This is a genomic window from Parasegetibacter sp. NRK P23, assembly GCF_023721715.1.
Lineage (GTDB): Bacteria > Bacteroidota > Bacteroidia > Chitinophagales > Chitinophagaceae > Parasegetibacter.
The window spans coordinates 482,575-540,053 of sequence record NZ_JAMDLG010000001.1 but is presented as its reverse complement, the minus strand read 5'-3'; the positions used below and the strand labels follow the sequence as shown (position 1 = coordinate 540,053).

58 protein-coding genes and 1 tRNA gene (2 of these 59 only partly in view) are annotated in these 57,479 nt (G+C 48.0%); 40 read left to right on the top strand and 19 right to left on the bottom strand.

Features of this window, described 5'->3' with window-relative positions; translation table 11 throughout:
* Positions 1-362 carry the 5' end (the start) of a hypothetical protein gene (locus M4J38_RS02145; RefSeq protein WP_251757876.1) on the bottom strand. Its footprint begins 685 nt before the window's first position, so 362 of the gene's 1,047 nt are visible here — the first part of the coding sequence; it begins with the start codon at positions 360-362; its stop codon lies off the left edge, out of view.
* 161 nt (positions 363-523) lie between these two features.
* On the opposite strand from M4J38_RS02145, the gene M4J38_RS02140 reads away from it, so the two are divergent.
* From M4J38_RS02140 to M4J38_RS02115, 6 genes are all read left to right on the top strand, one after another.
* A complete protein-coding gene (locus M4J38_RS02140; RefSeq protein ID WP_251757875.1) occupies positions 524-2,479 on the top strand; it encodes a sensor histidine kinase in 1,956 nt (651 codons plus the stop codon).
* A complete protein-coding gene (locus M4J38_RS02135) occupies positions 2,476-3,093 on the top strand; it encodes a response regulator transcription factor (RefSeq protein ID WP_251757874.1) in 618 nt (205 codons plus the stop codon). Before M4J38_RS02140 ends, M4J38_RS02135 begins: the two co-directional genes overlap by 4 nt.
* 91 nt (positions 3,094-3,184) lie before the next feature.
* Entirely contained in the window at positions 3,185-5,221 is a 2,037-nt protein-coding gene (locus M4J38_RS02130) for a beta-N-acetylhexosaminidase (RefSeq protein WP_256469187.1), read from the top strand.
* A 98-nt stretch (positions 5,222-5,319) separates the two neighbouring features.
* Positions 5,320-6,333, top strand: coding sequence for an SDR family NAD(P)-dependent oxidoreductase (locus M4J38_RS02125; protein ID WP_251757872.1), 1,014 nt, complete (start codon positions 5,320-5,322; stop codon positions 6,331-6,333).
* Between the two features lie 10 nt (positions 6,334-6,343).
* Positions 6,344-6,991, top strand: a complete 648-nt coding sequence (locus tag M4J38_RS02120) for a DUF2652 domain-containing protein (RefSeq protein WP_251757871.1) — start codon at positions 6,344-6,346, stop codon at positions 6,989-6,991.
* 86 nt (positions 6,992-7,077) lie between these two features.
* Positions 7,078-7,887, top strand: coding sequence for an AraC family transcriptional regulator (locus M4J38_RS02115; RefSeq protein WP_251757870.1), 810 nt, complete (start codon positions 7,078-7,080; stop codon positions 7,885-7,887).
* Positions 7,888-7,934: 47 nt separating this feature from the next.
* Here M4J38_RS02115 and M4J38_RS02110 read toward each other — a convergent pair.
* A tRNA-Asp gene (locus M4J38_RS02110) sits at positions 7,935-8,008 on the bottom strand.
* A gap of 124 nt (positions 8,009-8,132) precedes the next feature.
* Here M4J38_RS02110 and M4J38_RS02105 point away from each other — a divergent pair.
* The gene (locus tag M4J38_RS02105; protein WP_251757869.1) at positions 8,133-9,104 is read left to right on the top strand and encodes an acetyl-CoA carboxylase carboxyltransferase subunit alpha; all 972 of its coding nucleotides are present in this window, start codon (positions 8,133-8,135) and stop codon (positions 9,102-9,104) included.
* A gap of 30 nt (positions 9,105-9,134) precedes the next feature.
* A complete protein-coding gene (gene dapA / locus M4J38_RS02100) occupies positions 9,135-10,022 on the top strand; it encodes a 4-hydroxy-tetrahydrodipicolinate synthase (protein ID WP_251757868.1) in 888 nt (295 codons plus the stop codon).
* 67 nt (positions 10,023-10,089) lie between these two features.
* Here the strand turns inward: dapA and M4J38_RS02095 are convergent, their stop codons facing one another.
* The 3 genes from M4J38_RS02095 to M4J38_RS02085 all read right to left on the bottom strand — a co-directional run bounded on the left by M4J38_RS02095 (position 10,090) and on the right by M4J38_RS02085 (position 12,899).
* Positions 10,090-11,418, bottom strand: coding sequence for an alpha-L-fucosidase (locus M4J38_RS02095; protein ID WP_251757867.1), 1,329 nt, complete (start codon positions 11,416-11,418; stop codon positions 10,090-10,092).
* An 80-nt stretch (positions 11,419-11,498) separates the two neighbouring features.
* Positions 11,499-12,470 (bottom strand): ribonuclease Z, encoded by a 972-nt coding sequence (locus M4J38_RS02090; protein ID WP_251757866.1) that lies wholly within the window; start codon positions 12,468-12,470, stop codon positions 11,499-11,501.
* A gap of 48 nt (positions 12,471-12,518) precedes the next feature.
* Positions 12,519-12,899, bottom strand: coding sequence for an anti-anti-sigma factor (locus M4J38_RS02085; protein ID WP_251757865.1), 381 nt, complete (start codon positions 12,897-12,899; stop codon positions 12,519-12,521).
* Between the two features lie 96 nt (positions 12,900-12,995).
* Here M4J38_RS02085 and M4J38_RS02080 point away from each other — a divergent pair, with 96 nt between their 5' ends.
* Positions 12,996-15,533, top strand: a complete 2,538-nt coding sequence (locus M4J38_RS02080) for an ATP-dependent Clp protease ATP-binding subunit (RefSeq protein ID WP_251757864.1) — start codon at positions 12,996-12,998, stop codon at positions 15,531-15,533.
* Between the two features lie 59 nt (positions 15,534-15,592).
* Here M4J38_RS02080 and M4J38_RS02075 read toward each other — a convergent pair whose 3' ends face one another.
* A complete protein-coding gene (locus M4J38_RS02075) occupies positions 15,593-16,090 on the bottom strand; it encodes a metallophosphoesterase (protein WP_251757863.1) in 498 nt (165 codons plus the stop codon).
* 583 nt (positions 16,091-16,673) lie between these two features.
* Here M4J38_RS02075 and M4J38_RS02070 point away from each other — a divergent pair.
* From M4J38_RS02070 to aroQ, 11 genes are all read left to right on the top strand, one after another.
* The gene (locus M4J38_RS02070; protein WP_251757862.1) at positions 16,674-17,831 is read left to right on the top strand and encodes a homogentisate 1,2-dioxygenase; all 1,158 of its coding nucleotides are present in this window, start codon (positions 16,674-16,676) and stop codon (positions 17,829-17,831) included.
* A gap of 33 nt (positions 17,832-17,864) precedes the next feature.
* Positions 17,865-18,263: a hypothetical protein gene (locus M4J38_RS02065; RefSeq protein WP_251757861.1), complete on the top strand. Its 399-nt coding sequence runs from the start codon at positions 17,865-17,867 to the stop codon at positions 18,261-18,263.
* A 124-nt stretch (positions 18,264-18,387) separates the two neighbouring features.
* Entirely contained in the window at positions 18,388-18,606 is a 219-nt protein-coding gene (infA, locus tag M4J38_RS02060) for a translation initiation factor IF-1 (protein WP_217793501.1), read from the top strand.
* Positions 18,607-18,636: 30 nt separating this feature from the next.
* Entirely contained in the window at positions 18,637-18,753 is a 117-nt protein-coding gene (ykgO, locus tag M4J38_RS02055) for a type B 50S ribosomal protein L36 (RefSeq protein ID WP_251757860.1), read from the top strand.
* A 39-nt stretch (positions 18,754-18,792) separates the two neighbouring features.
* Positions 18,793-19,173: a 30S ribosomal protein S13 gene (gene rpsM, locus M4J38_RS02050; protein WP_251757859.1), complete on the top strand. Its 381-nt coding sequence runs from the start codon at positions 18,793-18,795 to the stop codon at positions 19,171-19,173.
* A 100-nt stretch (positions 19,174-19,273) separates the two neighbouring features.
* Positions 19,274-19,687, top strand: coding sequence for a 30S ribosomal protein S11 (gene rpsK, locus M4J38_RS02045; protein ID WP_251757858.1), 414 nt, complete (start codon positions 19,274-19,276; stop codon positions 19,685-19,687).
* 173 nt (positions 19,688-19,860) lie between these two features.
* On the top strand, positions 19,861-20,466 hold the full coding sequence (gene rpsD, locus M4J38_RS02040) for a 30S ribosomal protein S4 (protein WP_251757857.1): 606 nt from the start codon (positions 19,861-19,863) through the stop codon (positions 20,464-20,466).
* 71 nt (positions 20,467-20,537) lie between these two features.
* The gene (locus M4J38_RS02035; RefSeq protein WP_251757856.1) at positions 20,538-21,533 is read left to right on the top strand and encodes a DNA-directed RNA polymerase subunit alpha; all 996 of its coding nucleotides are present in this window, start codon (positions 20,538-20,540) and stop codon (positions 21,531-21,533) included.
* Between the two features lie 65 nt (positions 21,534-21,598).
* Positions 21,599-22,126: a 50S ribosomal protein L17 gene (gene rplQ, locus M4J38_RS02030; protein ID WP_251757855.1), complete on the top strand. Its 528-nt coding sequence runs from the start codon at positions 21,599-21,601 to the stop codon at positions 22,124-22,126.
* Positions 22,127-22,224: 98 nt separating this feature from the next.
* Entirely contained in the window at positions 22,225-23,334 is a 1,110-nt protein-coding gene (gene carA, locus M4J38_RS02025; RefSeq protein ID WP_251757854.1) for a glutamine-hydrolyzing carbamoyl-phosphate synthase small subunit, read from the top strand.
* 58 nt (positions 23,335-23,392) lie between these two features.
* Complete coding sequence (gene aroQ / locus M4J38_RS02020; protein ID WP_251757853.1) at positions 23,393-23,806, top strand: type II 3-dehydroquinate dehydratase; 414 nt, start codon at positions 23,393-23,395, stop codon at positions 23,804-23,806.
* Between the two features lie 384 nt (positions 23,807-24,190).
* On the opposite strand, the gene M4J38_RS02015 is transcribed toward aroQ, so the two are convergent.
* On the bottom strand, positions 24,191-26,668 hold the full coding sequence (locus M4J38_RS02015) for a hypothetical protein (RefSeq protein WP_251757852.1): 2,478 nt from the start codon (positions 26,666-26,668) through the stop codon (positions 24,191-24,193).
* Positions 26,669-26,737: 69 nt separating this feature from the next.
* Here M4J38_RS02015 and M4J38_RS02010 point away from each other — a divergent pair, with 69 nt between their 5' ends.
* The 3 genes from M4J38_RS02010 (at position 26,738) to M4J38_RS02000 (ending at position 28,739) form a co-directional block, all read left to right on the top strand.
* Positions 26,738-27,391, top strand: a complete 654-nt coding sequence (locus M4J38_RS02010; RefSeq protein ID WP_251757851.1) for a toxin-antitoxin system YwqK family antitoxin — start codon at positions 26,738-26,740, stop codon at positions 27,389-27,391.
* 268 nt (positions 27,392-27,659) lie between these two features.
* Positions 27,660-28,526: an SPFH domain-containing protein gene (locus M4J38_RS02005; protein ID WP_251757850.1), complete on the top strand. Its 867-nt coding sequence runs from the start codon at positions 27,660-27,662 to the stop codon at positions 28,524-28,526.
* A gap of 24 nt (positions 28,527-28,550) precedes the next feature.
* On the top strand, positions 28,551-28,739 hold the full coding sequence (locus tag M4J38_RS02000; RefSeq protein WP_251757849.1) for an Arc family DNA-binding protein: 189 nt from the start codon (positions 28,551-28,553) through the stop codon (positions 28,737-28,739).
* Between the two features lie 43 nt (positions 28,740-28,782).
* Here the strand turns inward: M4J38_RS02000 and M4J38_RS01995 are convergent, their stop codons facing one another.
* Positions 28,783-31,152 carry a M1 family metallopeptidase gene (locus M4J38_RS01995; protein ID WP_251757848.1) on the bottom strand — a complete coding sequence of 790 codons (2,370 nt, stop codon included), beginning with the start codon at positions 31,150-31,152 and terminating at the stop codon, positions 28,783-28,785.
* A gap of 27 nt (positions 31,153-31,179) precedes the next feature.
* Positions 31,180-31,761: a HupE/UreJ family protein gene (locus M4J38_RS01990; RefSeq protein ID WP_251757847.1), complete on the bottom strand. Its 582-nt coding sequence runs from the start codon at positions 31,759-31,761 to the stop codon at positions 31,180-31,182.
* Positions 31,762-31,840: 79 nt separating this feature from the next.
* On the opposite strand from M4J38_RS01990, the gene M4J38_RS01985 reads away from it, so the two are divergent.
* Positions 31,841-32,338 carry a DUF6702 family protein gene (locus tag M4J38_RS01985; protein WP_251757846.1) on the top strand — a complete coding sequence of 166 codons (498 nt, stop codon included), beginning with the start codon at positions 31,841-31,843 and terminating at the stop codon, positions 32,336-32,338.
* Positions 32,339-32,456: 118 nt separating this feature from the next.
* Here the strand turns inward: M4J38_RS01985 and M4J38_RS01980 are convergent, their stop codons facing one another.
* The 4 genes from M4J38_RS01980 to M4J38_RS01965 form a co-directional block, all read right to left on the bottom strand.
* On the bottom strand, positions 32,457-33,749 hold the full coding sequence (locus M4J38_RS01980; protein WP_251757845.1) for a hemolysin family protein: 1,293 nt from the start codon (positions 33,747-33,749) through the stop codon (positions 32,457-32,459).
* Complete coding sequence (locus M4J38_RS01975) at positions 33,746-34,372, bottom strand: phosphatase PAP2 family protein (RefSeq protein WP_308217806.1); 627 nt, start codon at positions 34,370-34,372, stop codon at positions 33,746-33,748. Before M4J38_RS01975 ends, M4J38_RS01980 begins: the two co-directional genes overlap by 4 nt.
* A 150-nt stretch (positions 34,373-34,522) precedes the next feature.
* Entirely contained in the window at positions 34,523-35,683 is a 1,161-nt protein-coding gene (locus tag M4J38_RS01970; RefSeq protein ID WP_251757844.1) for a formylglycine-generating enzyme family protein, read from the bottom strand.
* Between the two features lie 9 nt (positions 35,684-35,692).
* On the bottom strand, positions 35,693-36,427 hold the full coding sequence (locus M4J38_RS01965) for a bifunctional 2-polyprenyl-6-hydroxyphenol methylase/3-demethylubiquinol 3-O-methyltransferase UbiG (protein WP_251757843.1): 735 nt from the start codon (positions 36,425-36,427) through the stop codon (positions 35,693-35,695).
* Positions 36,428-36,657: 230 nt separating this feature from the next.
* Between M4J38_RS01965 and glmM the strand changes: the two genes are divergently transcribed.
* The 3 genes from glmM (at position 36,658) to htpG (ending at position 41,169) form a co-directional block, all read left to right on the top strand.
* Positions 36,658-38,037: a phosphoglucosamine mutase gene (gene glmM / locus M4J38_RS01960; protein WP_251757842.1), complete on the top strand. Its 1,380-nt coding sequence runs from the start codon at positions 36,658-36,660 to the stop codon at positions 38,035-38,037.
* Between the two features lie 100 nt (positions 38,038-38,137).
* Entirely contained in the window at positions 38,138-39,265 is a 1,128-nt protein-coding gene (locus tag M4J38_RS01955) for an aminotransferase class V-fold PLP-dependent enzyme (RefSeq protein WP_251757841.1), read from the top strand.
* A gap of 80 nt (positions 39,266-39,345) precedes the next feature.
* Positions 39,346-41,169, top strand: coding sequence for a molecular chaperone HtpG (gene htpG, locus M4J38_RS01950; protein WP_251757840.1), 1,824 nt, complete (start codon positions 39,346-39,348; stop codon positions 41,167-41,169).
* A gap of 84 nt (positions 41,170-41,253) precedes the next feature.
* Here the strand turns inward: htpG and M4J38_RS01945 are convergent, their stop codons facing one another.
* Positions 41,254-42,219, bottom strand: coding sequence for a polyprenyl synthetase family protein (locus M4J38_RS01945; protein ID WP_251757839.1), 966 nt, complete (start codon positions 42,217-42,219; stop codon positions 41,254-41,256).
* 174 nt (positions 42,220-42,393) lie between these two features.
* Between M4J38_RS01945 and M4J38_RS01940 the strand changes: the two genes are divergently transcribed.
* The 9 genes from M4J38_RS01940 to M4J38_RS01900 all read left to right on the top strand — a co-directional run bounded on the left by M4J38_RS01940 (position 42,394) and on the right by M4J38_RS01900 (position 50,217).
* Positions 42,394-44,031, top strand: coding sequence for an OmpA family protein (locus M4J38_RS01940; RefSeq protein ID WP_251757838.1), 1,638 nt, complete (start codon positions 42,394-42,396; stop codon positions 44,029-44,031).
* Positions 44,032-44,166: 135 nt separating this feature from the next.
* Positions 44,167-44,988 carry an outer membrane protein assembly factor BamD gene (locus tag M4J38_RS01935; RefSeq protein WP_251757837.1) on the top strand — a complete coding sequence of 274 codons (822 nt, stop codon included), beginning with the start codon at positions 44,167-44,169 and terminating at the stop codon, positions 44,986-44,988.
* Positions 44,957-45,298, top strand: a complete 342-nt coding sequence (locus tag M4J38_RS01930) for a DNA-directed RNA polymerase subunit omega (protein ID WP_251757836.1) — start codon at positions 44,957-44,959, stop codon at positions 45,296-45,298. Before M4J38_RS01935 ends, M4J38_RS01930 begins: the two co-directional genes overlap by 32 nt.
* 79 nt (positions 45,299-45,377) lie before the next feature.
* Complete coding sequence (gene coaBC / locus M4J38_RS01925) at positions 45,378-46,574, top strand: bifunctional phosphopantothenoylcysteine decarboxylase/phosphopantothenate--cysteine ligase CoaBC (protein ID WP_251757835.1); 1,197 nt, start codon at positions 45,378-45,380, stop codon at positions 46,572-46,574.
* Positions 46,567-47,487 carry a DUF4835 family protein gene (locus M4J38_RS01920; protein ID WP_251757834.1) on the top strand — a complete coding sequence of 307 codons (921 nt, stop codon included), beginning with the start codon at positions 46,567-46,569 and terminating at the stop codon, positions 47,485-47,487. Before coaBC ends, M4J38_RS01920 begins: the two co-directional genes overlap by 8 nt.
* Before the next feature lies 1 nt (position 47,488).
* Complete coding sequence (locus M4J38_RS01915) at positions 47,489-48,046, top strand: DUF4296 domain-containing protein (protein WP_251757833.1); 558 nt, start codon at positions 47,489-47,491, stop codon at positions 48,044-48,046.
* Between the two features lie 54 nt (positions 48,047-48,100).
* Positions 48,101-48,799 (top strand): CoA transferase subunit A, encoded by a 699-nt coding sequence (locus tag M4J38_RS01910; RefSeq protein ID WP_251757832.1) that lies wholly within the window; start codon positions 48,101-48,103, stop codon positions 48,797-48,799.
* Between the two features lie 9 nt (positions 48,800-48,808).
* The gene (locus tag M4J38_RS01905) at positions 48,809-49,549 is read left to right on the top strand and encodes a hypothetical protein (RefSeq protein ID WP_251757831.1); all 741 of its coding nucleotides are present in this window, start codon (positions 48,809-48,811) and stop codon (positions 49,547-49,549) included.
* Positions 49,550-49,560: 11 nt separating this feature from the next.
* Complete coding sequence (locus M4J38_RS01900) at positions 49,561-50,217, top strand: 3-oxoacid CoA-transferase subunit B (RefSeq protein WP_251757830.1); 657 nt, start codon at positions 49,561-49,563, stop codon at positions 50,215-50,217.
* On the opposite strand, the gene M4J38_RS01895 is transcribed toward M4J38_RS01900, so the two are convergent.
* The 5 genes from M4J38_RS01895 to M4J38_RS01875 all read right to left on the bottom strand — a co-directional run bounded on the left by M4J38_RS01895 (position 50,214) and on the right by M4J38_RS01875 (position 53,767).
* Positions 50,214-50,894 carry a hypothetical protein gene (locus M4J38_RS01895; protein WP_251757829.1) on the bottom strand — a complete coding sequence of 227 codons (681 nt, stop codon included), beginning with the start codon at positions 50,892-50,894 and terminating at the stop codon, positions 50,214-50,216. The genes M4J38_RS01900 and M4J38_RS01895 overlap by 4 nt on opposite strands.
* A gap of 144 nt (positions 50,895-51,038) precedes the next feature.
* The gene (locus M4J38_RS01890; protein ID WP_251757828.1) at positions 51,039-51,692 is read right to left on the bottom strand and encodes a response regulator transcription factor; all 654 of its coding nucleotides are present in this window, start codon (positions 51,690-51,692) and stop codon (positions 51,039-51,041) included.
* Positions 51,693-51,736: 44 nt separating this feature from the next.
* On the bottom strand, positions 51,737-52,576 hold the full coding sequence (locus M4J38_RS01885) for a sensor histidine kinase (RefSeq protein ID WP_251757827.1): 840 nt from the start codon (positions 52,574-52,576) through the stop codon (positions 51,737-51,739).
* Positions 52,577-52,600: 24 nt separating this feature from the next.
* Positions 52,601-53,245, bottom strand: a complete 645-nt coding sequence (locus tag M4J38_RS01880; protein ID WP_251757826.1) for a hypothetical protein — start codon at positions 53,243-53,245, stop codon at positions 52,601-52,603.
* 117 nt (positions 53,246-53,362) lie between these two features.
* Positions 53,363-53,767 carry a hypothetical protein gene (locus M4J38_RS01875; protein WP_251757825.1) on the bottom strand — a complete coding sequence of 135 codons (405 nt, stop codon included), beginning with the start codon at positions 53,765-53,767 and terminating at the stop codon, positions 53,363-53,365.
* A gap of 507 nt (positions 53,768-54,274) precedes the next feature.
* Between M4J38_RS01875 and M4J38_RS01870 the strand changes: the two genes are divergently transcribed.
* The 4 genes from M4J38_RS01870 to M4J38_RS01855 all read left to right on the top strand — a co-directional run.
* Entirely contained in the window at positions 54,275-54,934 is a 660-nt protein-coding gene (locus tag M4J38_RS01870; RefSeq protein ID WP_251757824.1) for a response regulator transcription factor, read from the top strand.
* Between the two features lie 635 nt (positions 54,935-55,569).
* Positions 55,570-56,247 (top strand): response regulator transcription factor, encoded by a 678-nt coding sequence (locus tag M4J38_RS01865; protein ID WP_251757823.1) that lies wholly within the window; start codon positions 55,570-55,572, stop codon positions 56,245-56,247.
* Positions 56,237-57,091, top strand: coding sequence for an aminotransferase class IV (locus M4J38_RS01860; RefSeq protein WP_251757822.1), 855 nt, complete (start codon positions 56,237-56,239; stop codon positions 57,089-57,091). The genes M4J38_RS01865 and M4J38_RS01860 overlap by 11 nt, the downstream gene beginning before the upstream one ends.
* 24 nt (positions 57,092-57,115) lie before the next feature.
* On the top strand, positions 57,116-57,479 hold the 5' portion of the coding sequence (locus M4J38_RS01855; RefSeq protein ID WP_251757821.1) for a deoxyribodipyrimidine photo-lyase. It continues 950 nt past the right edge of the window; the window shows 364 of its 1,314 coding nt (coding positions 1-364); it begins with the start codon at positions 57,116-57,118; the stop codon falls past the right edge of the window.

Here is a 57,479-nt window from a genome sequence, read left to right as displayed (position 1 = left end):
ACGCCTAAGAACTTACTACCACTCGCGGCGCTGGCCAAACGAAAGAAAGCAAGGCGTGTATCGTAGGTGTGCAGTTGTAAACCAGGATTACCCGGATAAGTGCCGTTGGAAGGATCAAGTAAATAACCGGCGGCAATTACGGTAAGTCTTTTCGTTACAGAGATACTTCCGGTGGTATATTCAATAGCACTGGGTTCAAGGTAAATTGTATCGCCGTCCTGAACGCCGGCTGCGTTCACCGCCGCGTTGAAAGTGGTGAAGTCGGCGTTCACGCCCGCGTTATTGTTGATGCGCCAGCTCCTTGCTTCTGCCGTAAGGAACCCGGAAAACAGGAGCGCGCCGAAGAGGAAAGATCGTTTCATGGTTGTTTGATTTATTGCGGTAAAAGTACCTTCGCCCACCGCCCGTTCCTATCCCCCAAAAACAGGATTTCTGCTGCTTTTAAATCATGGAAAAAGGGGAGACGTTATTGCTCCGGAAAACACGTTATTTGTAGTGCATCCTTTTTTCTTTAAATTTCTGTATGCGAAAAATTCTGCTGAGCATTGTTGGTTATCTGCTGCATTTCTGTTTGTTGGGACAGAATGTAAAAACAGATAGTATGTTGAAAGCGCTACCAAAGCTGAAAGAAGATACATCGAAAGTGATTCACCTCATCCGTTTGGGAGAAACCTACGAAGGAAGTGATCCTGCCAATGGAAGGAAGTACCTGGTGATGGCCCGGGAACTCAGCGAAAAACTAAAGTATGACCACGGTATTTATCTTTTTAATACCTACTATGCCAATACCTTCCTCATCCAGGGCAATTTCGATTCGGCCTTGCATTACCAGAACGCGGCGTTGAAAGTGTCGGAAAAAATGAAGGATTCACTTAATATCGGAATTTCTCTCTTTAATATCGGCGTAAGCTATCGTGATAACGGGCAATTCGAAAAAGCGATCGAATATTGTCTGAAAGGCAGGCCCATTGTGGAGCGAAAGGCTACCCCTTATTTATTAGTGCAACTGGACGATGCCTTGCAGATACTTTATTACCGTCGTGCACAATACGATAAGGCGGAAGAATACGGTAAAAAAGCGCTGGCCGCGGCAAAAAAGAACGGGTTCAGGACCATGCAGGCCACCGCACTCATCAACCTGAGCATGAACTATGTTTCGCTGAAACGTTTAGATGAAGCGACGAACGCTTTGAAGGATGCTTTGCAGATTGGTATGGAAGAGCAGGACATCAGGATTCAGTCCACTGTTTACCAGAACCTGGGTGGCATTGCCCTGGAGAAAAAAGATTATCCCCGGGTGAAATTTTACCTGGAAAAGAGCTGGCCCCTGTTTAAGGCTGTTGGTATGAAGGAAAGTGAAACCGGTGTGATCCGGGGATTGGGTATCGTTGAACTTCAGACCGGCAACTTTGCGGAAGCAAAAAAGTACGCGCAGATGGCGCTCGATTCCAGCAGAAAATACAATTTCAGGTTCGAAGGCATTTCTTCCCTCAGGCTCCTTACCCATATTGCTTATGCTGAAGGGAGGCTGGATCAGGGCATGGATTACGATGATGAAATGATAGTAGAGCTTGAAAAGATGGTGCAGGAAGTGCTTTCACAACAGTCTTCGGACCTGGAGAAAAAGTACGAGACCGAAAAGAAAGAGAGCAGGATCGTACAACTGGAAGCCGAAAAGCAGATCCAGTTACTCCGTATGCGGCAGAAGAATACGCTCAATTATATATTGCTGGGGAGCGCCCTGGCGCTAATGCTCATCATCCTGCTGCTTTACAGGAACTACCGCCACAAACAGGCGTTGCAGCAGAAGCGCATCAATGAACTGCAGACCGAAAAACAACTCGCTGCTACGGAAGCGGTGTTAAAAGGGGAAGAAAAAGAAAGAACCCGCCTGGCAAAGGACCTTCACGATGGCCTGGGAGGAATGTTGTCCGGCATAAAATATTCATTCAATACCATGAAAGGGAACCTTGTGATGACGCCTGAAAATATGCAGGCATTTGAACGCGGCATAGATATGCTGGACAGTTCTATCAACGAAATGCGGCGCGTGGCCCACAACCTGATGCCTGAAGCATTGGTGAAATTCGGCCTGGATGCGGCGCTGAAAGATTTTTGTGCAGACATCAACCAGTCGGGAAGTATTGCGTTGCAATACCAGTCCATCGGACTGGAGCAGGCGGAAGTAGATTCCAATACGTCCATCGCGGTATACCGCATCGTGCAGGAACTGGTGGGGAATGTGCTGAAACACGCCGCCGCCACAAAAGCCCTGGTGCAGGTGGTGCGCAACAATGAAGGCATATCCGTTACTGTGGAAGACGATGGGAAAGGATTTGATACGGGGATCATCCGCGCTGCGCGCGGCATCGGCTGGAGCAACATCGCGAGCCGTGTCGATTACCTGAAGGGAAAACTTGATGTGCAGTCTGAACCCGGTAAAGGAACTTCAGTGCTGATTGAAATTCCTATTGCATGACAACAAAAGTATTCATAGTAGACGACCATTACATGGTGATAGAAGGCATCCGCACTTTGCTGCAGCATGAGCCGGCCATAGAACTTGTTGGCCATGCCACTTCTCCCGGGTCCTGTATGTCTTTCCTGCAGCAACACCTTCCGGATGTGGTTCTTATGGATATTAATCTGGCCGATAAAAGCGGCATAGAGTTATGCGCCGCCGTTAAAAAGCAATACCCCTCCGTATTCATTCTTGGACTGAGCACGTTCAACCAACCCAGTTTCATCCAGAAAATGATGGAGCATGGCGCCAGTGGATACGTGCTGAAGAATGTTTCCCGGGAAGAACTGCTGGAGGCCATTCAGTGTGTGGCCAAAGGAAAAACATATTTCAGCCACGAAGCGGCACGCGCCCTGCGGGCCGCGCCAGATCCTGGTGTGCCCGTACTCACCCGCCGGGAAAAAGAAGTGCTGTCGCTCATCGCGGAAGGGCTTACCAACAGTGAGATCGCCGAACGGTTGTTTATTGGCGTTACCACGGTGGATACGCACAGAAAAAGTTTGCTCGCGAAACTCGGGGCAAAGAATACCGCCCTGCTGGTGAGGATCGCCACGCAGATGAGCCTGGTCTGATACGGAAATTTCACGCAAACCATTGCGTGTTTTATCACTGCCGCCATTGCATAAATTAGTGCATTATCTGATTTTTTTGATCTACGGCAGTATGGTACAACGTATCCTCTTTTTCAGTGTTATTCTTTTATCTTGTACAGGGTTATATGCACAGGAGGTTTCAGTGCATATCATTCCAAAACCCTTGTCCATAGTTCAGGATAAAGGGTTCTTTCAACTCGGTCCAACAACAAAAATTATTTCTTCTCCCGAAGCTGTTCCGGTCGCATCTCTATTCACGGATATGCTTAAGCGCGGTGCGGGAATGAAGCTTTCCATTCAACGGAAAGCTAAGGCATCAAAAAATACCATTCACCTTATTGTTTCGAAAGATTTTCCTGATACCGTTAAAGGGGCGTACACACTTCAGATAACCCCTGAAAAAGTAACTGCCATTGCGCGAACCAGGGAAGGCATATTCTATGCGGTACAATCTCTCCGGCAATTGCTGCCGCCTGCCGTTGAAAAGGAGAATGGAACAAAATTGCCGGGTATTAAGCTTCCGGCTTTGTACATCAAAGATGCGCCCCGCTTTGGATGGCGGGGATACATGCAGGATGTGAGCCGCACATTTTATGGCATGGAAGTGATGAAGAAGTACCTCGATGTAATGGCGCTGTACAAATTGAATACGCTTCATTTCCACCTTACCGACGATCAGGGCTGGCGGATTGAAATCAAAAAGCACCCGGCGCTTACTTCAGAAAAAGCAACGGTATTCCCCGCAAAGCATGGGCAGCCGTCTGAAAGAAGTGGTTATTATACGCAGGCGCAACTTAAAGAACTGATCGCCTACGCCGCGGAACGCAACATTACGATCGTTCCTGAAATAGATGTGCCGGGGCATTGCTGGCCCATCATCATTAACTATCCCGAACTTGGGGTGAACAAAAAGCGTGATCCGGACTATGTAATCCCGTTCATGGATTCCTGGAGTTACTGGGGTTTCCAGTTCACGCCCAATCCGCTGGATCCCACTAAGGAAGCAGTATATACTTTCCTGGATGATGTGTTTTCAGAAGTGGCGGCGCTCTTTCCTTCAAAATACATTCATTTTGGCGGTGATGAAGTGGTGCACCGGCTTTGGGAGAACGAACCACATGTGCAGGCTTTTATGAAAGCGAGGAATATGAAACGGGTGGAAGAGTTGCAAAGTTATTTCGTGCAGCGTGTAAGCGAGATCATTGTGAAAAAGGGAAAGCAACCCATTGGCTGGAACGATATCCTCGCCGATGTGGAGCACCTGCCCAACTCCACGGCCATTATGGCCTGGCTGGGTGAGGGCGCGGTGAAGAAGGCGGCGCAACACGGCTTTTATGCGGTGGCCACACCCACGGGTCCGATGTACTTCGATATCCAGCAGCATTCCCGTCACGATGGAACCATGGCCGACCTCAATTATTCCGGTCCTAACCGCCTTGAAGATGTGTACGCTTATGACCCGCATAAAGGATTAAACAACCACGAACAGCAATACGTACTGGGTGTTCAGGCGAACATGTGGCCCGCTGTTCCCCAGGAAGTGAAGGATATTAATGTGCAGAACTTCCCGCGCCTGCTGGCCCTGGCCGAAACCGCGTGGAGTATGCCATCACAAAAAGACTTCAGCAATTTTAAGGAGCGACTTTATTTTCACTACCCGCGTCTGGACGCGCTGAAAGTGGACTACTTTAAAGAAGGAGGGTATATCGTAGGCAATTGGCGACCAGCGCAGATCAGTACTACGTTCAAGACCCTGGAATGGGATGTAACGGCGAACGTATATGCGAATGGTCGCGTGCAGGTCGGGTTCTTTTTTACGGAGGGAAGTTCATTTCTGAAAGTAAAGCATGTAAGGTTATTGAAAGACGGGGTTGTTGTGTCCACTGATCCGCATGAAGCGCTGGCCGATAAGTTCCGGGGGATTCCATTCAAAAAGAATATGTTCTTCTATTCCTTAAAAACAGACAGCTATGATCCATCTGCTAAGTACACGCTTACGGCTGAAGTAGCGGGAGATAAGAGCAACGATTCCAACGGGAACGTCACTTTCAACCTTAGCCCGTACAAGCCTTTTGAAGTAACAGAAGCTGTAAAACGTAAAAACTGAGTTTTAGAATGGTCTTTTAAACAAAGCAAATTCGGACTTTTGAACAAAGTCGTCTGAAAACATGCACCCTACTTTTGTATCAACAAAACAAATTAAAAATGATACAGAACAACTACCAGGGCGCGCTTCAACAACCATTACACACAGGGTTTAACCAATTCACCACCGCAGCGGAAGTGATCCAGGGCATCAGCCTCTATGGTATAATTGCCATCGTAACAGGCGGCAACGCGGGCATCGGACTGGAAACCACCAAAACGCTTGCCGCCGCAGGCGCCACCGTGATCGTACCGGCAAGAGACGTGGAAAAAGCGGAAAGAAACCTGGAAGGCGTCGCAAATGTTGAAATCGAAGCGATGGATATCATGGATCCGGCATCTATAGATGCATTTGCGCAGCGATTCCTTTCTTCTAAACGGCCATTGCATATCATGATCAACAACGCGGGTATCATGTGGGTGCCGTTTCGCAAAGATTCACGTGGCTTTGAGTCTCAACTGGCTACCAATTACATCGGACAGTTCCATCTTACCGCCCGGCTCTGGCCCGCACTCAAACAGGCGAACGGGGCGAGAGTAGTCAACGTTTCCTCATTGGGACACCACCTGTCTCCTTTCCATTTTGATGACCCGAATTTTGAACACCGTTCTTACGAAACACTCCAGGCTTACGGGCAATCCAAAACTGCCAGCAACCTCTTCGCGCTGGAACTGGATAACCGTGCGAAAGCCTACAATGTAAGAGCTTATTCTGTGCATCCCGGCTCTATTGCAGGAACGGAACTGGCAAGGGAGGCGCCACCTGAGTTGTTTCAGCAGATGGGCTTCCTGGATGAAGCGGGCAATATACGTCCGGAAGTACTCGCTTCGCTGAAGACCATCCCGCAGGGAGCCGCAACCACTGTTTGGGCCGCTACCAGTTCGCAACTCAGCAATACCGGAGGGGTTTATTGTGAAGATGGCGATATCGCCGAGTTGTTGGTTGGGGATCCCGGCACAAAAGCGAAGCTGCATGAAAGCGGCGTACAACCCTATGCGTTGGATGAAAACAGCGCGCAGCGACTTTGGTCATTTACAGAAGAGATGACCGGTATTCAATTCATGGTCAGTTAAAACTTGTAGAATGAAAATTTCAGCCATAAAAAGCGGACTCCGGATGGTGTTCGGCAACCAGGAGCACCCCAGGAAAGGACTGGTGTTCATTCCCGATATCAGCGGATTTACAGAACTGGTGCGCAATACTGATCTTGTAACCGGAAGAATCATTACGCAGGAATTGCTTTCCTCCCTTGTTCAGCACAATACCCTGAAGATGAAGATCGCGGAAATTGAAGGGGATGCGATCTTTTTCTTCAAATGGAAATCAATCCCCACGGCAGAGGAACTATACGATCAGTTCGAAACAATGAAGACCGCTTTTGATGAAAAAGTGGAAGCGCTTCAGATTCGTTTCAATCTTAAACTGAATCTTCACCTGAAAGCGATCGCTCACTATGGGGCGATCGCGGCGTACTCAATCGGAAGGTTCCACAAAATATATGGAGAAGTAGTGGTGGAAGCACACCGCCTGTTGAAGAACAATGTTCCCGGCCGTTCCTATCTGCTGATCACCGATGAATTGATGGCAGCTTCAAAACAGGTGATGGTCAAAGATTTCCTGCAGGTGGAACGCTCCAATAAACTATGCGAACTTTACAGCGGCTTGAGAAGCCTCTGCTTTACCTACTTTCTTTTCGAATACCTCGAGCCGGCCAGTACTCCTTTTTGCTGAAGTTCAGCGTGCGTGCTCCTGTACAAATAAATTTAATGACGGCAGTTTCTCTACATTTGAAGCTGTTATGAAAATATGGTCACAATATGGAATACCAGGCTAAGTACATTACCGAAGACATTAAGTTGTCCTGCTACCAGGACAAGTTCTTCAAATCGGATATCATGTTCGAGCAGCACATGCTGATCTGGTTTATTTCGGGGGAAACAAAGATCGTTCGTTCTGAAGGATCGTATATGTTTAAAAAAGGAGATATTTTCCTGATACCCCGGAACCAACTGGCCACCATCATCAATTACCCGAAGGACGGGCTTGCCCATAAAACAGTGGTCATGCACCTGACTACGGAATGGCTCCGGAACTTCTATGCCGGGTTGGAGGTGAAGCCGGCCACAACCGATGTGCAGCGGATACGCCATTATGCCGGTCATCCGTTGCTGGAAAGTTGCCTGTCGTCGTTGATCCCGTATTTTGAGATGAACGACCTGCCGAAAGGCATCGCGCAGTTAAAACTAACGGAAGCCGTTACCATATTACGTTCAATCGACCCCGGTATAGATAGTGTACTCGCTAATTTTGAGGAACCAGGAAAAATAGACCTGGCGGATTACATGGAAAAGAACTTCATGTTCAACATGCCGTTGGAGAAATTTGGTTACCTCACCGGCCGGAGCCTCACCACTTTTAAAAGAGATTTCAGGAAAACGTTTTCCACCACACCGCAACGATGGCTTACCAAAAAACGACTGGACCTGGCGCATTACCAGTTCGTCGAAAAAAAGAAAAAGCCGATTGATGTGTGTTATGAAGTAGGGTTCGAGAACCTTTCGCATTTTTCTTATGCGTTCAAAAAGCAGTTTGGGTATGCACCAACGGAGTTGCTGATAGGAGGGTAGAAAATAATTAGGACACAAAAAAAGCGCCTCGCTTGAGACGCTTTTCGCGGACCGGACGGGACTCGAACCCGCGACCTCCGCCGTGACAGGGCGGCATTCTAACCGACTGAACTACCGATCCTTACCGCTACAAAACAACTGGTTGTTCCGTTTTGGGATTGCAAAGATAACGGGAAATTGTTTTTCAAAACAAAACTTTTTTCAAAAAAATTTCTGCCTGTATTTTTACACCTCAAAATCTGCTCATGCCTGAATTACAGAACCGTCAGTTCCTCGATTTCGAAAGGCCCATCAAGGACCTCGCCGATCAGATCAAGCAACTGAAAGAAACTGCCGAGAAATCTAAAACGGACCTCAGCACTTCTATAAACGACCTTGAAAATAAGATAGAAGAGAAAAGAAAAGAGATCACCTCCAACCTTTCCTCCTGGCAAAGAGTACAGTTGAGCAGGCACCCCGACAGGCCCTACACGCTCAAATACATCCAGAAGATGACCACCAATTTCGTGGAGCTTCATGGCGATAGGAATGTAAAGGACGATAAAGCCATGGTAGGAGGTTTCGCTGATTTCGGTGGAGAAACCGTGATGTTCATCGGCCAGCAAAAAGGGATCAACACCAAAATGCGGCAACTCCGCAATTTCGGGATGGCCAACCCCGAAGGATACCGCAAGGCTTTGCGCCTGATGCGCCTGGCCGAAAAATTCAATAAGCCGGTGATCACCCTGATTGATACGCCCGGCGCTTATCCCGGATTGGAAGCCGAAGAGCGCGGGCAAGGAGAAGCTATTGCCCGGAACATCTATGAAATGATCCGCCTGAAAGTGCCCGTGATCTGCGTGATCATAGGCGAAGGCGCTTCTGGTGGTGCTTTGGGCATCGGAGTGGGTGATAAGGTGTTCATGATGGAAAATACGTGGTACACGGTTATTTCTCCCGAATCCTGTAGCTCTATCCTCTGGAGAAGCTGGGACCACAAGGAAAAAGCCGCCGAAGAACTGAAGCTGACCTCCGATAAAATGAAGGAATTCGGCCTGATAGATGGCGTGGTTCCCGAACCCGATGGTGGCGCCCACTGGGATTACGACGCGGCCGCGGAAAAATTAAAGAATTACCTGCTTCCAGTTTTGAAAGAATTAAAGCAAATTGCACCCGAAAAACGCATCGAGGACCGGATTGAAAAGTTCAGCAAGATGGGTTTCTGGGAAGAAGTATAGGTTTAGCTTTAATTATACCAACTGAATAAAATGTCTTTACAAACTACGCTGAGGGGTACGGGTGTGGCCCTTGTCACGCCATTCGATGCAGCAGGTTCCATTGATTTTAACGCCTTGGAACGCGTAATCGATTTCGTTATAGATGGTGGAGTGCAGTATGTGGTTACGCTGGGCACTACCGGTGAAACACCTACGCTATCGAAGGAAGAAAAAAAGGATATCGCTGTATTCACTTTCGAAAAGGTAAACAGCCGCGTGCCCGTTGTAGTAGGGGCCGGTGGAAACAATACCGCCGAAGTGATAAAAGAAATGGCGTACCTGCCCTGCGATAAGGCGGCCGCCATCCTTAGCGCGAGCCCTTATTACAATAAACCTTCCCAGGAGGGATTGTTCCAGCATTACAAGGCTATCGCCGCGAATACGCCCGCGCCCATATTGCTGTACAATGTGCCCGGCAGAACAGGACGTAACCTGGAAGCGAAGACTACCTTGCGCCTTGCACACGATGTGGCCAATATAGCGGGCATCAAAGAAGCCAGTGGTGATATGGCGCAGTGCATGCAGATCCTGCGCGATAAGCCTGAAAATTTCCTCGTGGTAAGTGGCGACGACGCGCTGGTGCTGCCCCAGGTAGCCTGTGGTATGGAAGGCGTGATCAGCGTGGCCGCCAATTCGTTCCCAAAGCAGTTCACAAGTATGGTGAACGCTTGTTTGAACGGCGATTTCGCTAACGCGAAAAAACTTAACGACCAGTTGATCGAAGGATATGAGTTGTTGTTCGCGGAAAATAATCCTGCGGGAGTGAAAGCCGCAATGCAGATTCTGGGACTAATAGAGAATGAAGTTCGTTTGCCCGTGGTCCCTTTAAGCGAAGGATTGTATGAGAAAATGAAAGATTATGTTGGCAGGTTAAGTTAAGCGCTATCTGCTGCAAATAAAAAAGCCCCGCTTAATAAGGCGGGGCTTTCTCGTTCAATGCTGCTTGCTAGTTCAATCCTCCTTTCCCCGCATACAAGCTCAACTTCCCATCCAGTTTTACTTCCAGCACGGTAACATATTCATCCTGCACATTTTCAGGAACGGGGATATAAACCAGTCCGGGAACGGGACTCCAGGATATCTTACCTACCACCTTATGTGAAAGTGGTGTATTGCTCCCCATCACTTTAATGCTTTCGATCTTGTTTTTCAATCCTTTTATCATAACCTGATTGCGGGCACCTGCGGGAAGAAAGAGATACATTGTTGAAGAGTCTTTGGAGATGGTACTCGGACCATAGAAATGTCCCTGCGGCAAACCCGGGAGTGTGTTGAATATGGCTGAACCATGTTTGGCGTTCCATTTACCCAGTTCTTCGAGCAGATGAATTTGTTCGGAAGGGATGGTGCCATCTGCCTTCGGGCCAATATCGAGTAAAAGGTTTCCTCCATTGGAAACGGCATCCATGAATATGGTGATGATCTCGTACGGTGTTTTCCACGCAGTATCTGTGGGCCGGTAACCCCAGTTGTTGTTGGTGGTCATACACAGTTCCCACCAGTTGAATTCCGGTCGGGAAACGGGGAAATTCTGCTCAGGCGTTTCATAGTCGCCATAACCCTGAAGTCTTCCGTTGATGATTGCGTTGGGATTTTTGGAGAGAATGAGGTGCCTTACTTTGGCAGATTCCCATTCTTCTGCGGAATGTTCCCAGTCGCCATCGAACCACCAGAGGTCGGGGTTGAAAAGCTGATTGATTTCCTGTATCTGTGCCTGAAAGAATTGTCTGAAACGTTGCCACCTGTTGTAATCGTTTTCTACTTTATAGCGGGAACTGTCTTTGAGGAAACCAGGGTAATCGGAATGTGTCCAGTCTATCAGGGAGTAATATGCGCCGGCTTTGATGCTTCGCTTCCTTAGTTCGGAGAAGAGGGGGGAGATCATATCTTTCTTTGCCGGCGTGGCTTTCACAATGCTGAGGTTGTTCAGTTTTGTATCGTACATCGCTACGCCATCGTGATGTTTGGTGGTGATTACGGCATACCTTGCGCCGGAACGCGCGATCAGGTCGGCCCAGGCTGCGGGATCATAATTTTTATTGGTGAACCCTTTCAACTGGTCCATATAATCTTTATGGGAGATGTTGCCGTTGTGGAACGACCAGGATTCAGATACCCCTTTCACCGAATAGATGCCCGCATGAATGAAGATACCGAGTTTGGCATCGGCGAACCACTGCATTTTCTCTTTGATGTCGGCGGCATTTGTTTTTTGCTGGGCATTGGTGTTCAGGGTGGCGAGCAGCAGGGCTGCGGCAATCAGTTTCTTTTTCATGCACATGAGTTGAAGGCATGAAATTACAGGATTCCTTCACTGGAAAACATCGGGTATGCTACGCAAACGGTTGAGTGAAATCAGGAAGTGGTGACCCCGGAGTTTTGTTCTTTTTCGAAAGCGGCGTTGTTGCTGAATGGAGATGCTGCCCCAACAAGGAAGGTACAACCTTCCAAAGCCAGTTCGGTAGCGGGGAAGATGCTTTGGGTCTCTTCGAGGAAAGCATCCAGTTTATCGTATTTGGAGCTGAAGTGCCCAATCAGCAGGCGGTGTACACCCGCTTCCAATGCCATGGCCGCGGCCTGGTGGGTGGTGCTGTGGAACCTCGACATGGCGCGTTCTTCCAGATCTGCAAGGTAAGTGGTCTCGTGGTAGAGCAGGTTCACGTGTTGGAGGTGCGCGCACAAAGCCGGTTTATACACGGTATCGGCACAATAGGCATAACTCAGTGGCGCCCGGTTGGGAACCGTGACCCATTCGTTGAGAATTTGTTCCCCTTTCTTATTCGTATAATCCTCCCCCTTCTTCAGCCGGTCGTAAAAAGCTGCGGGAACACCGTAGGCCACGGCTTTATCCCGGTCTATCTTCCGTGGGTTCTTTCTTTCCCTGAATACAAATCCCCAGCATTCGATCCGGTGGAAAACACGGAAGCAGGATACGCTTAGTTTTTCTTCCAGTACAATCGTTCCTTCCTCGGAAAGGGGGTGGAAGATAAGTTCGTAAGGAAGAACCGTGTCCGCTACTTTCAGTTGTAGCTGGATAATATCGATCAATCCCGGCGGCGCATGGAGGTGCAATGGCTGTTCGCGGCTCAAAAGTCCCATGCTGGTGAGCAGGCCGATCAGGCCGAAATAATGATCTCCATGGAGGTGGGAGATAAATATTCTTGAAATGCGGCTGTGCCTGATTTTGTAACGCGCCATCTGCATCTGGGTTCCTTCCCCGCAATCAACCATAAACTGCTGATCGCCAAGGGTTACCACCTGGGCGGTAGGATGCCTGTCGAATGCGGGCAGTGCAGAATTATTTCCCAGGATGGTTACGCCGAACATGAAGTTGATTTAATTAGCTAGACAAATTTAAACGCCCGATGCTGCATTTTATTCTGGATCCTCCCGCATTAATTCCCGTTCTATTTCTTCCATCTGGACCATATCCCAGGCCTCGCTTTCGGTGGGAACAATGTTAAGGGCATCGTAAAGTTCAGCTTCCTCCAACGCTTTCTTTACTCCATCGGCCATTTCGCAAACCACAAAAGACGACTCATTGGCATAGAACGCGCTTTGTACACGGGCCAATATGTCGGCAACGCCCGGTTCCGATGTTGTAACATTTTTTAAAGACAGTACTACGTTCCTTACTTCATTTTCCAGCAACGCAACTATTTCAGGCTCTATCGCTTCTGTCAAAGAGGCAGATAAATCGGGGCCATCCGGTATAATCACATTGAATTTCTCTTTGGCTTCAAGTTTGAACAGCATATACAGCAATATTTTAGGTGCAAATGCCGCAGCAATGCAGCACAACAGAATCCAAAAATATTTGTTATTATTGTAACACACCGTAATTCAACGAAAATGGACAACAATTTTTCATCCCAGGTTAAGGAGATTATTTCGTTCAGCAGGGAAGAAGCGTTGCGTTTGGGGAATGATTTTATCGGTACGGAACATCTTTTATTAGGATTGATAAGAGAAGGTGAAAATACCGCCATCAAAATACTCAAGAACTTCAACGTGGACCTGTATGAACTCAGGAAGGAAGTGGAAATGGCCGTAAAAGATAAAACGGGTAAAAATATCGCCAACATCAACAGTCTGCCGCTCACCAAGCAGGCCGAGAAGGTGATCCGTGTTACGGTGCTTGAAGCCAAAGCGCTGAAGAGCGCTACTGTGGAAACGGAACACCTCATGCTTTCCATTCTTAAAAACAAAGAGAACATCGCCACACAAATCTTGAATCAGTTCGATGTGGACTACGATCTTTTCAGAAATGAACTCGGCGTAGTGCGCTCCAATGAGCCCCGCTCCGAATATGCCGACGAGAACGAAGATGATTTCGACGAAGAAAAAAAATATGCACAACAAAGAGCAAAACAATCCGGCAGCGCCAAAAGCAAAACCCCGGTTCTGGACAATTTTGGCCGCGATATTACCCGGATGGCCGAAATGGGGTCCCTCGATCCCATTGTTGGAAGGGAAGAAGAAATAGAAAGGGTTTCGCAGATTCTCTCCAGGAGAAAAAAGAACAACCCTATCCTGATCGGTGAACCCGGTGTGGGTAAAACCGCCATCGTAGAAGGCCTCGCGCTTCGTATCGTACAAAGAAAAGTATCCCGCGTACTCTTCGATAAAAGAGTGATATCCCTTGATCTTGCCGCGCTGGTGGCGGGAACCAAGTACCGCGGACAGTTCGAGGAACGCATGAAAGCGATCATGAACGAACTGGAAAAGAACCGCGACGTGATCCTGTTCATCGATGAAATACACACCATTGTTGGCGCAGGTGGCGCGAGTGGTTCACTTGATGCCTCCAACATCTTCAAGCCTGCACTGGCGAGGGGAGAACTGCAATGCATTGGCGCCTCCACGCTGGATGAATACCGCATGTATATTGAGAAGGATGGCGCACTCGACCGCCGGTTTCAGAAAGTAATGGTAGATCCGCCATCTATTGATGAAACCATTCAGATTCTCAACAACATCAAATCCAAATACGAAGACTACCACAACGTAAGTTATTCGGATGACGCGATTGATGCCTGCGTGAAACTGAGTGATCGTTACATGACCGACCGCCTCCTGCCTGATAAGGCCATCGATGTGATGGATGAAGTGGGCGCGCGCGTGCACCTGAAAAACATCAACGTTCCGCAAAATATCCTCGAACTGGAAAAACAGATCGAAGACATTAAGCAGGAAAAAAATAAAGTGGTGAAAAGCCAGCGTTTTGAAGAAGCCGCCGCCCTGCGCGATACGGAGAAGCGTCTGGGCGAAGAGCTGGAAAAAGCCAAGCACCAGTGGGAAGAAGAAAGCAAACACAAACGCTATCCCATTGATGAAGAAGCCATCGCCGAAGTGGTGAGCATGATGACCGGCATCCCCGTAAAACGCATGGTGGAAGCCGAGAGCGAGAAGCTCCGCAAGATGGGGCAGGACCTCAAAGGCATGGTGGTTGGCCAGGACGAAGCCATTTCAAAAGTGGTAAAAGCTATTCAAAGGAACAGGGTAGGCTTGAAAGATCCCAAGAAGCCCATCGGCACCTTTATATTTCTCGGCCCTACGGGTGTAGGTAAAACCGAGCTGGCCCGTGCCCTCGCACGCCACATGTTCGATTCCGAAGATTCACTCATCCGCATTGATATGAGTGAATACATGGAGAAGTTCACGGTAAGCCGATTGATTGGTGCGCCTCCGGGATATGTGGGATACGAAGAAGGTGGTCAGCTCACCGAAAAAGTGCGCCGCAAGCCATACTCCGTGATCCTGCTGGATGAAATTGAAAAAGCGCACCCGGACATTTATAATATCCTGCTCCAGGTACTGGACGATGGTCAGCTTACAGACGGCCTCGGAAGGAAAGTGGATTTCAAGAATACGCTCATCATCATGACCTCCAACATTGGTGTGCGCCAGTTGAAAGAGTTCGGAGATGGGGTAGGATTCGCCACCGCTTCCCGTGTACAGAACCAGGAAGAAAACAACAAGGCCGTTATCGAAAAAGCACTGAAGAGAACCTTTTCTCCCGAGTTCCTCAACAGGATCGACGACATCATGATCTTCAACCAGCTCAACAAAGAGCATATCTTTGAGATCATCGATATCCTGATGAAAGGCGTGTTGAAACGCCTGCAGAACCTGGGCTTCTCACTGGAAATTACACCAGAAGCGAAGGATTTCATCGCAGAGAAGGGCTACGATCAGCAATTTGGTGCGCGTCCGCTGCACAGGTCGCTGCAGAAGCACCTGGAAGATCCGCTCGCGGAGGAGATTCTGACCATGAAGATCAAGCAGGGAGATGTGTTGATCGCAGATTTGAATAAGGAAGAAGGCAAGATATTTTTTACACTGAAAGAGCAGTCTTCCAGTAAGAAGTCTGAACCTTCCGAAGCATAAATGTTTCTTTGTTAAGTGTAGACGGCCATGGCGGGAAATTTCCGGTCATGGCCGTCTTTTTATCCTCTTTTACCGAGTTCTATCACCTGGCAATCTTTCATTTCTTTCCCATCGATGGTTAACCGCACGATGGTGCGTACTTTTTGCCAGCCCTGCTTACCGGCAGCTCCCGGATTTACATGGAGGCATTGAAATTTCTGGTCGTACATGATCTTAAGGATATGGGAGTGTCCGCATATCATCAGTTGCGGGCGGTGCAATGCCAGCAGTTCTTTGATGCCCGGCGCATAACGTTGTGGGTGTCCTGCGATATGGGTCATCATTACTTTCACGCCTTCGCAGGTAAAAACATTTAACTCGGGGTAAACACTACGTATATCGTAACCGTCTATATTGCCGTAGACGCCGCGCAGCGGCGCCATCTTTTCCAGTTCTTTCGCCACTTCAATATTGCCGAAATCGCCTCCGTGCCATATTTCATCGCGGTCGCTGAAATATTTTCCGACCTGTTCATCCAGCCAGTGGTGTGTATCGGAAATGATGCCTATTTTTTTCAACTGTGAATTTTAGGGTTGCAATGTACATGATTTGAATGTTGGGAAAAACATGGGGTGCGTGCGTGATTTGCGAATGGAGATGGTGGGTGTTTGTACGGGGACGAAAATGGATGGAACAAAAGGTATTTTGGGTAAGAAAAGGCGGTTGGGAGGAAACCGGTGCCACCGACGTTGTTTTCCGCGCTGTCGCCAGGTGATTTTCTGCGGCGTTATCAGGTGATACAATACAGGCAGCATGAGTGATTTTCGGGAGAATTCTTTGAATGGATGTGTATACATTTTCGGTCCACGACATGCGAATACAGGAATGAGCCAATAAGAAGAGGTGTATTTTTAACGGAATACCCCCTCAGAAAAACACGGTACCCGGTGCCACCGCTATAGCGGTGGCACCGGGTACCGTGTTTTTCCCTATCTTCACACCAACGAAAAATGCCATGCCACTTCACCGCAATTTTACCTATTGGATCGATAAACGGGTCTGGAAGTACTACTTCCTGCTCGTGTCGCTGGAAGCTATCTCGCGGTAGTCATCTTCATGCTGCTTCTTTCATTATTTTCCTTACAGGTAAAACTTCTAATCATGCCGCATTATCATAAAATGGGAACCATCCCACATAAACGCCATACACAATTCCGTAAACCAAACGGACAATTATATTCAGAACAACTCTTCTCTACGGAGGGCTTCTCTAACGATTATTCTTTATTGTACCATTGCCATCCGCCCACGCAGATCGTGCGTACAGAACCGCAATACAGCGTGGCGCCTGAAATTGCAGAGGAGAAAATGCTGAGCCACCGTAGTTTTGAGGGATTTAAGGTGCCACCGGCCGATGATTTCCTGGAAAGCAGAATACCCGTGCTCGTCAACAATGATTGCCATATTGTACTGGCTGCACCCAGGAAAAGTATGGAGACCTATTTCTATAAGAATGCCGATGCGGATGAAGTGATTTTCGTGCACGAAGGCAAAGGCGTATTGAAAACCATGTACGGTGAAATCGACTTCGGTTATGGCGATTACCTGGTGATCCCGCGGGGCACCATTTATCAGTTGCACTTTGCCTCCGAAGAGAACCGTTTACTGATCGTGGAATCGTTCAGTCCGGTACGGTATCCTAAAAGGTATATGAGCAAGTTCGGGCAATTGCTGGAGCATTCACCTTTCTGCGAACGTGATATTCGTCCTCCGCATCGCCTGGCCACACACGATGAAGTTGGTGATTTCCTGGTGCGGGCAAAGAAAAAAGGAATGATGTACGGACTGCATTACGGCACGCATCCTTTTGATGTGGTGGGGTGGGATGGTTGTTGCTACCCATTTGCATTCTCCATCCACGATTTTGAACCCATCACCGGAAGGGTGCACCAGCCACCTCCCGTACATCAGACCTTTGAGGCGCACAACTTTGTGATCTGCTCTTTCGTTCCCCGGCTTTATGATTACCATCCGGATGCCATCCCGGCTCCTTATAACCATAGTAATATAGACAGCGACGAGGTGCTTTATTATGTAGATGGCGATTTTATGAGCAGGAAACATGTGACCAGGGGGATGATTACCCTGCATCCCGCCGGAATTCCGCACGGACCACACCCCGGAGCCGTGGAGAAAAGCATTGGAGCTAAAGAAACAAAGGAACTGGCCGTAATGATCGATACTTTTCACCCGCTTCAACTCACAAAAGCCGCATTGGATATTGAAAATCAAGGCTATGTAATGAGTTGGGCGGAATAGAAAAAAATGGTATATTCCATTAAAATTTGCCATATGATCAACGTTCACGACTTAAAAGCAGGAGATTATGTAATTGCCAGTTTTGAAGGAAGAGAATGGAGAGGAGAGGTAACCGGGGTACAGAAGGATGATAAACTGGTACAGGTAAAAACGGATGTGCAGGAATTCTGGTACCCTGCGGAAGATGTACATCCCATTCCGCTGAATCACGAACAACTGCTGACTCTGGGGTTTGAGGCTCAGTTTCAGACCGATGGTTCGGTGAAATACCTGAAAGGTCCGTTCCGCCTCTGGATACCGCAGGCAGGCAGTTTTATGGGAATGGACATCTGGTACCGGGAAGACAGGCGGCACATCAACCGCTCAATTTACGTGCATGAGCTCCAGAACTACTACCTGGCCATGACCAAAGTTGAGTTGCATCCCAATTGATTTTGATGTAGATTTGCGCCCTGAGCAGCGAAAAAGCAGGTGTTATCCACAGGCTCTGAAAAAAAATTATTATATTTTTTCAGATTCGGGGTAATAATGCTATCTTTGCGCTCCCAAAATCTGTATGGCGAAACAAGCACTTATAAAGCAAGACGGGATAATATTAGAAGCATTGTCGAACGCAATGTTCAAGGTGAAATTGGAAAATGGTCATGAGATACTGGCCACCATCTCCGGGAAAATGCGGATGCACTATATCAGAATTCTTCCGGGCGATAAGGTGGGTGTGGAGATGAGCCCTTATGATTTGAGCAGGGGAAGGATCATTTTCAGGTATAAGTAATTGGAACATAAATAATTATAAACATTCATCATGAAAGTCAGAGCTTCTATCAAGAAAAGAAGTACAGATTGCAAGATCGTGAAGAGAAAAGGTAGGCTGTACGTGATCAACAAAAAGAATCCCCGTTATAAGCAACGCCAGGGATAAGCGCAAGCGCAGTTAACATTTAAAAATCAAAATAGCAACATGGCTCGTATTTCAGGTATCGACTTACCGAAGAACAAAAGGGGCGAGATTGGGCTTACCTATATCTACGGAATAGGCCGTTCTACTGCTCAGTACATTCTCAACAAAGCTGGTATCAGCTTCGACAAGAAAGTAAATGAGTGGAACGATGAAGAACAGGCTGCCATCCGTAATATCATCAATGGTGAGTTCAAGGTGGAAGGCCAGCTTCGCAGTGAAGTGCAGATGAACATCAAGCGTTTGCTTGACATCGCATGCTACCGCGGTCTGCGCCACAGAAAAGGTCTCCCTGTTCGTGGTCAGCGTACCAAAACCAACAGCCGTACCCGCAAAGGTAAACGTAAAACCGTTGCAGGTAAGAAGAAGGCTCCTAAGAAGTAATCGCGCCGCGGCGTGATGCGCTGATTCCCGGATCCGTATTCTTCTGCGGGGAGGGATAAGCTGAACTTTATTGTTAAAGAATACCTCGTTTAAAACAACTATGGCAAAAGCACAAGGTGGCAAAGGCAACGCAGCCAAAGCCTCAACGAAGAAAAGAATTGTAAAGGTGGATGCTTACGGTGATGCACATATCTCCGCCAGCTTCAATAACATCATCATCAGCCTTACCAACAAAACAGGGCAGGTGATCTCCTGGTCAAGCGCCGGTAAAATGGGCTTCCGCGGATCCAAGAAAAATACACCTTACGCCGCTCAGATGGCTGCACAGGACGCCGCTAAAGTAGCACTGGAAGCAGGCATGAAAAGATGCGACGTGTACGTGAAAGGTCCCGGTTCAGGTCGTGAAGGCGCTATCCGCGCACTCGCCAACTCCGGTATTGAAGTAACTATGATCAAAGACGTAACCCCGCTGCCGCACAACGGCTGCCGTCCTCCCAAAAAGAGAAGGGTTTAACTATATTTTGAATTTTGGATTTTAAATTTTGGATGTTGAACCGTTGGACTACCCTTCATTCAGCATCCAAAATTCAGAATTCAAAATTTTCATTTTAGGCACGTGATTTATTTTTTACGATTTTTCACTGATCACGTACCTGATTCATAAAAAAATCGAAAGCATTAAACATTATGGCACGTTACACTGGTCCCAAGACCAAAATCTCCAGAATCTTTGGTGAGCCCATCCTGGGCAATGGCAAATGGCTGAACAAAAACAGCAACCCTCCCGGTCAGCACGGTGCTGCCCGTAAGAGAAAGAGCTTGGGTGAATACGCCCTTCAGCTCCGTGAAAAGCAAAAAGCCAAATACACTTACGGTGTACTGGAAAAACAATTCCGCAGAACTTTTGAAGAAGCTGCCCGTAGGAAAGGTGTTACAGGTGAAAACCTGATCAAACTGCTCGAAGCACGTCTCGACAATACCGTGTTCCGCCTCGGTATCGCTCCTTCCCGCCCCGCTGCCCGTCAGCTGGTGTCGCACAAACACATTACCGTAAACGGTGACGTGGTAAACGTTCCTTCTTATCAACTGAAGCCAGGTGATATCATCGGACTGAAAGAAAAATCTGCCGCCAATACCGCTGTAACCAGCGTGATCCGCGGTAAGAACCAGAAGTTCAGTTGGATCGACTGGAACGAGACTGAAATGCAGGGAACTTTCGTGGCATATCCCGAAAGAGAGAGCGTTCCTGAGAACATCAAGGAACAACTGATCGTAGAATTGTACTCTAAATAATCCATAACGGATCCCGGAATTCAGTTCCGGGATTTCCGTTTGTGTAAGAAAGTAAAACCGAAATTTTAAATATGGCCATTTTAAATTTCCAGAAACCCGACAAAATCGTTCTTCAAAAAGCAACTGATTTTGAAGCACAATTTGAATTCCGTCCGCTGGAACCCGGATATGGTGTTACCATCGGAAACGCCCTGCGCAGGGTATTGCTGAGTTCTTTGGAGGGTTATGCCATTGTAGGTATCAGGATTGAAGGGGCTGAACATGAGTTTGCCACGATCAAAGGCGTAACTGAAGATGTGACCGAGATCATCCTGAACCTGAAACAGGTTCGCTTCAAGAAAACCATCGACGGCGAAGTTGCTTCGGAAAAGATCATGCTCACCATCAAAGGAAAATCTGAATTCACCGCCGCCATGATTGGCGAAGGTACCCAGAGCTTTCAGGTGATGAACCCCGAGCTGCTGATATGCACTATGGATCCTTCAGCTAAAATCGATATCGAACTGACCATCGGTAAAGGCCGCGGTTATGTTCCCGCTGAAGACAATAAAGTGAAAGACGCTCCATTCGGATATGTTCCCATCGACTCTATCTTCACGCCCATCAAAAACGTGAAGTACGCGATCGAAAATACCCGGGTTGAACAACGCACCGACTTCGAAAAACTGGTGATGGACGTTACCACCGATGGTACCATCCACCCCGAAGAAGCCGTGAAACAAGCTTCCCGCATCCTCATCCAGCACCTGATGATCATCACCGATGAGAATATCACTTTCGACAACAAGGAAGAGAAGAAGGAAGACCTGGTTGATGAGCAAACGCTGCAACTGCGTAAAATCCTGAAAACGCCGCTGGAAGACCTCGACCTGAGCGTACGTGCCTTCAATTGCCTGAAAGCTGCGAAGATCAACTCCCTTAGCGAACTCGTACAGTACGAGCAGGAAGACCTGATGAAGTTCCGCAACTTCGGTCAAAAATCCCTCAGCGAAATCGAACAGGTACTTGGCGAACGTGGACTCCACTTCGGTATGGACCTCAGCAAGCTGAAACTGGACGACGAATAATTTCTTTTTATAATCAGTACGCTGCAACTCCTTGACACGGTGCGGCGGAATTAAACTCAAATGTCATGCGCCACGGCGATAAAATCAACAACCTGGGTCGTAAGAAAGCCCACCGCGAAGCGTTGCTCAGCAACCTTTCTATCGAACTGATCAACCACAAAAAGATCGTTACCACTTTGGCCAAAGCCAAGGCGCTGCGCACTTATGTGGAGCCCCTGATCACCAAGTCCACCAAGAACGCCAGCAAAGAGCAGATCATGCACCAGAGCCGCGTTGTTTTCAGCTACCTGCAAAACAAAGAGGCCGTGAAAGAACTGTTCACAGTGGTGGCGCCTAAAGTGGCTGCACGTCCCGGTGGTTACACCAGGATCCTGAAACTCGGTAAAAGGGTGGGTGACAATGCTGAACTGGCACTGATCGAACTGGTTGACTTCAACGAGGTTTACGGTAAAGCGACCGCTAAAGCCGATGAGCCCGCGAAGAAAACACGTCGTAGCAGAAGCGCTAAGAAAGCAGAAACCACTGCTCCTGCCGCTGAAGCTACACCGGCTGAAGAAACTGCCGCTCCTGCGGAAGATAAAGCAGCTGAATAAGAACGATGTTTTAATTTTCTTCATAGAGGCAAGACTTTTAAAGGTCTTGCCTTTTTTTCGGCCTTTATTTTTTACTTTTGCAAAATTTTTCTTTACAAATGGCGAATACCTCTTCTTCTCAGGCCATCCTTCTTCTGGAAGATGGCACCGTACACTACGGAAAAGCTTTTGGTAAGATCGGCACCACCGCTGGTGAAATATGCTTCAATACCGGCATGACCGGTTACCAGGAAGTGTTTACCGACCCTAGTTATTACGGGCAGATTCTTATCATGAACTCGGTGCATGTGGGCAACTACGGTGTGAAGGAAGAAGATGTCGAATCAGGCAACGTGAAAATCCGCGGACTGATCGGACGCAACCTCGAAGAACAGTATTCCCGCCTTCAGGCCAACGGTTCCCTCCAGGACTACCTGGTGGAGAACAACATCGTGGCCATCGAGGACGTGGATACCCGCTCGCTCGTGGCGCACGTACGCACCAAAGGGGCCATGAACTGCATCATCTCCTCGGAAATCCTCGACCTGGAGCAACTGAAGGCCGAACTGGCTAAAGTGCCCTCCATGGATGGGCTGGAACTGGCTTCACAGGTAAGTACCACCGAAGCGTATGAACTGGGTGATCCTAATGCTGAAATACGCATCGCCGTAATGGACTACGGGGTGAAAAGAAATATCCTCCGCTGCATGACCGATCGCGGCGCTTTCGTGAAAGTGTTCCCGGCGAAAACACCATTGGAAGAAGTAAATAACTTCAAACCGGATGGTTACTTTATCTCCAATGGTCCCGGTGATCCGGCACCGATGGATTACGCCATCACCGCGGTAAAAACATTGATGGAAGAAAACAAGCCCATGTTCGGTATCTGTCTTGGTCACCAGTTGCTGGCCCTGGCCAATGGTATCCCCACATTCAAAATGCACCACGGACACCGCGGTCTTAACCACCCGGTGAAAAACCTGGTTACCGGCCGGTGTGAGATCAGTACGCAGAACCACGGTTTCGGAGTTGACCCGGAAGCGGTGAAAAAAGCGGACCATATCGAGATCACACACCTCAACCTGAACGATCACTCCATTGAAGGGATCCGCGTGAAAGGAAAACCTGCCTTCTCGGTACAATACCACCCGGAAGCCACACCGGGCCCGCACGACAGCCGCTACCTTTTCGATGATTTTATTCAACTCATCAGGGATAGTAAAAAATAGTTCATCAGGAGTTCCGGGCATACCACCCGGAACTTTTATCTTACAGTAAACTCGTCGTATGCGCATCGCCATCATCAACGGTCCTAACCTGAACCTGCTTGGAAAACGTGAGCCCGATATCTACGGGGCGCAAACTTTTGAAGATTATTTCGCAACGCTGAAAGCAGTTTTTCCGGACATCACTTTCACTTATTTCCAGAGTAACGTGGAAGGAGAACTCATCAACGCTTTGCAGGAATTTGGTTTTGACTACGATGGCATCATCATGAATCCTGGCGGTTACACGCATACATCCGTGGCCATCGGGGATTGTATTGCCGGCATACGCACACCGGTAATTGAAGTGCATATCAGTAATGTTCATGCGCGGGAAGATTTCCGGAAGATTTCACACGTATCGGCGAAGGCGAAGGGAACGATCTGCGGGTTAGGGATGAAGGGGTATGCGTTGGCGGTACAGGCTTTCCTGTAGGGGTTCACGCAACTGCTTCGCAGTGCGCAATCTTGCAGACGTAAGGTGCCGTTGATTGGGGGGGAGGTTATGGTATCTTAATATATTTTTCTCGCAACGGCGCAACGACGCAAAGGCCTTGTTAGCTTGCAAACACGTTTTGGTAATATCTTCGATTGCCAGGCTTACTCCAGAAAAAGATGCATGAATATAAGTGGATGTCTCTTACAGAGCACCCCTTATATAGTTATAACAAGAATAGCGAATCGGGCTCTAACGTTGCGCCTTTGCGTCGTTGCGAGAAATAAAATACGCTCCTCCATAATAATCGTCCGAACGAAATCAGAGCCTTGCATCCCTTGTTCCTGCAAGGAACGAAACATTGCGCCATTGCGTGAAAAAAAATCACAACTTCTGCACCTCATCCAACTTCGCAACATATATACTTCTCCCATGCGTAGCCACTACAATTTCATTCTCTCTTTCCTGGATCGCAATATCATGAACAGGCACTTTAGGCAATGAGTTCCCGAAAGCCATATAGCTTTTCCCTTTATCCACAGAAACATACAGCCCACCATCGGTTCCAACATAAATGATATTGGCGTTTTTGGGATCTTCTTTCACCGTATTGATGGGTTCAGGGGGTAAGCCATTGGAGATAGAGCGGAAGGTTCCACCGTAATCGTCGCTAACATACAGCAACGGCGCGAAATGATCATTTCTGTACCCATTGAGGGAAACATAAACACGACCGGTATCATAGCGTGAAGGTGTTACACAACTTACCCAGAGGTCCTGCGGAAGTTTTTGCGCGATGCGCGTCCAGGAGTAACCGCCGTTGCGGGAGATGTGTATCAGGCCATCATCGCTGCCGGTATAGAGCAGGCCGAACTGGAGCGGAGATTCCGCGATCCAGGTGAGCGTGCCATAAGGAACATCGCCGGGTTTTCCGCCTTTGGTGAGATCGCCGGAAAGGTTGATCAGGGTGTCGGCCTGATTGAGAGAACGATGGAACCGGTTGGAGCCCATGTAAAATACATCGGGATGGTGAGCGGAGAGGAGGATAGGCGTTTCCCAGTTGAAGCGAAGGGGTGTTTCTCCCACAAAATGTCTGGGCCGGATCCTTCTGAAGTTTGATCTTTCTTTATTGGTACGCATGTACGAACCGAACTGAGAGCCGAAGTAGAAAGTACTGTTGTCACGGGGATCCACCTGTACCATCATGCCATCACCACCGCCAAGACGTTTCCAGGCGTAAACGCCGTCGTCGGTCCAGCCGTAACTTTCTTTGTGGGTGGAGGGACCGTACCATACCCCGTTGTCCTGAAGGCCACCGTAAATATTATAGGGTTTTGCGTTATCGGTGGTCACGGAGTAGAATTGTCCGAGCGGGATGCTGTTGGCTTTGAACCAGTTCTTTCCGTTGTCGTAGGTAATGTTGATGCCCCCGTCGTTCCCGTTGATCAGGTGGGAATCGCGGTTGGGGTTCACCCAAAGTGCGTGGTGGTCGGAATGTACATTGGGCCCATCGATTGATTTGAAAGTTTTTCCGCCGTCGGTACTCATCATCAGGGGAACACCGGTGATGAAAACTTTATCTGCGTTGGAGGGGGATACAAATATTTTACCGAAATAGTAGCCGTACGTGCTGTACATGTTGTCCAGTTTTGAGGTATCCACCCGTTTCCAGTTGAGGCCGGCATCATCACTCCTGTACACCTGGCAACCGTAGATGGCGGAGTTGTCCAGCAGGTCATCGTTGGGGCCTTTAAGGTAATCGTATACCACGGAAGGTTTAAAGGTGCCTGAAGCAACTTTTTCTTTCAGCGAAGCGGCGGTATATTCCGAAGGGAACCGGTTCTTCTTTAAAAAGCTATTCAGTTTTTCCGCGTCCAGTGCCGCGAATTGTTCCTTGCTGAGTCCTTTCAGGTCGCGGAGCGTGTATTCGTTGGTGGTAGATGCACTGCGTTCTTCCTTTTTAAACTGGTTATCTACCACCGCGTAAACAATGGATGGATTTTGCGGGTAAACGGCCAGCCCTATTCTTCCCACGCCATCTCCTGAAGGAAACCCGCTCTCTTTGGTGGAGATCAGCTTCCAGGAGTTGCCGCCATCGGTACTTTTATAGATGCCCGATGTTTTGCCGGATTCTTCAAAGTTCCAGGCGGTCCGTGTTTTATACCACATCGCGGCGTATAAAACATCCGGATTTTTAGGGTCAATTTCCATTTCAACGGCCCCGGTATTTTCGTCTATGGAAAGGGTGTTTTTCCATGTTTTTCCCCCGTCGGTTGTTTTAAAAACACCACGTTCTTTGTTGGGAGAATAGAGGTGTCCCAATGCCGCTACCCAGGCGATATCCGGGTTGGTGGGATGAAGCTGCACTTTCCCGATATGGTGCGATTCCGGCAGGCCGAGCCATTCCCAGGTTTGCCCGTTGTTTACGGTCTTGTACACGCCTGTACCGGCATAGGAAGAGCGGCTCGCATTCACCTCGCCGGTTCCCACCCATATCGCGCGGGTTTTCCAGTTCACGGCAATATCGCCCATGAACAGGTTATCCGCGTTATCGAAGATCGGTTCGAACGATTGCCCGTTGTTGGTGGTATGCCATAATCCACCGGTGGCGTACGCCACATAAAATTCTGTTGGATCGGCAGGGTTCACTTCAAGATCGCTCACACGACCGCTCATGATGGCAGGACCCACATTCCTGAAGATTAATTTTTGTAATTTTTCGTTGGTTTCCAGTTCTTTACGAAGTGAAATGCCCTTTATCCTTTCGTCTGCCTTTGTTGGCTTGATTTGTGCGGCGGATGGAAAGGTGGTGGAAAGGGAGGCGGTTAGCAGCAATGCGGCTAGTTTTCTCGTGTGTTGCATGGTGTTGGTTTAAGTAATCCATCATAAACACGGTGTTTTCACGTTTTATGATCATTCAAACTTACTGAAATGCGTTTTATTTTATTGATCCTGTTGTTCATTTCTTCTGATGTGATGGCGCAGTGCAAGGAGTTTATCATCGGAGTGAAGGGCGATACCCTGAATTGCAAAGATTTTAACGGCCTGAAACAAGGGCGCTGGGTAATCCGTTACGAGACTTTGCGCGGTGAACCTGGCTTTGAAGAAGAAGGTGTTTTTAAGGATGGCAAAAAAGAAGGTCCATGGCGCATCTATAGCCTGATGGGCGACCCTATTGGCATGGAACAATACAAGTGGGGGAATAAAGACAGTATTTGTCTCTATTACAACAACCAGGGCGAACTGATCCGGGAGGAAAGCTGGCTCTCTTTTAACCCGGCTAAAAAAATGGACACCGTGGTGGTGGAGAATGTAGAGAAACCCGGAACCTACGTTCAGAAGGTGATTAAACACGAAGGCGCTGCCGTAAAGCATGGCGAATGGCGTACTTATGAACCAGGAAGCGGGTTACTCGTAAAAAAAATGATATACAATCTGGGAGAGCTGGAAGAACAAACGAACAACGCCCTTTCAGGCAACGAGGAGAAAAAAGAAGTGGCCAAGCCGAAGGAGGTACTTGAATTTGAGAAAAAGAATGAGGGGAAGAAAAAGGTACTTACCCGTGATGGACGCACTGGAGGATAGGGTATTTAAAGTTTTTAAATGTTTTTCTGCTGAAAGCACCGGTTAAAAAGCCGGTGCTTTTCTCATTTTAAAGCTATTCACATCCAAATCGGATGGCTCCGCTGTCATTTTCTTCCCCGTTCCTCAGTGTTTTAGCCAATCCTGTTCCGTTAAAAACCTTGCGCTGCCGATAGGGGCGTGCTTTGGATAAAAAATATTTTCATGCTTATTCCACTGAAATTATTTTTTATCCTACATTTGATATCATTATGATATCAAATTAAAATTTATGGAAAAGCTCGTTAAACCCGTTTCCGGCTACCTGGCCTTGTTGCTTAGTCTGCTTGCGCTTGGCGCGGGCATCTACATGATGACGTTGTTTAGAAGTGGCGTCACATACGTTTGGCTGGGCGTATTTTTATTCATCCTGTTCGGTTTCCTCGCTAAAGGCATTATGGTGGTGAACCCTAACCATTCCCGCGTAATGGTGTTCTTCGGCAAGTATGTGGGTACGGTAAAGGAGAATGGACTGTTATGGGTGAACCCGCTTTTCAAAACCTTTAATATTTCGCTCCGGGCACAGAACCTGAACGGACAAAAACTGAAGGTAAACGACAAAATGGGTAACCCCATTGAGATCGCCGCTGTTTGTGTATGGCAGGTAAAAGATACCTACAAGGCCGCTTTTGATGTGGCCAACTACGATCAGTATGTGGAAATTCAAAGTGAGGCCGCCGTGCGTCACCTGGCGGTAAGTTACGCGTACGATAGCCTGGAAGAAGAAAATGCCTCGGGCATCACCCTGCGGGATGGCGGCGAGAAAGTGAATGAGATGCTGGAACGGGAACTGAATGAGCGCCTGGCACCTGCGGGCATCTCCGTGATTGAAGCGCGCATCAGTCACCTGGCCTATGCGCCTGAGATCGCCGGGGCTATGTTACAAAGGCAACAGGCCACCGCTATTGTGGCTGCAAGGGCCAAAATAGTGGAAGGCGCTGTGGGTATGGTGGAAATGGCTTTGGAGATGCTGAATAAAAAACAGATCGTAACATTGGATGAGGAAAAGAAAGCCGCTATGGTGAGCAACCTGATGGTGGTGTTGTGCGGCGAAAAAGCGGCTACGCCGGTATTGAATGCAGGAACGCTGCACAATTAAGTGTATCAACGAAAATGATGTGTTTTGAGTGCAAAAAAGAACTTTGTTTTACGACTGGATGCCGAGGTGTACAATGCACTGGAGAAATGGGCCGCCGATGAGTTCCGGAGTGTGAACGGACAACTGGAATGGCTGATACACCAGCAATTGAAGAAAGAAGGACGCATGCCCAAAAAGAAGGAAAGCGTTGATAAGAAAACTTCGGATCAATAAAAAAGGAGGCTGAAAAGCCTCCTTTTTTATTGATCCGCGTTAATTAGAATCCTTTCTTTTCTTTAGAACGTTGCATGGGATTCGGTCCGGTTGATTGGCCCCTTACCGCGCCCTGCTTCATTTTGAAGGTGGCGAACTTTGATGGCGCCGAAACTTTGGGCCATGTGTTGTTGCTCTCGTCAATATCGGCGGTTTCGCGCATGGGATCCAGTTTAATGGAAGCCACTTCTTTATCGGTTACAAAAACTTTGGTCACTTTGTTCTCGTTTTTGCGCCAGATCTGGGCGGGAATCCTGCTCACTTCTTTGGTGCCGTCGGTAAAGGTGAACTCAACGATCAGTGGCATTACCAGTCCGCCTTTGTTCACGAAGCTGATTTCATACAGGTGTTTGTTGGCCAGTTTGGCGCGGGTTTCCGCATCCACGGCTTCTACGTTGGAAGGCACTTCAAGCGTAACGGAACTGGTATCGATTTTCTCAAGACCGCGCGCGTATCTCCAGTAGAAATCGCGGAGAGAGGTGTCAACATCGGTTTCAAAAACGATGGATTTATCTTCTCTGTTCCTGATCTTGGAAATGTCTTCAAAATTCGATCCCATAGGTGGAGCGATCTTCTGAGTCACTTTTTGTGTGCCGCCACCGCCTGGAATTGCGGCATTGAAATCAGGACGCGCATATTTTACGGTATCGATAGCGATATCACAAGCTTCGATGCTATAAAACCAGCCTCTCCAGAACCAGTCGAGGTCTTCACCGCTGGCGTCTTCCATGGTACGGAACAGGTCGGCCGGTGTGGGATGCTTGAAGGCCCAGCGACGTGCATATTCCCGGAATGCGAAATCGAAAAGTTCGCGTCCCATGATGGTTTCACGGAGAATGTTCAGGCCTGTCGCGGGTTTGGAATAAGCATTCGGGCCGAACTGCGCTATATTCTCGGAATTGGTCATAATGGGCTCCAGTGTTTCTTTGGGCATCTTCATATAATCGGTGATCATGAAGGCGGGGCCACGGCGGGAAGGGAATTTATTGTCCCAGAGTTCTTCCGTCAGGTATTCCACAAACGTGTTCAGCCCTTCGTCCATCCAGGTCCATTGGCGTTCATCGCTGTTTACGATCATGGGGAAGAAGTTGTGGCCTACTTCGTGGATGATTACCCCGAGCATACCGTATTTGGTGGCTTCGCTGTAAGTGCCGTCTTTCTCCGTTCTGCCGTAGTTAAAGCAGATCATCGGGTATTCCATTCCGTTAGCGGCTTCCACGCTTTGTGCAACCGGGTAGGGGTAAGGAATAGAGAACTTGGAATATGTTTTAATGGTGTGCGCCACGGCTTTGGTGGAGTAGGGGCGGTACAGACCATAGGCTTCTTTTCCGTAGAAGCTCATGCACATGGTTTTTTTACCTTCCACGTAAGCGGGCATGGCGTCCCAGATGAATTTGCGGGAAGAGGTCCAGGCGAAGTCACGAACGTTATCGGCTTTGAATATCCATGTTTTTTTACCGGCGGCTTTTTTCCCTTCCGCGATTTTAGCGTCGCTGAGGGTAACGATCTCTACCGGTTCTTTGGAGGTCTGCGCTTTCTGCCAGCGTGCCAGTTGGGTAGGGGAAAGCACCTGCGGGTAATTGAGGCACTCGCCGGTTGACCCAACGATATGATCGGCAGGAACGGTCATTTGTACTTTATAGTTCCCGAAGGTGAGGGCAAATTCTCCCCGGCCGGTGAACTGGTGGTTCTGCCAGCCTTGAAAGTCACTGTACACACACATACGGGGGAACCACTGGGTGATGGTGAACAGGTAGTTGCCGTCTTCTTTAAAGAATTCATAACCGCCGCGACCACCTTCTGCCATGCGGTCGGATATCTTATAGTTCCAGTCGATCTTCAGCACGTATTTCTCTCCGGGCTTCAGTGCTACTGGAAGGTCCACCCGCATCATCGTTTTGTTTACGGTGTAGGGGATTGCCTTACCTGTTGCGTCCGTCAGTTTTTCGATGTTTACCCCGAAGTCATTCGGCTTGGGCTGCATGTTTTCCAGTTGCCTGTCGGTGGTGGCTCTTCCGAGGCTGGAACCATCCTGGTAATTGGCGTTCTTGCTGCTGCTGTGTTCGTTCTCATCGAGTTGCAGCCAGAGGTAGCGCAATTCATCGGGAGAATTGTTGAAATAAGTGATGGTCTCGCTTCCTTTGAGTTTCAGGTTCACTTCATCGAGTTCGCACTTGATGTCGTAGTCCGCGCGTTGCTGCCAGTATTTGGGGCCGGGGGCTCCGCTTGCGGTGCGGTACTCGTTGGGAGTAGGAAGGATGGTGCCCAGTTGCTCGAACTTGTTGCCGTGGTTGGAGCCGGGGTTGTTCTGGATGTTTTGCGCCAATACCGGCGTTACACCCACTGCCAATGCTGCGAAAAGAAGTTTTTTCATTGGAGTTTCACGTGTGTTTGGTTGAATTTATATCGGAAATCGTTCTATTGCCATGAGTAAAGATAGGCAGAAAATACCACCGGAAGCGAAGAGCAGCCATTCCCGCCGTTGCATCCGCATGGCCTGCACCACGATCCAGGAAATCAGCATGATCGCTGCCACGATCAGCAACTGGCCCGCTTCCAATCCCAGGTTGAAAGCCAATAGCTCACCTGCTATGCTGGAACTCTTGCCCAGCAGGCTCTTCAGGTAATTCGAAAAGCCCAGTCCGTGGATCAGTCCGAAGAACAGGGCAAGAAAATAGATGAGCGGAAACTTTGTTTTGAATTCGAATTTCTTCTCCCATACATTGCTCAATGCCGTAAATACAATGGTCACCGGTATGAGGAACTCGATCCAGGCCGTAGAAATGTTCACCACATTTAATACACTCAGTGCCAGCGTAATGGAATGTCCTATGGTGAATGCGGTGATCAGGATCAGCACTTTTTTCCAGTCACGGAAGAGGTAACGTAAGCAAAGGGCGGCCACGAACAGGATATGATCGTAACCCTGAAGGTCGGCGATATGGTCCTTACCCAGACCGAAATAGAGCCAGAAGTCCTGCATGGGGGTGTTTTTAACAGATCAGTTGAAACTGGTTACAAAATAAATCAGAAGTTTGTACCAGAAAAATTCAAGGCAACAAATGGTACTATTATTATGTAAATGGTGGCTTTTTTTTCAGTTAACGACCAGTTCCGCCCATCCATTCTATGTGAGTGTGACCGAAATCAACCACAATGCTTCGGAAAAAAGCCTGGAAGTTGCCGTGAAAATTTTTACGGACGACTTTGAAAACGCCCTGAAGAAAGTCTACAACCGCCCAGCCGACCTGGTGAACGCCGCCAACCACGAAGCGATGGATTCGCTGGTAAGCGATTATATCCGGAAACACCTGCTGGTGAAAGCCGATGGCAAAACCGTTTCCATGAAATACCTGGGCTTTGAAAGAGAATCCGAAGCGGTATGGAGTTACCTTGAAGTGACCGGTATTCCCACGCCACCCAAAAGAATCGATATCTCCAATAAACTGCTCTACGATTATATCGATAAGCAAATCAACATGATGCACATAACGGTGAACGGCAAACGTAAAAGTGGCAAACTGGGTTTCCCCGACGCCGTATGGAGCGCCGTTTTCTAAATCCCGTTGCGTCGTTGCGCCGTTGCGTGCGAAAAAAAACACGCAAGAAAACCTACCCAAAACCAACTAACGCCTTGCGTCCTTGCTCCCTCGCGTCTTTGCGTGGAATTGAAACTTCCTATTCCATCTCACTCCGCAATTCCTCCGAAATACTCACCAGTATCTTATCAATTCTATGCCCGTCCATATCAATTACCTCAAAGCGAAACCCTTTCCACTCCATGGTTTCACCGGTAACGGGAATATGTTCCAGTTCGTGGAGCAGGAACCCGGCGAGTGTATCGAATTCGTGTTCTCCTTCGTTCATCCATTCCGTTTTTTCGAAACGCCTTAAAAAGTCGTAAAACGGAAGTTGGGCATCAACGAGGAAGGTGCCGTCTTCTCTTTCCACGATTTCATAATCTTCATAATCGGGTTCATTGATATCGCCCACAATGGCTTCGAGAATATCGTTCAGCGTGATCATGCCGAGTAAGGTGCCGTATTCATCCACCACGAAGCAGGAATGCGCTTTGGCCTGTTTGAATTTTTCGAGTACCTGATAGGCCGTATTGTTTTCGGGTACAAAAAGTGCGGGGCGCATCAGGTGTTTGAACTGGGTAAGGTCGTTGGAAACATACATGTCTTTCAAGGATACGAAACCTTTGATTTCATCAATCTGCCCTTCGCATACAGGGTAAATGGAGTGCGGGTCTTCCATGATTTTTTCGCGGATGGAGGCCTCGGTATCGCTGATGTCGAACCATACGATATCACTGCGGTGCGTCATCAGTGACGTGATGTTCCTGTCGCCCAGGTGGAACACTCTTTCAATGATTTCCTGCTCGGCTTCTTCAATGGCGCCGTGTTCAGTTCCCTCATTGATCATAGCTTTGATCTCTTCTTCCGTCACCTGACTCTCGTTGGTTTTGATGCGCAGCAGGGAGGTAATGAGACCGGTTGATTTGGTGAGCAATACAATGAAGGGGTGTGTGATGATGCTGATTACTTTCATGGGACCGGCCACGCTTTTGGCGATGCGTTCCGGGTTGGAAAGGCCGATTCTTTTTGGTACCAGTTCTCCCAGCACGAGGGAGAGATAGGTAACAAAAATTACGATGATCGTGGTTGCGATTGCATTGGCGTAAGGCGCCAGCGCGGGGAACCTGCCCAGGAACGACAGTACATCGTCTTTGATGTTTTCGCCCGAGAAGATACCTGTTAAAATACCGATCAGGGTGATCCCGATCTGCACGGTAGACAGGAACGTATCGGGATGGTTGGCCAGGTTCAGGGCCTCACGGGCCTGCTTATCGCCTTTATTGGCCTGGGCTTCAAGGCGGGCTTTTCGTGCGGAAACAAGGGCTATCTCGGCCATCGAGAACAAACCGTTCACAATTACGAGGCCGATCAGTATAAATATTTCGATCATGATTGGGTTGAAAGTTTGTCGAAGGTACGCAATCCTATCTGTCTGTTAAAAATCAACGAGGTGCCCCATCCGATCCCGCAACCAACAAGTGCGCCGCAAAGGATGTCGAGCGGGAAATGCACGCCCACATAAACCTGCGCGTAAGCGATCATACCGGCCCACAGGAATGCGATCCAGGCTTTGTTCCAGATGTACCGGTAAGTCTGGAAAATGAACATGGCCGCACCGAAATGGCTGGCGGCGTGGGAGGATGTGAAACTGGAATTTTTTGGACAGTTCAGTACCAGGAAACGTACGCTGTGCGCCAGTTGCGGGTCGTTACATGGTCGGAAGCGGGGGATAAGTTCCTTGATGATGCCGCTGGATACAATATCCGTGAGTGCCGCGGTGAGAATGGCGAATACGATCCAGCCCAGTCCTTTTTTCCCGAAATTGCTCCAGGCCAGCACGAACAGGAAAAGGTAAAGCGGGATCCAGATAATGGATTCCCTCATATACGGGAGAAACGAATCGAGGAAACTATTGTGCCATTTCCCGTTCAGCAGATGAAATAATTCCTGGTCGAGCCGGGCCAGCGGGCCGTTCCAAAAGGCTCCTGGTGCGGATGCATCCATAAGTGTCATAACTGTAAAAATACGGAGTTGCCGCTAACCTGAGGGAGGAATTTTGTGGAAAACTCCTTGGTTATCTTTTTATTATCAATGTGTTCCGTTCGAACCTGTATACGGTTGGAACCACGAAATTAATCACCAAACTATCCTGTTTACAGCGCGTCAATGGTCTTTCACACAACGGAATCCCACATGGTTGGTGGGGGAGCGGTATTCTCCTTTTCCCCGTGTGCCCACCATATAACGGGTACAGTATTCATCGGTACAAAGAAAGGAGCCGCCGCGTTGAACTTTCTTTTTCATCCCGGGTTCAGCCGGATCGAAGGCTTCTTCCGGTCCCAACGGATTTAGGTTAACAGCTTCCGTTAGCGAGCCATAGTAATCGTTCCGGTACCAGTCTGCGCACCATTCCCATACATTTCCGGCCATATCGTAAAGCCCGTAAGGGTTTGGCGGATATTGTCCCACAGGAGCGATACCTGTAAAACCGTCTTTCCCTTCATCCCGGTTGGGGAAAGAACCCTGGAAAGTATTGGCCATGTGTTTCCCGTTCAACGTAAAATTATTGCCCCAGGCGTAGAGGTTGCCGGTTTTACCGCCGCGCGCCGCGAATTCCCACTCCGCTTCGGTTGGCAATCTTTTACCGGCCCACTTCGCGTAAGCGGCGGCATCTTCCCAGGCGATATGCACCACGGGCAGGTTGTCCTTCCCTTTGATGGAAGAACCTGATCCGGAAGGATGTTGCCAGTTTGCTCCGGGAACATACTGCCACCATTGCAGATGGTCCTGTAACGAAACTTTCTGTGTTGTGGGCCTGAATACCACGGAGCCCGCGACCAGTTTATCGGCCGAAACACCTGGGAATTCAGCAGGATCGGGCTTTTGTTCCGCCACGGTAACATAGCCTGTCGCTTTTACGAAGGCCGCGAATTGTGCGTTGGTTACTTCGTTGGCATCCATCCAGAAGCCATGAAGTTGCACGCGGTGCACCGGTCGCGCGTCGTGCATGGGTTCGCCGCCGCCTTGCTGCATGCCGGATGGGTTAACAGAACCCATACTGAATATACCGCCCGGTATCCATACCATACCTTTTTCTTTTGCTGAAGGACGCAAACTGTCTTCCTCGGTTTCTTCGAATGCAGCACCGCCGCCATTCATGAAAATAGCGCTGTCGCTACTATTCATTCCAACCGTACAGGAAACGGCACCGCTTATGCGCAGATGTATGGGGGAGGAGTCTTGTGCTGTAATCACAACGGGCTTTGTGGCTTCTTCCCCACAGGATATCAGGAAGAAAATAAGGGAGGCGAGCGCGTACTTCATGGAGGCAGTTTATTGTTTTTCGGCGATCAAGATGAGCCTGGGGGAATGTGGCTCGTTCCAGTCGTTAAACAGGTAATCGCCGAAAACATCGGTTACCACAAGTCCGTGTTTGTTCAACATGCCGGTGAGGTCCTCTTTCGAGAAAGCGGCCACTCTTTCCGTGAAGGTCATGGGGGTGGGAAGCGCCGGGTCGGTTACCGTGATTTCTTTATAAAAATGGGCATCCGCCAGCCATCTTTTGATGCCGTAAACCGTGGTGCCGATGGTTTTGGTTTCAGCGGGAACCAGTCTTTCAGCCACATAAGGTGTATTCAGGTAATCGATCAGGAATTTCCCTCCCGGCTGCAAGGACTGCGCAATAGTCCGGATCGCGTTAGAATGTTCCCTGCGGGTCCGGAAATAGCCGAAACTGGTGAAGAAGTTGAAGGCGAACTGAAAGTAGTTGATGAGAAAGGGCAGGCGCATATCATGTACATAAAACCGCAACTGGTCGTGTTCGAGGAGTTGCGCCTCCGTAATGCTGTCAGGTGAAATATCGATGCCTGTTACGTCGTAGCCCGCATCCGCGAGTTGTTTGGCGTGACGCCCCTTTCCACAGGCAATGTCCAGCATCCTGGCACCCGGTTCAGGCTTCAGGTAATCGATGAGCTTGGTGATAAAAGCGGCAGCTTCCTGCTCATCTCTTTCCACATACAATTTATGATAGTAGGGGGTATTGAACCACGCTTCAAACCATTCAGCCATTTGAAATTTTGAATTTTGAATTTTGAATGCTGAATGACTTGCTTATTTATCAGCTTGCGTATTGCTTGCCTTTTCCCGCCATCCATTCCGTCAAAATTGACCCCGTTAATCCAAAATCCAAAATCTAAAATTCAACATTCGTCAAAATCTTCGGCAATCGGTTGTGTGCTTCGGGGCTGTTCTTCCTACTTCCCTTTCCCTTATTTTTGTTGCACAAAACCGGATACAACGTGGCACTAATCAAAAGTATTTCAGGGATCAGGGGAACGATCGGCGGAAGACCCGGCGATACCCTTTCTCCCATCGATGTAGTTAAATTTACAGCGGCTTACGGCACTATGCTGGCAGCAAAAGGCGGATCACGTAAAGTCGTGATCGGCCGCGACGGACGCATCAGCGGCGAACTCGTACGCAACCTGGTGGTGAGTACATTAAATGCGCTGGGACTGGATGTGGTTGACCTCGGACTTTCCACCACGCCAACAGTAGAAATGGCCGTTCCTGCTGAAAAAGCCGCGGGAGGTATTATTCTTACCGCCAGCCATAATCCCAAAGAATGGAACGCGCTGAAATTGCTGAATGAAGTGGGCGAATTCATCAGTGCGGAAGAAGGGGCGATGGTATTGGAAAAAGCCGCGAATGATGATTATGTTTTTGCACAGGTAGACAAACTCGGCCGGTTGGAAACCACCGATAAATACATGCAGTTCCATATTGATGCCATCCTGAATTACCCGCTGGTGAACGCGGAAGCCATAGGCAAACGTAAGTTCCGTGTGGTGGTGGACGCGATCAATTCCACCGGAGCGCTTTTTGTGCCGCCGCTGCTGAAAGCACTGGGCGTTACGGATGTAAAAGTATTGCACGAAGAAGTGAATGGGAAATTCGCCCACAATCCAGAACCTTTACCGGAGAACCTGGTGGCGCTGAGCAATGAAGTGAAAAAAGGAGGATACGACCTGGGTATTGCCGTGGACCCCGATGTAGACCGCCTTTGCTTTGTTTGTGAAGACGGCACCATGTTCGGAGAAGAATACACACTGGTGGCCGTGGCCGATTATATATTGAAACACAGGAAAGGAAATACGGTCTCCAATATGTCGTCTACAAAGGCACTCAAGGAAGTAACCCTGTCGCACGGTGGTAAATACTATCCTTCTGCGGTGGGAGAAGTGAATGTGGTGAAGAAAATGAAAGAAGTGAATGCCGTAATAGGCGGGGAAGGGAACGGCGGTATTATTGTGCCCGATTTCCATTACGGCAGGGATGCCCTGATCGGGATTGGGCTCTTCCTCAGCGCATTGGCTGAACATCCCAACGGCACAAAATCTTTCCGTGGGAAATACCCCGATTACTTTATTTCCAAGAACAAGATCGAACTGGAACAAGGCTTTAACGTGGCTTCCATTTTCGGAAAGATCAGTGCTAAATACAAGAACCAGCCCATCAACCAGGAGGATGGGCTGAAGATTGAATTCGACAACGATTGGGTGCACCTCCGCACTTCCAATACGGAGCCCATCATCCGTATTTACGCGGAAAGTAATTTTGAAACAACGGCCAATAATATTGCCCTCCGGTTAATGCAGGATATCAAGGAGTTTATGTAAAAAATACACAGGTTTGTCGATTGAAACAGTCGGCAAACCTGTTATTCCACATATTTTCCGCAATTTTACAGATACGCAAGTGCATTAAAATCAAACAACAGTGCAAAGGATTTACTTAGACAACGCCGCCACCACTTCATTGGACCCGAACGTACTGGACGCCATGATGCCGTATCTCACAGAGAAATTCGGTAATCCTTCTTCTATTTATTCTTATGGAAGGGAAAGCCGTCTGGCCGTGGAAAACGCCCGTAAATCCGTAGCAAAACTGTTGCATGCTCACCCGGCGGAAATTTTCTTTACCAGCGGTGGCACCGAGAGTTCCAATACCGCGATAGGTTCCGCCGTTCGTGACCTGAATTGCAGGCATATCATTACTTCTCCCATTGAACACCATGCCACTCTGCATACCGTTGAACACCTCTACCATGCAGGTGAGGCGGCACTTTCTTATGTAAAGTTGCTTCCTAATGGTCATGTGGACCTGGAGGACCTCGAAAGGATACTCGCTTCCAGCGAAGAAAAATGCCTGGTTACGCTGATGCACGCCAACAACGAGATTGGTAATATACTTGACCTTCATGCGGTGGGTAATCTCTGTAAAATGTACAGCGCCATATTCCACAGCGATACCGTTCAAACGGTAGGGCACTATCCCTTCGATCTCAGGAATACACCCGTGCATTTCATCACCGGCGCCGGACATAAGTTCCATGGTCCCAAAGGTGTGGGACTGCTTTATGTGAACGAGAATGTGAAAATCAAGCCGTTCATCCACGGCGGTTCCCAGGAAAGAAATATGCGCGCGGGTACCGAAAACCTTTACGGTATCGTGGGGTTCGCACGTGCGCTGGAAATGGCGATGGATAATTTTGAACAGGAAAGCGCCTACATTCAGGAACTGAAGTTCTACATGATGGAGCAATTGAAGAAACACGTGAAAGGCGTGGGCTTTAACGGCGATCCGGTGGGTAGAAGTCTGTACACCGTGCTGAGCGTGAGCTTTCCTAAAACAGAGAAGTCAGAATTACTGCTTTTCAACCTTGATATCAACAACATCTGCGCTTCCGGCGGCAGTGCCTGTACTTCCGGCGCGGAGCAGGGATCTCACGTTATCAGGGCCATCAACAACAACCCCAACCAGGTTACCGTGCGCTTCTCTTTCAGTAAAAATAACACGAAGGAAGAGATCGACCAGGTTGTTGACCGTCTGAAAGACCTTATTTAACTGTAGTTCCGCAAATTTGGCAGTTTCGCCCCTGCTGGCACTTTCTTTGAACCCCGAAGGGTCAAAAAAATATCGTTGCTATGCAAAAAGGTGCGATCCGGGTTCAAACCGAGAACATTTTTCCTATCATTAAAAAGTTCCTGTACAGCGACCACGAAATTTTCGTGCGGGAACTCGTTAGTAACGCGGTAGACGCTACCCAGAAACTCAAAACCCTTTCCTCCATTGGCGAGGCGAAAGGTGAACTGGGTGAATTGCGCATCGACGTTAAAATTGATACCGAAGCCAAAACACTCACGATCTCCGACCGGGGTGTGGGCATGACCGCCGAAGAGGTGGACAGGTACATTAACCAGGTGGCTTTCAGCGGCGCTGAAGAATTCCTCAACAAATACAAAGGGCAGAACGAAGCCAATATCATCGGCCATTTCGGACTTGGTTTCTACTCCTCCTTCATGGTGAGTAAGCACGTGGATGTGATTACCCAGAGTTTCAGGGAAGGAGCGGAAGCGGTGAAATGGAGTTGTGACGGAAGCCCCGAATATACATTGGAGCCTACACAAAGAGAATTCCGCGGAACCGACATCGTGATGCACATCAACGAAGAAAGCGAAGAGTTCCTGGAAGCAGGGCGCATCCGCAGCATCCTCGAAAAGTTCTGTAAGTTCCTGCCGGTGCCGATCTTCTTTGAAGAAAAGCAAATCAACAATATTCAACCGGCTTGGACACGCAAACCTTCAGACCTTACCACAGAAGATTACCAGAATTTTTACAGGGAACTTTATCCCTTCGGAGAACCGCCGTTGTTCTGGATCCACCTCAATGTGGATTATCCGTTTAACTTAACTGGTATTCTTTATTTCCCCAAAATCAAGCAGAGCTACGAAATTCAGAAAGATAAGATCCAACTTTATTCCAACCAGGTTTTCGTGACCGATGAGGTGAAGGACATCGTACCGGAATTCCTGATGCTGCTGCATGGGGTGATCGACTCCCCGGACATCCCATTGAACGTGAGCCGCAGTTACCTCCAGGGCGATCCCAATGTACGGAAGATCAACAACCACATCACGAAGAAAGTGGCCGATAAGCTAGAGGAAATGTTCAACAAAGACCGTAAGGAATTTGAAGAGAAATGGGGACACATCGGACTATTCGTGAAGTACGGCATGATGACCGACGATAAGTTCCTCGACAAAGCCGCGAAGTTCCATGTGTTACAGGATGTGGACAACGAGAAATTTTACACGCTGGAAGAATATAAAATGGCTGCGGAAACCCTTCAGAAAAACAAAGAAGGTAAAACCGTGATCCTTTATACCACCAGCCCGGTTCAGCAAGACAGTTATATCCAGGCCGCCAAAGCCAAAGGCTATATCGTGGTGAAAATGGAGACCATTGTGGATGCCGCTTTCATCAACAATATGGAGATGAAATGGAACGATGTCACGTTCACCCGGGTGGATTCGGATATCGCCGATAACCTGGTTGACAAGTCTGAAGGGAATGCTTCAGTTTTGACCGAAGAGCAATCTGCCCAACTGAAATCCCTTTTCGACCTGAAACTGGACCAGCTCCATGTTTCCGTTGAAGTAAAAGGACTTTCTCCAGAATCAGCGCCCGTTGTTGCCACCCGTCCCGAGTTTATGCGTCGTATGAAAGATATGGCCGCCATTAACGGACAAATGGGTGGATTCTACGCTGCCATGCCAGATGAAGTAACCCTCACGGTGAACGGGAACCACCCGATTTACCAGCAGATACTTGCCGAGGAGCAGGTTCCGGTAAAAGAAAAGCAAGTGCGTAACCTGGCTGATCTGGCCCTGCTGTCGCAGGGATTGCTGAAAGGCAACGACCTGACCGCATTCATCAACAGGAGTGTGGAGTTAATGGGGAAACAATAAATAAATTGGTATAACTAATAGCGCAGCGGCCATTTTTAATGGTCGCTGTTATTATTTACAGCTACCGGAAGGATAAAAATTTAATCAATAGGAACGATCAGTTGTATACCTGACCAATTCTTCCAGTGCATCCCGTACATCCGATTTGGGGAATAAATGCAACAATGCGAGTGCCTCGTCCCGGTATTGTTGCATTTTTTTTGCGGCGTACGCTATTCCTCCTGATTCCTGCACCACTTTCATGATATAATCCACTTTTTCCCGGTCGGTATTATGGTTCTTGATCAGGTAAATCAGTTCTTTCCGAAGGGCAGGCGCAACGGTATTTAGCGTATAAATAAGGGGTAAAGTGAGTTTTTTTTCCTTGATGTCGTTCCCGGTAGGTTTGCCCACATCTTCTTTTCCGTAATCGAAAAGGTCGTCTTTGATCTGGAAGGCGATGCCAACTTTTTCCCCGAAGGCCCGCATCCTATCGGTAAGGGCTTCGTCTCCACCAGAAGAAGAGTAGGCGCCTGCGGCGCAGGAGGAGGCAAGGAGGGAAGCGGTTTTATTGGTGATAATTTCGAAATAAATGTCTTCCCGGAGGTTGAGGTTCCTGGCTTTTTCCATTTGAAGAAGTTCTCCCTCACTCATTTTCCGGACGGCTTCGGAGAGGATTTGCAGCACCCGGAAATCGTGGTTATCCAGGGAAAGCAGTAACCCTTTCGATAACAAATAATCTCCTACCAGCACAGCTATCTTGTTCTTCCACAATGCGTTAATAGAGAAAAAGCCCCTTCTTTCCATGGAATCGTCTACCACATCATCGTGTACCAGGGTTGCGGTATGGAGGAGTTCCACCAGGGAAGCGGCGCGGTAACCGGCTGGGGTAACTTCTCCACAGAGTTTGGCAGATAATAGTACAAACATTGGCCGGAGTTGCTTACCTTTCCGTTTTACGATATACTGCATGATCCTGTCTAACAGCGCGATCCTGCTTTTAACCGCGAGCTCAAACTCCTTTTCGAACACTTTCAGTTCTTCCTGTATGACCGATTTTGCCAGTTTCATGTATTTGTGCCTGTTAGGGATGACCGTGCTGCAAGTTAGTGGTAAAGTTGCTGAAAGCGGGTATAAAAATTGCGTAGAGCCTTGTTAGTCAACAAAAAATTTGGTAATTAAGGTACTATATATATTTTTGCCGAACTAAATGGCCCATTTTTAAACACTTAACAATAATAAGTTATGGTAAGCAAAAAGTACAAATTTTTATTCGGGCTTTTGTGCCTCGTTACATCTGGCTCCTTTGCCCAGGAGAAATCCGGCACTGGATACGATGTAATGGACTCCTCTGTTATTCCTGCGAAAAGACTTCCACAGCACAACGAATTCATGAACAATTCTTACAGCTTCCCCGCCAAGCCGAGGAGCCAGTGGGAATTTGGTGTAAAAGGTGGTTTGTTCAACATCATTGGTGATGTTCCTTCCGTAATGCCAACTCCAGGCTTCGGTGTTCACGTTAAAAAAGACCTCGGTTATGTATTCGCCCTCCGTATGGAATACATGTGGGGTATGGGTAAAGGATTGAATTGGAAAGAAAGAACCGCTGGTTTCTCCACTGCGCAACGTACAGCAGGATATGGTCAGCCAGCCAATGCTACCGCATTCGACAACTACAGAACCCGCGTTCAGGATCTTGGTATCCAGGGTGTTGTGACTTTCAATAATATCCGTTTCCACAAGAAGCAATCTAATTTTATTGGTTACATATTCGGTGGTATCGGTGGAACTATTTCCAAGACTTACCACGATCTCTACAATGGAACTACACTGTATAACTATGCCGGGATCAACGGGAACGATTTTGACAATAGAAAAGATACAAAAGATGCCCTGAAAGATCTTCTCGATGGAGACTACGATACCAAAGGAGAAGATGACGGTCAGGGTGAACTCTTCAAAGAAAGATTCAACCCTTCCGCTACAGTTGGTCTGGGTATGGCTTTCCGTCTCGGTAAGCGCGTAAGCCTGGCATTTGAAGATCGCCTCACTTTCACTGGTGATGACCTGTTGGATGGTCAGCGCTACCAGAACGTAGGTGTTGCCAACAACATCCTTACTCCTGACAAGGACTTCATGAACTTCTTCAGCGTAGGTCTGAACTTCAACATTGGAAGCGCCACTAAACGTGTAGCTCCTTTGTGGTGGCTGAACCCGCTGGATTACGCTTACAACGAAATCAACGCTCCCCGCCACATGAAGCTGCCCAAGCCAGTATTGGACGATGCTGACGGCGACGGTGTTACCGACCAATTCGACCAGGAGCCTAACACTCCTGCCGGTGCTCCCGTTGATTCTCACGGTGTTAGCCGCGATACTGATGGTGACGGTGTACCTGACTACAAAGACAAGGAACTGGTTACTCCAACACAATGCCAGCCTGTTGACGCTGACGGTGTAGGTAAATGCCCAGAGCCAGCCTGCTGCGCTGAACTGAGAGACCTGATCGCTAAAGGTAACTTCGGTGGTTGCGGTATCGGTGACCTGCCCAGCGTATCCTTCACTGGCAGAAACGTTAAACTGAGCCAGGACGCACAAGCTGTTCTCGCCGGTGTTGCCGCTAAAATCCGCAACAACCCCAACTGTAAAGTTGCCGTGGTAGGTTACGGTGATGCCAACAAATCCGCTCAACAGCTGAGCTGGGATCGCGTAAACGCTGTTATCAACTACCTCGTTGAGAAAGAAGGTATCAGCAACGACCGCTTCGTATTCAAATATGGTGAAGCCGGTGGTGACCCGAACACTGTTGACCTGCGTGATGGTTCCAACGAAGAAGGCCCGAACAACGTGCCTGCTCCACACCCTAATCTGAGAAGAAAATAAGCAGACTTTTTGCCTCTCATAGAAAAAGCCCTCCTTTTAAAGGAGGGCTTTTTATCATTTAATTAACGGCAAGCCTACCTGTTCGCCACGGAATTTCCTACATATTTGAAGAAATATTTTAACTTTGCCGACTTTATGAGATCATTCTTCAGTCTTCTTGCGGCCGTTCTCCTGTTCAGCTCCTGCTCCAAATTCAGCAAGGTGCAGAAAAGTACCGACTATGAGTACAAACTCAAAATGGCCGATACTTATTTCGAAAAGAAAAAGTATTACTACGCGCAGCAACTGTACGAGGAGCTGTTCCCCGTTTTCAAAGGCACTGAAAAGTTTGAAGATCTTTACTATAAGTTCGCCTACAGCTTTTACAATATGCGCGATTACCTGAGCGCCGAAAACTATTTTAAAGGATTCCTGGAAGTATTCCCTACTTCTCCGAGGGCCGAAGAAATGGATTTTATGCGGGCGTTCAGTTATTATAAACAGTCCCCCAAAGTTGAACTGGATCAGGCCAATACTTATAAGGCCATGAACATGATGCAGACTTTTATCAATACCCACCCGGGTTCTGAAAAAGTAAAAGAAGCTACGGCTATCATCGATGAGTGCCGTGCGAAACTGGAACTGAAGGAATACAGGAATGCTGAACTGTATTATAACGTAGGGCAATACAGGGCCGCAGGTATCGCTTTCACGGCTTTGATGAACAATTTCCCCGATTCGTATAAAAGCGAAGAATACAAGATACAGGTCATCAAATCTTACTACCAGTTCGCTTCAATGAGTATTCCGGAGAAAAAAAGAGAACGTTTTGAACAGGTAATCGGAGAAGTGAATGACTTCTCAGACCGCTTCCCGGAGAGTAAGTTATTGCCGGAAGCAAAAAGATATTTAACTTTGTCCCAAAATAATATAAACGCAGTTACAAATGAGCAAGTTAAGAAGACAACTGGGCGCTAATACCAGCAACGTGGTGGAAACCAAAAGTCTGCTCGAGATCAAGAACAGAACCGGTAACTTATACGAGTCTATCACCATCATCGCTAAAAGAGCCAACCAGATCAATATTGCGCTGAAAGAAGAACTGCACAACAAACTGGAAGAGTTCGCAAGCCATACCGATAGCCTGGAAGAAATTCACGAGAATAAGGAGCAGATCGAAATTTCACGCGCCTACGAAAGAATGCCGAACCCTGCGTTGCTCGCTACCCAGGAGTTCATGGACGAAAAAATCTACCACAGGAAGAACAACGACGACCTGTTCAGCTGATTTTTTGATTTCATTTACGATATAATAACTAATTTCAAGCGGCCTTCCCGGTCGCTTTTTTGTTTTAAGCCTCACCCACATGTTTCAAGGCAAAAAAATATTATTAGGAATCTCCGGCTCCATCGCCGCTTACAAAATCATTCTCCTCACCCGGTTGCTTACAAAGTCAGGTGCCGAGGTAAAAATTGTAATGACGCCTGCTGCCAGGGATTTTGTTTCACCACTAACGCTTTCCACGCTCGCCGGAAACCCGGTTTTGGTGGAACTATCGGACAATGCGTCCTGGTCGAACCACGTCATGCTGGGCCGGTGGGCCGACATCATGGTCGTAGCGCCTTTAAGCTGTAATACACTCGCTAAAATGGCCACGGGCCAATGCGACAACCTTTTGCTGGCCACCTGGCTCTCGGCCACCTGTCCGGTAATGGTGGCGCCCGCGATGGATGAGGATATGTGGCACCATCCCACCACTAAAGACAATCTTACCAAATTGGAAAGCTTCGGGGTGAGAATTTTACAGGTAGGCAACGGTCCGCTGGCGAGCGGTCTTTCCGGAGATGGAAGAATGGCGGAAACGGAAGAGATATTGAAAGAACTGGAACATTTCTTTTTCCATACCCAACAACTGAAAGGAAAGAAAGTACTGATTACGGCTGGTCCTACGCACGAACGGATCGATCCTGTACGTTTTATAGGGAATCATTCTTCCGGGAAAATGGGGCAGGCGCTTGCGCTGGAACTCGCAAACCGGGGGGCGGAAGTGACGCTTGTTTCAGGACCGGTGCAGCAGTCCTTGAACGATGCACGTATTGAAGTGGTTCCGGTTGTTTCAGCACAGGAAATGTATGATGCGGCGGTTGCTTATTTCCCGTTTACCGACCTGGCGATCATGGCCGCGGCGGTGGCGGATTACATGCCTGTAACGGTGAGCGCTGAAAAAATTAAAAAGCAGGAAGCCGCTTTTTCAATTGAACTTACCCGAACGCCGGATATCCTGAAAAAACTTGGGGAATTAAAAAGCGCAGATCAGTTACTGGTGGGTTTCGCGCTGGAATCAACCAACGAAAAAGAATATGCGAAAGGAAAACTGGCGGCCAAGAATGCGGATTTCATCGTGATGAATTCGCTCCGCGAAGCCGGTGCCGGTTTTGGACACGATACCAATAAAATTACCGTTTTTGGAAAAGATGGAACGGAAACAGCATTTCCGCTCAAATCAAAAAAAGATGTAGCCACGGATATTGTGAACCTGTTAATGCCTCACCTGAATGCGTAAGTTAAAATTTATCATCTGTCTCCTGTTGGCAACCGGCCTTTCGGTTCGTGCGCAGGAACTTCGTGCGAAAGTAACGGTGATCTCTAACCGTGTAAGTTCGCAGACCGATAAAAAAATATTTCAGACCCTTCAAACCGCGCTCAACAATTTCCTCAACAACAGGAAATGGACCAACGATGCCTTTCAATCCCAGGAAAGAATTGAGTGCAACTTTCTCATCAATATCGACCAGGCACTGGAAAACAATGCATTCAAAGCATCGTTAACGGTACAAGCCGCAAGGCCGGTGTATAATTCTTCGTATTTAAGTCCGCTGGTGAATTACCTCGACAATGCGCTCACCTTCCGCTATGCGCAGTTCACCCCGCTTGAATTCAACGAAAACCGCATTCAGGGCAGCGATCCGCTCGCATCCAACCTTACGGCCACACTGGCTTATTATGTATACATCATATTGGGCATGGATTACAATTCCTTCTCGCTGAAAGGGGGAGATGTGTATTTTCAGAAAGCGCAAAACGTAGTGAACAACGCGCCGGAGAGCAGAGACATCACCGGCTGGAAAGCATTCGATGGTATGCGCAACCGGTACTGGCTCACGGAAAACTTACTCAGTGCCAGGTACACGCTGGTGCACGATGCCATGTACGATTATTTCAGGAACGGATTCGATAAACTATATGCCGCGGCGCCCGAAGGCAGGAAAGGCGTACTGGAAGCTTTGAATAAATTAAACCAGGTAAATACAGAGCAACCCAACTCCATGATACTTCAGTTCTTTATGCAGGGCAGAAGCGATGAACTTATCCGGTTGTACAGCAAAGCGCCGCCCGACGAAAAGAACCGGGCCAGGGATCTGTTACAGAAAATAGACATAGCCAATGGACCACGTTACCAACAGGAATTGAAATAGTATGGAGCATAGAAAAAGCAAGGAAAGAAGCACGAGGCATGGCCTGAAGTTTACACCTGTTTGGGTTATCGCAATAGGGGTATTGTTTATTTTCAGTTGCGGCAACAGGGACCTGCCATCTGGTGTATTACCACCTGAAAAAATGAAGGAAGTGCTTTGGGACTTGATTCGGGTGGATGAACTCGCGATGGAAAAGCGTGCCGCGGATTCCACTTTTGTCCTGGAGAAAGAATCGGAAAAAATGTACCAGCAGGTATTCGCCATGCACGGGACCGATAAACAGACTTTCGAAAAAAGTTTCTCCTTCTACAAAGGAAGGCCCGATCTTTCCAAAACAATTTTCGATTCTCTGATCAACCAGGGCAACAGGGAAAAGGAACTGCTAAGAAAAGCCGATTCTATTAAAACCGCTAAAGAAGCACAGGCGCTCGCGAAAGCGGATTCAATCAAACGAAGGGCCGATTCCGTTAAAATTCAAAAAGATTCGACAGTACTGAAAAAGCTCAGGGACTCGCTGCTGCTGAAACGGAAGCTGCCATTCAAATCGGCGCCAAGATAACCAGGAGCAGCCGTTACCTTTGCCCTGCAACTAAACACCAAATAAGCTAACCGAATGAATAAGATTGTTGCCAATGCAGAAGCCGCGATAGCCGACATCCCCAATGGCGCCACCATTATGCTGGGAGGATTCGGACTTTGCGGTATTCCTGAAAACTCGATCGCCGCGCTCGTTAAAAGTGGCGTAAAAGAACTTACCTGTATTTCAAACAACGCGGGTGTAGACGATTTCGGCCTCGGCCTGCTGCTCCAAACCAGGCAGATCAAAAAAATGATGAGCTCCTACGTAGGCGAAAACGCTGAATTTGAAAGACAACTCCTGAGTGGCGAACTGGAAGTGGACCTGATTCCGCAGGGAACCCTGGCCACCCGCATCCAGATGGCAGGCATGGGTATCCCCGCGTTTTTTACGCCCGCGGGTTATGGTACCGAAATCGCTGAGGGTAAGGAAATAAGAACATTCAACGGGAAACCACACCTCATGGAAATGGCCCTGCACGCCGATTTCGCATTGGTAAAAGCGTGGAAGGGAGACCGTTATGGAAACCTGGTGTTTCGTAAAACAACCCGGAACTTTTCCACCTCCATGGCCAGGGCCGGCAATATTACCATTGCGGAAGTAGAGGAACTGGTGGAACCCGGCGAACTCGACCCTGATGCCATCCATGTTCCGGGAATTTACGTGCACCGCGTATTCCAGGGAACGGACTATGAAAAAAGAATAGAAAGAAGGACCGTTTCCATTCACCAATAACCTTCCTGCATGTTCCTGAGCAAACATCATCTCACCGGAAATTTTGGCATCGCACCGGAAATCGCGGCTTTTTATGTAGACAAGAAAGTTCCCGAAGGCAATCTCTACTGGAAAGGAAAACTGTTGTACCTGCGGCACAATCCCGGTTACCTGTTCATCCCGCTTTTCTGCGATCTGTTGTACAGAATTGGCGTACCGTTAGAACAATTGATTTCGGACCCGTTTGTGGCCCTCTTTGAAGACGTGCTGCACAGCGCTGCCCGTGAAGAGTTTGGTGAAACGGATGAAAAAGCACATCTCGCTTATTGTTATGAAAAGGCGAAGGGGCATGGAGGCAACACCAGATGGCTGGAACTGATGGACAATCATTTTGTCCGGCAAAATGCAGCATTGCCATATCAGCCGGAAGCAGTGGCCTTGCGAAGGGCCGACGCCTTTCTTTTTGCCCTTAATGCCCTGGCTATACCCGAAGGGAAGGAAGAACTGGTATGCAAATATTGGTTTGCCCTCATCAGTTTTTTTCTCCTGATGGATGACATTGATGATTATGCGAAAGATAAGCGTGAGAACGACCAGAATACGCTGTTGGAATGGGGCGACGATAAAACAGCCGTTGAGAAAGTAAACCGTTTGCTGGAAGAAGATATCCTTGTATTGAACGAGATTAACCCCAAACTTAGCGCTTACTGCACCGACCTGGTCGAAAAATTTGAAATAACCGGAAAGCTGGCCGCTATTGCCGCTTCCTAAAATAACGATCGATGGCACTTGATAAATTTGGTATCGCGAAAAGGATCGCGCAGGAACTGAAAGATGGGATGTATGTAAACCTTGGCATCGGTATTCCGACCCTGGTGGCGAACTATATTCCTGAAGGCGTGAACATCATGCTGCAGAGTGAAAATGGGATGCTGGGGATGGGACCCTATCCCGATGAGGCGGCAGTGGATGCGGATCTGATCAACGCCGGAAAAGAAACCGTTACGGTAATCAAAGGCGGTGTCTTTTTCGACAGCGCTGAAAGTTTTGGTATGATCCGTGCCGGGAAGGTGGACCTCACCGTTTTGGGCGCGATGGAAGTAAGCGACACGGGTGATATTGCCAACTGGAAGATACCCGGTAAAATGGTGAAAGGCATGGGTGGCGCTATGGACCTGGTGGCGAGTGCCCGGAATATAATTGTCGCCATGATGCACACCAATCCTAAAGGGGAGTCCAAATTACTGCCATCCTGCACCCTTCCTTTAACAGGCGTGGGTTGCGTTAAGAAGATCGTGACGGAACTGGCCGTACTGGATGTTACCCCGGATGGGTTCCGCTTACTCGAGCGGGCTCCGGGTATTTCAGTAGAAGAAATCCGGGCTAAAACGGCCGGTCGGCTGATCGCTGCTGATGCCGTTCCGGAAATGGTCATTTAACCAAGCGCCGTTCTTCCGGGCGTTTGCATGTTTTTCTCCAGGTTCAGCAAACTGGCAGTGAGGAAAAAGCCATAAGTAACAAATTTGGAGAGGAGCATGATGATCCAGGCATAAAAAGGAAAATCCTTTTCTCCGGCAAAAAGCTGGTGTCCCAGCACCTCGATAAGCAGGTATTGGAAATGGTAAAAGAAGAAACCGGCTGCTGTCCAGAACAAAGGTGATTTGAAGATGGTGAGCTGTTGCACGGCCATGAGTTTAAGCAGCACGTACAGTGAAATGCTTAAGATAAGCAGGCAGGCCGCGAAGCGGATACCCGATTGCGGTTGGTCGGGGCCCGTAAGCAGCATATAAGTAATGAATACCGCACCTACGGAAAGCATGATGCCGGGCACCAAAGTATGAAAGTAGCTGGCCTTTATGATGGATTTGCAGGCGAGCAGAATAAGGCAGAAGTTCAGCAACAGGAATACATTTTCCACCAGTGCATGTCCGGCGGGCGATAAGGTGGATACGGCGCCAAGGATATCCTTAAAAAAAGAGATAACGCAAATGGCCATCAAACAGGCCATGGATTCCTGGAGGAAGAGCTTCCTTGACAAGATTACAAACGCCGCCAGTAATGGAATACAGGCGATCAGCAAGGAGATGACGGTTTGGGTTGAATAGGCCACTAACATGGGTAATTTGGGGTTGTTACAGGCCTTTCATAGGAGATATTCGCGTCTTTTCATAGGAAGTTGCGATGCGCCAAGTTACATTAGTTACCCATTCCAGCCAATAGTAATTATACGGTGGAAATACCCGATAAGTACGCGGTAGATTCAGTCGATGAGGTTGTTTTTGACCGCGAAAAAAACCAGTCCCACGGTATTCTTTGCGCCGAAGCGCTCCATCAGTCTGTCTTTGATGGCTTCCACGGTACGCGGACTTACTTCCAGCTTTTTGGCGATCTCCTGTGCGGTAAGTTCCATACAAAGCAGGCGGATCACTTCTTTTTCCCGGTCTGAAATTACGATCTCGCTGTTGAGGGAAGGAATTGTTTTGGTGCGCGCGTGTGATTTGCGGAGGAGAATGCGGTTCACGAAGTTGTTCAGGTAATACCCTTTTTCGCTCACTTCAATAATGGCGCGCTTTATTTCGGCTGGATCGGCGCTTTTCAGCAGGTAACCGTTGGCGCCGTTTTCCATCATGTGCGAAACGAACCGCTCGTCTTCGTACATGGTCAGTACTATAATATGAATATTAGGATACGCTTTGCTGACGGCTTTCGTGGTTTCTATACCATCTTTCTGGGGCATGCGAAGGTCCATCAGGATCACATCAGGTTCCGCTTCTGCCAAACCATTCAGCAGTTCTTCCCCGTTCTCCGCTTCCAGCACAAACTTGATATTGGTGTACGGTCTTAGAGAGAGGATGACCCCCTTTCTGAATATTTTATGGTCATCGGCTATCGCCACTTTGATGGTGGTTCCCATAGTAATATTTGAGCTGCTTTAAAGTTATGGATTAATGCACAAAATCAACGCCCTGGTTCCTGGTGCACATCCATTTCTATGGTTACTTTATAATAAGTCTGGGAATGGTCCTTTTCAAATAAAATCTTCCCCTGCACTACTTTTAACCGGCTCTGTATATTTTTCAGGCCCAATCCGGCGGCACTCATGGTGAGTCGTTCATAATCGGCCTGCGTAAGTCCCTTTCCATCGTGGTGAAGGCGGATGAAAAATTTTCCGTCGTTCAGGTTTTGGGTCAGATGGATGAAACTCGCTTTACTGTGTTTGAGGATGTTGTTTACCAGCTCCTGAATCACCCTGAAAATAGTGAGTTCCTGCTCTGTTTCAAGGCGTTCGCGGTAATCGTGGAACCGGCTGGAAGCATTGAGGTTACCTGAGCCGGATATTTTCTGAAAAAGATCGTTTACGGCCGATTCCAATCCGAAGTTTTTCAGGGTAGGGGGCATCAGGCTGTGAGAAATGTTCCTGACCAGTTGAATGGTATCGTCAATAATCTGTTTGGCGTTATAAATGGATTGAAGCTGCGTGGTTTTATCCTGGTTCACGAGGTTCTCGTTCAGGTAAAGCCTTGCGGTGGCCAGCAACGGACCTGCATCATCATGAAGGTCGGCGGCAATGCGTTGTCTTTCCTCTTCCTGCAGCCGGATGGAGGCGTTCAGCAGGATTTTCTGCTGCTCTTCCTCCAGTTGCTGCAATTTAAGCTGGTAACGGATTACCCGCCGCTGGTGAAAGATGATGAATGTAATAAGGCCTATGGTCAGCGCCAACATGCCCAGGGTACCAAAAAAAAGTACGGTGGGAATACTGGAAGCTTTCTGCGTGGCCTGTAAAAGAAATTCGTTCATTCAATAGGGGTTAGTTATACATCATCAGAACCTTGTTGTATAATGTTCAGGGAATCTGTTGGTTAACGTAGGATTTTGGTCATTGTTGCTTTTCATGAGGAAGGCGATCGCAAAAAGAATGTTTTTCGTGGCATTCAGCGCGTAATTGATCACCCAATACTTGTTCAATTCGCTGTTGGTGAAATTTTCCGCGTAAATGAATATAAAGAATGCGCCTGAGAAATAGAGTAATACAGCAATAACAATCCAGAAGGAAGGAACCTGGTATATAAAGAACGCCTGCGGCTTGCTGATTTGTTCGAAGAAAAAGAAAATGGAAATGCTGATGAGCAGAAATGCCTCTACGGTTGCGGGAACAGAGTTCATGCTGGCGAGCTCGGGCTCCGGTGTAATAATGAGGTATACAATATTAAAGGAGATAAACGCACCAATCAGGTAAGGAAGAATTTTCTTAAACCATTTATTCTGAATGGAAAAGTAGAAGAAGCAGGTTAAAAAACCGAACTCCAGTATGGTGAAAATATTCAGCAGAAAAGTGGAAGGTGATGCTCCTTGCAGGTAAACTAAAGAGATGTCGTTTAGAAAGGTATAAATACAGTAAAAAAATATTACCCATAGTTGCTTTTCTTTCTGAAACTTAAAGTATAACAGAAATAAAAGAATGGGCAAAAAGGATGAAAATAGACTTATGTAGGCTAAAGGTGAAATAATAAACCGTTGATTTTATACCAAATATATAAAATCAACGGTTTATTCAAAATTATACTGGCTTACCAGTAGTAGAAACTACCACCAGGAAGTCGTAGTAGTGGGAGGAGGTGTGGTGCCGTCACCATCTTTGCCATCTGTTGGAGGGCGGATGATAATACGGTCGGCAACAATACCTTCTTTCTTGATGAGCATACCGTGTTGGTCAACGGCATCATACTCAAGAATGTGACGGCCTCTTTCGTCCAGACCTACGAAAACCAGGGTTCTTGCACCGGTTTCAGTGAGGGCGTTGAACATTTTGATTCCAACACAACCAGGCTGAGCGAGGATTTCCTCGATAATGTTGCGTCCGCAGAACACGCTCTGTGTGTCATTCGGATGTGCATCCTGGAAGTCTTTTACCATTTTCGCACCCAGCTCGAAGCCGATGTGCTCGCCTACACCCGCGTGCATTTTGGCGATGATTTCTTTTTGCATCATTGTAGTAATTTTTTACGGTGGTCAGGAAATTTTTGGAATCTGAATTACCACCAAAAAAAAAAACTACGCAATGGGTGCAAAACACAACTGGATTCGATAAATTGCCCGAAATTCAATACAGACAATTGTTTCAAGCGAAAATGAACGTATTTTACCGTAGTAAAATTGCGAATTTTTACGCGGATAAAATAGTAAATTTACGGTCTTTCGATTCGTAAGAACACGGGAGTCGTATTAGGAAAATTGCGAATGTAGGGTCAGAACGCTCCTGAAAGAGAGTGGACTTTAAAAACGGGGCTTGTACTTACAAAAGTAGCTGGAAGTAAAGGGATGGTCAAGCGCAGTATTGCCCGTTTTAAGGGATGTGGAATATACCCTGCGCATCGTAAAAGCAACATTCATACCGCGTAAAAAAACGTTCATGGTAAAATAGATTTGTCCGCACTTTTATTTGGCAACTAATTGTATAACTTTAAGCAACAATACCCTTTAAATCACCCAATATTCATGGCAACTGAGAACCTGATCAAAGTAGCAATTGCAGACGATCATAAAATATTCAGGGACGGGATCAAGATGGCACTTAAAGACAGGGCTTACCTGAAAATTCTTTGGGAAGCCGAAGACGGTAAGGACCTGATGCACAAACTGAAACTCAAGATTCCTGACGTGCTGTTGATGGACCTCAGAATGCCTGAAATGGATGGGGTAAACGCGATATCCCTGATCAGGAAAGAATATGAAGAAGTGAAAATTATCGTTTTAACGATGTACGACGACCAGGAGATGATCACCAAGATGATGGAAATGGGCGCCAATGCTTATCTCACCAAAACCAGCGACCCGGAAGAAATCTACAATGCCATCCTCACCTGCATGAACGATGATTTCTATTTCAACGACCTCGTGAATAAAGCGGTATTACTGAAGCTTCAGCATAAAAAACAGGTGCGGCAGTTCTACCCCAATCCCATCAAATTCTCCGAAAAAGAATTGAAAATACTCCAACTTATCGCCGAAGACAAAACAACGGAAGAGATTTCCAAAGAAGTTTTCCTCAGCCCCCGTACCGTGGAAACCATCCGCCAAAACATGAAAACAAAGGCAAACGCCAAAACCATCGCCGGCCTCATCATGTACGCCATGCGGAACAAACTCATCAACTGATCCACAACTATTTTAGCCGGATAAAAAAAGACCCCGCCATTCGGCGGGGTTTAAAATTCTTGAAGGTCAGGGATAAGGAAATTCATGGATCTGGATCTACCAGGGATAGGGACCTTCTGATTTCTTTCAAAGGATGTTTGGACGGTTTGGACTTTTCAGGACATTGGACTTTTCAAAGGAACAAGGTTTGACCAAAAATTTCGACAATTACTACTATGACGAAAAAACTTATTACAGAAAAAAGAAGTTGATTGACATTGGAATTTGCGTTAGCCTTTACACGGATATTGGAATAACTTCAGGACGGTTTGTTTCGGACATTGGATTGTTTGAGGTTGCTAATCCTTGTCAATCAACTTTCGATACAAATATAGATGTGGATAAACATGTGGACAATCGCACAATCTCCCTATTTTAACACTTCGGTTATTACGGCGCAAATCGTAAAAAGACTTCTACAGAATGGGGAAATAACGGTACTATTGGTGGTGTTTCTACGAAAAATGCGTATTTATCCCTCGGTGTTTCTTACAATAAATGCGTATTTCTACCATAGGATTTCACCTTTTTCTTCCTAAACTTGCAATCGAAATTTTTTGTACAACAACCCCGAAAATCCCCGAAATTTGGTACCTATGAAGAAAACTGATTTGCCAGGGGGGCAACCGATTAAAGTAGCCATAGCAGATGACCACGCCCTTTTCCGCGCCGGTGTGAAAACAGCGCTTTCCATGAAGAAAGACGTTCAGCTCATCGCCGAAGCCGATAATGGCATGCAGTTGCTCAACCTCCTCAAACATATTGAGCCTGATGTGATCCTGCTCGATATCCAGATGCCCATTATGGACGGAATCGCCACTCTCCCCGAAATAAGGAAACTATACCCTGAAGTGAAGGTGATCATTCTCTCCATGCACGATGATTCTTCTGTAATCTCCAGGATGATGGAAATAGGGGCCAACTCCTATCTCACCAAAAACTCCGATTCTGAATCCATTTACCAGGCCATCGTTACCTGTTACCAGCAGGAGTTCTTCTTTAACGACCTCACCAACAAGGCGCTCCTCAGTGGTTTACGCACCAAACGCACCGTGGAACAGACCCTTCCCCAGGATGTGCACCTCAGCGAAAAAGAGATCGCCATCCTGAAACTGATGTGCGAAGAAAAAAGCACCAAGGAAATCGCCGATATCGTGGACCTTTCCCCCCGGACCGTAGAGGCGATCCGAGATAAGCTGAAATCGAAGACTGGTGTAAAATCTATGGCCGGCCTCATTTTATACGCGGTAAAAAACGGATTGGTTGAAGGATAAAACACCGGCTCAGAAGATCAATTTTAACGGAAAACTGCTGCCTGCGCATGAACCCATTGTGGTTGCGCAGAACCGCGGTCTCCGTTACGGAGATGGTGTTTTCGAAACAATGAAGCTGGTGGATGGCAGGCTACTACATGCCGGTCTCCATTTCGAAAGGCTGTTCCATGGACTTGAGTTATTGGGGTTTGAATTGTCCCGTTTTTTCACTGCAGAAAATTTGTCCCGTCAGGCGACGGAGCTGGCGGGAAAAAATGGTCATAGTACTGCTGCCAGGATCAGGCTCACGGTAATAAGAGGGGACGGTGGTTTATACGATGCCGTTTCACAGGCCCCCCACTGGATCATCGAAACCATGCCGGCTCCGGCCGGAATTTCCGAACTGAACAGCAACGGGTTGGTGCTGGGCGTTTTTGAGGCCGCACGTAAAACAGTGGATACCTTCTCCGCGCTTAAAACAAACAATTTCCTGCCTTACTTAACGGCCGCGCTTCACGCGAAAAAGCAGCACTGGAACGATGCACTGGTGCTGAACGCCTGGGGAAGAGTCGCTGATTCCACGATCGCCAACCTCTGGTGGCAGGAAGGGGAACAGCTTTTTACCCCACCTTTAAGTGAAGGTCCCGTTGCGGGAACGGTGCGCCGTCGCCTGCTGGAAAGACTCCCCCAGTTTGGATGGACAACCAATGAATTGCCCGCTGATCCTGAACGTCTGATGAACGCGGACGCAATGTTCCTCACCAATGCGATGTTCGGTTTGCGCTGGGTGGGAGATTTCAACGGGAAACAATTCGGTCCCGGTGCCGCCGCTCAAATTTTCCAATTGCTCCAAACAACTATTTGATGTGCAGTTTGTTGTTTTGCCCTTATGGCTGAAACAACTTCTTCAATCGTGATCTGCTGGTTCCGGCGCGACCTCCGTTTGCAGGACCAAACCGCTTTGTACCACGCGCTTCGTTCGGAATATCCTGTATTGCCCGTTTTTATTTTCGATGAAGACATTCTGGGAAAACTTCCTTCGCCCCACGATAGAAGGCTCCAGTTCATTTATGATGCGCTGGAAGAAATGCAGCAAACGCTTGAAAAGGAGGGTAGCTCGCTGGAAGTGTATTATGGAAAGCCACTTGAAGTGTTTGGAACGTTGGTAAAGAAGTATGCCGTTCAGGCGGTGTTTACGAACCATGACTATGAACCTTATGCGCTGGAAAGAGATGCTGCTGTCGAAGCATTCT

Bases quoted from the DNA above. Each gene is read 5' to 3' on its own strand.
- M4J38_RS02140 (WP_251757875.1), top strand. From the start codon at position 524: ATGCGAAAAATTCTGCTGAGCATTGTTGGTTATCTGCTGCATTTCTGT.
- M4J38_RS02135 (WP_251757874.1), top strand. From the start codon at position 2,476: ATGACAACAAAAGTATTCATAGTAGACGACCATTACATGGTGATAGAA.
- M4J38_RS02130 (WP_256469187.1), top strand. From the start codon at position 3,185: ATGGTACAACGTATCCTCTTTTTCAGTGTTATTCTTTTATCTTGTACA.
- M4J38_RS02125 (WP_251757872.1), top strand. From the start codon at position 5,320: ATGATACAGAACAACTACCAGGGCGCGCTTCAACAACCATTACACACA.
- M4J38_RS02120 (WP_251757871.1), top strand. From the start codon at position 6,344: ATGAAAATTTCAGCCATAAAAAGCGGACTCCGGATGGTGTTCGGCAAC.
- M4J38_RS02115 (WP_251757870.1), top strand. From the start codon at position 7,078: ATGGAATACCAGGCTAAGTACATTACCGAAGACATTAAGTTGTCCTGC.
- M4J38_RS02105 (WP_251757869.1), top strand. From the start codon at position 8,133: ATGCCTGAATTACAGAACCGTCAGTTCCTCGATTTCGAAAGGCCCATC.
- dapA (WP_251757868.1), top strand. From the start codon at position 9,135: ATGTCTTTACAAACTACGCTGAGGGGTACGGGTGTGGCCCTTGTCACG.
- M4J38_RS02095 (WP_251757867.1), bottom strand. From the start codon at position 11,418: ATGAAAAAGAAACTGATTGCCGCAGCCCTGCTGCTCGCCACCCTGAAC.
- M4J38_RS02090 (WP_251757866.1), bottom strand. From the start codon at position 12,470: ATGTTCGGCGTAACCATCCTGGGAAATAATTCTGCACTGCCCGCATTC.
- M4J38_RS02085 (WP_251757865.1), bottom strand. From the start codon at position 12,899: ATGCTGTTCAAACTTGAAGCCAAAGAGAAATTCAATGTGATTATACCG.
- M4J38_RS02080 (WP_251757864.1), top strand. From the start codon at position 12,996: ATGGACAACAATTTTTCATCCCAGGTTAAGGAGATTATTTCGTTCAGC.
- M4J38_RS02070 (WP_251757862.1), top strand. From the start codon at position 16,674: ATGCCGCATTATCATAAAATGGGAACCATCCCACATAAACGCCATACA.
- M4J38_RS02065 (WP_251757861.1), top strand. From the start codon at position 17,865: ATGATCAACGTTCACGACTTAAAAGCAGGAGATTATGTAATTGCCAGT.
- infA (WP_217793501.1), top strand. From the start codon at position 18,388: ATGGCGAAACAAGCACTTATAAAGCAAGACGGGATAATATTAGAAGCA.
- ykgO (WP_251757860.1), top strand. From the start codon at position 18,637: ATGAAAGTCAGAGCTTCTATCAAGAAAAGAAGTACAGATTGCAAGATC.
- rpsM (WP_251757859.1), top strand. From the start codon at position 18,793: ATGGCTCGTATTTCAGGTATCGACTTACCGAAGAACAAAAGGGGCGAG.
- rpsK (WP_251757858.1), top strand. From the start codon at position 19,274: ATGGCAAAAGCACAAGGTGGCAAAGGCAACGCAGCCAAAGCCTCAACG.
- rpsD (WP_251757857.1), top strand. From the start codon at position 19,861: ATGGCACGTTACACTGGTCCCAAGACCAAAATCTCCAGAATCTTTGGT.
- M4J38_RS02035 (WP_251757856.1), top strand. From the start codon at position 20,538: ATGGCCATTTTAAATTTCCAGAAACCCGACAAAATCGTTCTTCAAAAA.
- rplQ (WP_251757855.1), top strand. From the start codon at position 21,599: ATGCGCCACGGCGATAAAATCAACAACCTGGGTCGTAAGAAAGCCCAC.
- carA (WP_251757854.1), top strand. From the start codon at position 22,225: ATGGCGAATACCTCTTCTTCTCAGGCCATCCTTCTTCTGGAAGATGGC.
- aroQ (WP_251757853.1), top strand. From the start codon at position 23,393: ATGCGCATCGCCATCATCAACGGTCCTAACCTGAACCTGCTTGGAAAA.
- M4J38_RS02015 (WP_251757852.1), bottom strand. From the start codon at position 26,668: ATGCAACACACGAGAAAACTAGCCGCATTGCTGCTAACCGCCTCCCTT.
- M4J38_RS02010 (WP_251757851.1), top strand. From the start codon at position 26,738: ATGCGTTTTATTTTATTGATCCTGTTGTTCATTTCTTCTGATGTGATG.
- M4J38_RS02005 (WP_251757850.1), top strand. From the start codon at position 27,660: ATGGAAAAGCTCGTTAAACCCGTTTCCGGCTACCTGGCCTTGTTGCTT.
- M4J38_RS01995 (WP_251757848.1), bottom strand. From the start codon at position 31,152: ATGAAAAAACTTCTTTTCGCAGCATTGGCAGTGGGTGTAACGCCGGTA.
- M4J38_RS01990 (WP_251757847.1), bottom strand. From the start codon at position 31,761: ATGCAGGACTTCTGGCTCTATTTCGGTCTGGGTAAGGACCATATCGCC.
- M4J38_RS01985 (WP_251757846.1), top strand. From the start codon at position 31,841: ATGGTACTATTATTATGTAAATGGTGGCTTTTTTTTCAGTTAACGACC.
- M4J38_RS01980 (WP_251757845.1), bottom strand. From the start codon at position 33,749: ATGATCGAAATATTTATACTGATCGGCCTCGTAATTGTGAACGGTTTG.
- M4J38_RS01975 (WP_308217806.1), bottom strand. From the start codon at position 34,372: ATGACACTTATGGATGCATCCGCACCAGGAGCCTTTTGGAACGGCCCG.
- M4J38_RS01970 (WP_251757844.1), bottom strand. From the start codon at position 35,683: ATGAAGTACGCGCTCGCCTCCCTTATTTTCTTCCTGATATCCTGTGGG.
- M4J38_RS01965 (WP_251757843.1), bottom strand. From the start codon at position 36,427: ATGGCTGAATGGTTTGAAGCGTGGTTCAATACCCCCTACTATCATAAA.
- htpG (WP_251757840.1), top strand. From the start codon at position 39,346: ATGCAAAAAGGTGCGATCCGGGTTCAAACCGAGAACATTTTTCCTATC.
- M4J38_RS01945 (WP_251757839.1), bottom strand. From the start codon at position 42,219: ATGAAACTGGCAAAATCGGTCATACAGGAAGAACTGAAAGTGTTCGAA.
- M4J38_RS01940 (WP_251757838.1), top strand. From the start codon at position 42,394: ATGGTAAGCAAAAAGTACAAATTTTTATTCGGGCTTTTGTGCCTCGTT.
- M4J38_RS01935 (WP_251757837.1), top strand. From the start codon at position 44,167: ATGAGATCATTCTTCAGTCTTCTTGCGGCCGTTCTCCTGTTCAGCTCC.
- M4J38_RS01930 (WP_251757836.1), top strand. From the start codon at position 44,957: ATGAGCAAGTTAAGAAGACAACTGGGCGCTAATACCAGCAACGTGGTG.
- coaBC (WP_251757835.1), top strand. From the start codon at position 45,378: ATGTTTCAAGGCAAAAAAATATTATTAGGAATCTCCGGCTCCATCGCC.
- M4J38_RS01920 (WP_251757834.1), top strand. From the start codon at position 46,567: ATGCGTAAGTTAAAATTTATCATCTGTCTCCTGTTGGCAACCGGCCTT.
- M4J38_RS01915 (WP_251757833.1), top strand. From the start codon at position 47,489: ATGGAGCATAGAAAAAGCAAGGAAAGAAGCACGAGGCATGGCCTGAAG.
- M4J38_RS01910 (WP_251757832.1), top strand. From the start codon at position 48,101: ATGAATAAGATTGTTGCCAATGCAGAAGCCGCGATAGCCGACATCCCC.
- M4J38_RS01905 (WP_251757831.1), top strand. From the start codon at position 48,809: ATGTTCCTGAGCAAACATCATCTCACCGGAAATTTTGGCATCGCACCG.
- M4J38_RS01900 (WP_251757830.1), top strand. From the start codon at position 49,561: ATGGCACTTGATAAATTTGGTATCGCGAAAAGGATCGCGCAGGAACTG.
- M4J38_RS01895 (WP_251757829.1), bottom strand. From the start codon at position 50,894: ATGTTAGTGGCCTATTCAACCCAAACCGTCATCTCCTTGCTGATCGCC.
- M4J38_RS01890 (WP_251757828.1), bottom strand. From the start codon at position 51,692: ATGGGAACCACCATCAAAGTGGCGATAGCCGATGACCATAAAATATTC.
- M4J38_RS01885 (WP_251757827.1), bottom strand. From the start codon at position 52,576: ATGAACGAATTTCTTTTACAGGCCACGCAGAAAGCTTCCAGTATTCCC.
- M4J38_RS01875 (WP_251757825.1), bottom strand. From the start codon at position 53,767: ATGATGCAAAAAGAAATCATCGCCAAAATGCACGCGGGTGTAGGCGAG.
- M4J38_RS01870 (WP_251757824.1), top strand. From the start codon at position 54,275: ATGGCAACTGAGAACCTGATCAAAGTAGCAATTGCAGACGATCATAAA.
- M4J38_RS01865 (WP_251757823.1), top strand. From the start codon at position 55,570: ATGAAGAAAACTGATTTGCCAGGGGGGCAACCGATTAAAGTAGCCATA.